Raw genomic sequence first — 57,671 nt, 5'->3', positions numbered from 1 at the left:
CAGTCGCAGGGCAGCTACCCGGCCGACGCGGCGACCCCGCCCGACGAGGTCGGCGCGACCGCACTGGAGGCGCTCGTCGACCAGACCAAGGTATCGGCCGACAAGTTCTCCGTCGTCGAGACGAGGGCCAACTGGTACGCCCCGAAGCTGGCCGCCCTGCACGATGCGGCGAGCGTCGCGGTCCCCGCGTACAAGGTCGATATCAAGGGCGACGGTAAGAAGGGCGAGGAGCCGGGGCGGTGGGTCGTCTTCGTCGACGCCAACGACACCGGCAAGGTGCTCGACAGTTGGAGCAACACAGAGCATCTCAACCGCGTGATCTGCGATGCCGCCGAGGCGCAGGTCGACCTGAACGGTGCGACCGACCCGACCACGTGCGGCACCCCCGACGGGTTCCAGGCCACCAGGACCGAGGGGCAGGACCCGTCCGGCATCGATGATGTCGACGCCGTCTACAACTGGTTCGGCGCGACGGAGAACTTCTACGCGACGTACACGCCGCTGAGCAATTTGACCGACCTCATCGGCAGCGATACCGGTGACGGCAACGGAAAGGCGTTGCGCGGCACCGTTCGCATCTGCTCGCTCGATCAGTGCCCGTACCCGAACGCCTTCTGGAACGAGGGCCACATGGCCTACGGCGAGGGCGTCACCACCGAGGACATCACCGGCCACGAGCTCACCCACGGCGTGACCGAGAAGCTCAACGGCCTGATCTACCGCGACGATTCCGGGGCGATCAACGAGTCGATGTCGGATATCTTCGGCGAGTTCACCTTCCTGACCGATACGACCAACCCGTGCAACACCGATGCCAACCGGTGGCAGCTCGGCGCGTGCAGTTCCCTCGGCGTGATCCGCGATATGCGCGACCCGCACGCACACCAGCAGCCCGACACCTACCAGGGCCAGTACTGGTACACCGACACCAGCAACGAGTCGCGGCTGGTCCACATCAACAGCGGTGTGGGGAACAAGGCGGCCGAGCTGATGGTGGACGGCGGCACGCTCAACGGCACCGCGGTCACCGGTATCGGCATTCCGAAGACGGCCGCGCTGTACTACACGACGCAGACGCTGCTGACCCCGAACGCCACCTACGGAACGCTGGGTAGCACGCTGCGTCAGGCGTGCAGCACCAATGTGCAGAACCACGTCGCCGGGACCACGGCCGACGACTGCGTCCAGGTGGGCAATGCCGTGAAAGCCGTTGGCATGCCGAGCCTTCAGGTCAACACGTGAGCAGTTCGGCGTCGATCACGGATCGGGCGTTTCCCGCCGCCAACCCGGGCACGGAAACGCCCGATCTCGTCGCGTAATCACCCGTAATACCTTGTGAGGTCCCCGATGTCAGCCAAGTCCACCCGATATCTGGTCACCACGATGACGGCCGTCGGCGTCGCCGCGGGCCTCGCCGCCGCGCCGGCCCCCGCACATGCGGAAACCGCCGGCTGCGCAACAACTTTCAACCTGTTCATCCCCGGTACCTGGGAGACCGACGAACACGCCGATCCCGCCCGGCCCACCGGAATGCTCGGGCCGATCGCCGAGGCCGTCCAGCGCGCGCACGGCACCGACTCCGATATCTATTTCACCCCGTACATGGCGCGCGCCTTCGACAACGGCCACACATACGCCGACAGCAAGTCCACCGCGCTGAGCAATGCGCGGACCGCGCTGCGTAACTACGAAACGCGGTGCCCAGCGGCGAGATTCACTATCACGGGATACAGTCAGGGCGCCGACGCGGCGGGTGATCTCGCCGCCGATATCGGCAACGGCCGCGGTCCGGTATCCGCCGATCGGGTGATCGCGGTGGGGCTGCTCGCCGATCCGGGCGCGGGAACCAACGGCGAATCGGAGGTCGGGCCGCGCTCATCCGGCACCGGCATCGCCGATCCGCGGGCCGAGGGTATGGGCAAACTGTCCGGGCGGGTGGTCTCGATCTGCGATCCCGGTGACCTGTACTGCTCGATCGAGAAGGGCGACAACCCATTTCTGGGGTTGCTCGGTTCGGTGCTCAGCAAGACCCGCGCCGACGGCTCTCGTTTGGCGAGCGCGCTGACCTCCGATTTCTCCAAGGCCGATCTACCTGGTCTGGCCGCGGCCCTCAATGATCTGACCGCGGCCCTCGACGCGTCCGACGGTCTCGATCTGACTCGGATCCGAAGCAGCGCAGGAAAATTGGCGGGCACCATCGATCCGCTCGCGGATCTGCTCGGCTCCGGCGCGGCGAATCAGGCCGCCACCGCGCGGCTCGACGCGGCACCGGCCGGGACGCCGGAGAACAGCGCGGGTCAGGTACTCGCGGGCGCCGCGCAGTCCGATCTGGCCGACGCCGCGTCCGCGCTGCGGTCGATCACCGATACCGCCGACCGGCTGCTGAACGGCGGAACCGCAACGCTGTCAACGGATTCGCCCGACGCCACCGCGCTGAGCGGTGCGATCGACGCGCTGAACGGTCAGCTCGCGCCGCTCACCGCGACGCCGCCCGATGTGCTCGGCTCGGCGTCCGGAATCCTCCCGACGCTCAAGACCAGCGCGTTCGTCGATCAGACCCTGGATGCCGCGTCCGCGGTGTCGACGATGGATTTCGCCGGAATCGGGTCCGATATCGCTCTGCTGGTGCAGCAGGTGGCGACGGGAGATGCCCAGAGCGCCAGCCGAACCGCCACCGATCTGAACAATCGGTTCCAGCCCTTGCTGAAGGGATCCGTCGACTTCGACTGGATTTCGAAAATGCTGTCGGCGGCGCCGGATACCCACGGCTACGCGAGCTCGATCGCGCGGCTGACCGCCATTCTGTCCAAGGTCGATTTCACCAAGCTGGCCAAGATCGTGGGCCAGATCCAGGATGTCGCGACCTCGGTGCTCGCGAAGCTGGCCCCGCCGCCGGGACAGCGGCCGGATGCCGACGGCGCGGCCGCGGCACTGGCCGGGTTGAAACCGGTGGGCCGCGATCTGGCCGCGATGTTGCAGCAGGTGGACACCCAGAGTCTGGCCGACGCGCTCGGTGGCCTACTCGCATACGGCGCAGTGGATTTCGGCGCGCTGATCGGTGACGGGTTGAGTGCCGCGACCTTCGTCACCTCGGGAGCCCATATCAACTACAACTCGCTCGTCGTCGACGACACCGGCCGCACCGCCATCCAGTGGCTCGGCGATTGGTTGAACGGGCAGATCGGTTAGACCTGCATCGCGCAGCGAGTCGATGAGGGGTGGTGGTCGGGCGACGGGTGGGCCCGCGGGCTCCGTCGCGGCGGATCAGCCGACGTCGCGGCGGAGCCAGGTCACCTCGGCGCCGGATTCGTAACCGTAGCGGTAGATTTCGAGGTCCTCGTCCCACGGGGTGCCGATGGCGCGGTCGATTTCGGCGGCCAGGTCGTAGCCGGAGTAGCGGCCGAGTTCACGGGCCGCCTGCAGCATGGCGCGCAGCCGCATCTCGCCGAGGATGACATCGCCGTTGGCGCTGGTCGAACCGTGCCACAGGCCGAGTCCGGGTACGAATGTGTAGCGTTCGCCGTCCACGCCGTCGCTCGGTTCCTCGGTGACCTCGAAACGCAGTACGGGCCAGGACCGCAGCGCCTGGGCGATGCGCGATGCGGTGCCGACCGGACCGATCCATTCGCTGGTCGCGCGTAGCTGGCCGTCGGCGGGTTGCGCGGTCCAGCGCAGTTTGGCGGGTGCGCTCAGGGCGGAGGCCAGCGCCCACTCGACGTGCGGGCACAGCGCGGCGGGCGACGAGTGGATGTAGACCACACCCGCCGTCGCGTCCGCGAACTGACTCGATGCGCGCACCACTAACACCTCCAGCTTCGACGAGGACCGTCTTCCCCAACGACCCGTCGTACTGGCTGTGGCCCGAGTGTACTGGAGTGTCCGAAGTTACACGTGTTACTTCGGAACCGTGTTGCCGGTATGTGATGTCTCGGCGATCACGGCATCGCTGAACGGCGGCCAGGCCGCACGCGCCCAGTCGCCGAAATTCTCGTCGGTGAGCGCGAGACACGCCAGCGCCGACTCGGGGTCGACCCACAGAAATGTTCCCGATTGCCCGAAATGCCCATAAGTTCGAGCCGAATTCGTGGCACCCGTCCAATGCGGGGATTTCCCGTCGCGGATTTCGAATCCGAGACCCCAGTCATTGGGGCGCTGCGAACCGAAACCCGGAAGCACGCCGTTGAGTCCGGGGAACTGCACCGAGGTGGCCGCCGCGTGCATTTCCGGCGACACGAGCCGCGGGGTGAGCAATTCTGTCGCAAAAGCAGTCAGATCGCGCACGGTCGAGCGGGCGCCATGTCCTGCCGAGCCGACCAGCTCCGAGGATTTCATGCCGAGTGGTTCGAAGACGGCATCGTGCAGATACGTCTCGAACGCGATACCGGTCTGCTCGGCGACGAATGCGGCCAGCAACTCGAATCCGGTGCTGGAGTAGATCCGCTTGGCGCCGGGCGTGGCCAGCAGGTCGGCGCTGTCGAAGGCGACGCCGGAGGTGTGGGCCAGCAGATGGCGCACGGTCGCGCCGGGCGGGCCCGCCGGTTGGTCGAGTTCGATCGCGCCCTCCTCGACGGCGATCAGCACCGCGTACGCGACCAGCGGCTTGGTGACGGAGGCCAGTGGGAAAACCAGATCGATATCGCCCGCGCTGGTCGCACCGCCGGAGGTGACGACCGCGGCGGCCGCATGCCGGGCCGGCCAATCGCGAATCTGCTCGAGAGAACGCACGCAGCGAGCCTACCGGCCGGATGCCGATACCATCGGTACCACTATGAGCGCAGCACTCACCATCCACGGCGAGGTGGCCACCGGTTACGGTCCCGTCGCCGATGCCTTCCGGCGCAATTTCCAGCGGCACGGCGAGATCGGCGCGGCCGTCGCGGTTTTCGACGGCGACCGGCCCGTCGTCGATCTCTGGGCCGGTCATCGAGACCGGCGGCGCACCGTGCCGTGGGAGCGGGACACCATCGTTCCGGTGTTCTCCTCGACGAAGGGGATGGCGGCGTTCGTGCTCGCGACCCTGGTGTCGCGCGGCCTGCTGGATTACGAGCGGCCGGTGGCCGAATACTGGCCCGAGTTCGCGGCGGAAGGCAAAGCCGCGGTGACGGTTCGGCAGTTGATCGACCACCAGGCCGGACTGTCCGGATTGGACACCGTGGTGAAGCTGCCGCAGATCGCCGACCTGGATGGGCTGGCGAAGATCCTGGCCGCGCAGCGGCCCGCATGGCGGCCCGGCACCCGGCACGGCTATCACGCCATCACCCTCGGCCTGTATCAGGGCGAGTTGGTGCGCCGCGTCGATCCCGAGAAACGAACGCTCGGGCGGTTTTTCGCGGAGGAGATCGCGAAACCCCTAGGCCTGGACTTCTTCATCGGGCTGCCCGCCGACGAGCCGATGGACCGGATCGCGGTGCTCTCGGCCACCAAGGGCGTCGACATCCTCCGTTACGAGCGCGACCTGCCGCTGCGGATCGGTATCGACGTCTACCGTAAGCGCGGGCATTCGTATGCGGCGCTCAGCAATCCGCGCACCGGCGCACCGGCCCGGGCCACCCGTCGTGAATTTCTCGAAGTGGAGTCGCCGGGTACCAACGGCGTCGGCAACGCCAGATCCCTCGCCCGGATCTACGGCGCCGCCGCGGCACGCACCGGCGCGCTGCCGATCGACAGCGCGGTGCTCGACCGGCTCGCCGCCGGCGATACTGCGGACGACGTGCCCGCCGATGATCTGGTGCTGCACCTGAAGAGCCGCTACCACCTCGGTTTCCGCAAGTCCCGCGGCACCTTCCGCTTCGGCTCGGACAAACGCTCCTATGGCACAACGGGACTCGGCGGCTCCTTCGGCTTCGCCGATCCGGCGACGGGCCTCGGCTTCGGCTATTCGATGAATCGCCTCGGCATGGCCGTACTCGACGACGTGCGCAGCAGGAACCTGCGCTCGGCGCTACTGCGCTGCCGGGGCTGATCGCTACTCGGCGAGCGCGTCGCGGATCAGCTCGACCGGATGCCATGCGGTGCGGCCCGCGCCGTGAAAGATCTGCTGGCGGCAGGAAACTCCCGTCGCGGCGACGACGGTGTCCGCGGGCTCGGCGGCCAGCGCCGGGAAGAGCCGGTCGCCGCCGACGGTCATCGACATCCGGTAGTGCTCCGATTCGAAGCCGAACGAGCCGGCCATACCGCAGCAACCGGAGTCGATCTCCTCGACGCGCGCACCCGGAATCCGCCGCAGCAGCGCCATGGTCGCGGCCGTGCCCACCTCCGCCTTCTGATGGCAGTGGCCGTGGAAGACGATCCGCTTGCCCATGAACGGTGAATCCGCGCGCAGGTGTAGCCGCCCGGCGTCGATCGCCTCGATCAGCGGCTCCTCCACCTGCCGGACCCGGCCCGCGACCGCCCGCACCGCCGCCGCGTCGGGCAGCAGCGCCGCGTGCTCGTCGCGCAGCATGAACAGGCATGAGGGTTCGCAGCCGATGATCGGCGCGCCCGGTTCGGTATTGATGAGCGAATCGATAAGTCCCGCAGCCTTTTTCCGCGCGTCATCGAGTAAGCCCTTGGACATGCTCGACCGGCCGCAGCAGCCGCCTATGGCCAGTTCGACCCGCCATCCGGCGCGTTCGAGCAGTTCGATGGCGGCGATGCCGATCCGCGGCTCGGTGTAGGTGGTGAACGAATCGGCGAGCCAGATGACGGTGCCCAATGATGTTGCGGTCGCGGCATTTCGGCGACGGAACCAGCGAATCAGATTGCGCCGCTGATAGACCGGCAACGGGCGGGCGTCGGTGATGCCGAGCGTGCGGTCCATGATGCGGCGTACCGGGCCGATCCGGCCGGGCAGGTTGGACAGCGGCGCGGTCGCCGAGCCGAGCCGGTTGAGCAGCCGGATGGATCCGAAAACCTTTGCGCGCAAGGGTGTTCCGTGGATTTCGTGATGGTGCGCCAGAGCTTCGGCCTTCAACGACGCCATATCGACGCTCATCGGGCATTCGCTCTTGCACGCCTTGCACATCAGGCACAGATCGAGGATCTCGTGCAGCCGCTCGTCGCCGAGCGCGGCATGCGGATCCGGTTCGGACAGCGCTTTCACCAGCGCGTTGGCCCGGCCGCGGGTGGCGTGCTCCTCGTTCTTCGTCGCGATATACGACGGGCACATCACGCCGGGACCGGCCTTGCGGCACAGGCCGATATTCATGCAGCGGTCCGCCGCGCCGCGCATGCCGCCGACCACCTCGAAGGTCAGCTTCGTCGCGATGGGCGGTGCGGGCGGCAACGCGTCGCGGTCGCGCAGATGCTCGGTCATCGGCGGCGCGTCGACGATCTTGCCCGGATTCATGATGTTGCCGGGATCGAAGAGCCGCTTGACCTTTCGCATCGCCTCGTACAGTTCGTCGCCGAAGATCTCGCGGTTGAATTCGCTGCGGGCCAGGCCGTCGCCGTGTTCGCTCGAGTTCACCCCGCCGTATTCGGCGACCAGGTCCTTGATCGCCTCGGCGACGGTGCGCATCTTCACCACCTGATCCGGATCGGTGAGATCGACGAACGGCCGGATGTGCAGGCAGCCCACCGAACAGTGGCCGTAGAATCCGGCCGCCAGCTCGTGCGCGTCCAGAATCCCCTTGAACCGCTTGGTGTATTCGGCCAGCCGCCTCGGATCGACGGCGGTGTCCTCGACGAAGGCGAGCGGGCGGCGGGTGCCCTCGCCCGCGGCCATCAGCAGGCCGAGGCTGGACTTGCGGACCTTCAGCAGGGCGGTCTGATCGGCGGGGGTCACCGCGCGCAGGGTGTGATACCCGTGCCCGTCGCGCCGCCACAGTTCATCGAGCCGGTCCAGTTTCGCGATGAGCTCGGCCTCGTCGTCGCCGGAGAACGAAACGAAAAGCAGCGCACCGGGATCGCCGACGAGAATATCGCCGAGCGAGGCGTATTCGATCTTCTGCCGGGACAGGTCGAGGATCGTTTTATCCATCAGCTCGACCTGATGCGGTTCGCAGCTCAGCGCATCGGTGGTGGCCTCGATGGCGCTGATGGCGTCGGTGAAATGGCCGACCGCGTACACCGTGTGCGCGGGTTTGGGCACCAGATCGACCAGCGCGTGCGTGACGATCAGCAGCGTGCCCTCCGCGCCGACCACGAACTTGGCCAGGTCGAACGGGCGGTCCGCGCCGAAACCCGCCAGCCGGTCGAGCCGGTAGCCGCCCGCCTGCCGCCAGAACGCGGGCATACCGGCATCGATGATCTGTTCGTTCGCGCTGATCAGATCCGGAAGTGCTTGGTAGATACGGCCTTCCAAGGTCGGCCGGTGCGCGCGGCGTTTACACTCGGCCTCGTCGATCGGTGCCAGCCGCACGCGCGAGCCGTCGGCGAGCACCGCGTCCAACGCGCGGACATGATCGATGGTCATGCCGTAGGTGAGCGAGCCGCTGCCCGCGGAGTTGTTGCCGATCATCCCGCCGATGGTGGCCCGATTGCTGGTCGAGGTGTCCGGGCCGAACATCAGCCCGTGCGCGGCGGCGGCCCGGTTCAGCTGATCCTGCACCACTCCGGCCTCGACGAGCGCGGTGCGGGCCACCGGATCGATGTCGATGATGCGGTTCATGTGCCGGGACATATCGAGCACCAGCCCGGGGCCGACGGTCTGGCCCGCCAGGCTGGTGCCCGCGCCGCGCGCGACGATCGGCACGCCCTCGCTGCCCGCGGCCCGCACCGCCGCCGCGACATCGTCGGCATCGCAGGGAAATGCCACGCCCATCGGCATGATCGCGTACATGCTGGCGTCGCGGGAGAACAGGTGTCGGGTGTATTCGTCGAAAGCGACCTCGCCGCTGATGGTTTCGCGGAGCGCCCGCTCCAGGCGCTCGGCGTTCTTACTCGATGTCATCGGATTCCTTGTGCTCCAGTGATTTTCGCGTCAGTGCCGAATGTGGCGGTGCCATCTCGCACGACCCGCCACCGCGGATCAGCCGAGTCGGGCGGCATCTGTTTCCGATTGGTCTTGCGGTAGAACCGATTTGCTTTCGACGGTTGTGCCATCGGAAGAAGCGGATCGTTCGGCCACCTTCGGGTGCGGCTGGGTCGCTGAAGTGCTCGTTGCCGCGCGCAATCGTTTTCGCAACGTCAGCACGAGGAGTGCGGCCACCCCGAATACCGCGCCGAAGAACGCTTGCGTGAGCGCGTAACCACCGCCGCTCAGGTCGCTGAGCCAGCCGCCGACGTAGGGCCCGAAGAAGCTGCCCAGGTTGCCGACCCCGTTGATCAGGCCCATGCCCGCGCCCGCCGCGGCGACCGGGGTGAGCTTGGTGACCGTGGCCCAGAACGGTCCATACCAGGCGATCGAGGCGGCGGTGCCGAAGATCATCGCCGCGAGCACCAGCCACTTCTGCTGTGCCGAAATCGAACTCGCGCCGCCGAGGATTACCGCCGCGGTCCCGAGCACCAGCGACATATGCGCGATATGCCCGCCCCTGCGGTCCGCCGAACGCCCGACGAGGATGATGGCGACGCCCGCCGCCAGCTGCGGCAGTATCGCGACCAGACCCACCTTCATATCGGTGTGGAATGCCTTTTTGAGCACGCTCGGCAGCCACAGCGTCAGGCCGAGCAGACCCATCTGCGTCAGGGTGTAGATCATCGCGAACTGCCAGACGATCGAGCTGGTCAAGGCCGCCTTGAAGGTGCCGCGGTGCTGCAGCGGCTCACCCTCGGCCAGCCGGGACCGCTCGATGTGGTCGCGCTCTGCCTGCGAGAGCCAGCCCGCCTTGGCCGGGGTATCGCGCACCACCGCGAGCCAGGCGATCAGCCCGACCACCAGCGGGGCGCCGCCCTGGATCAGGAACATCCAGCGCCAGTCCAGATAGGTGAGGATGACACCGGAGAACGGTGCGGCCACGATCGCCGCGATCGGCGTGTAGAGCTTGAAAATCGCGTAGGCCCTGCCCCTTTCGGCGAACGGGAACCACGACCGGATGGTCGTCATCAGCGCGGGCTGTACACCGCCCTCGGCGACGCCGAGCAGGAAGCGCGCGATCAGCAGCTGACCGACGGAGTGGGTGAGGCCCGATGCCATGGCGGCGAAACTCCACAGCACCATCAGGATGGCGATCCACTGACGCGCGCTCCAGCGTTCGGCGATGTAACCGCCGGGGATCTGCAGTAATAGGTAGCCCCAGAAGAAGATTCCGCTCGCCAGCCCCTGCTGGGACTTGCTGAGACGCATATCGGTTTCGAGGTGGGGCAGCGCGAAACCGATATTGGTCCGATCGATGTAACAGATGACGTAGATGAATACGACGATCGGCAAAATGTAGGTCCAGCGCTTCATTTCGGACAGGCGCCGGACAGGGGAAGTCCGCTCGATCAACGACCTACCTCCTCGTAGGTGACCGGCGCGATCGGCGCCGGATATCGAATCCAGCTCTGCGAGCATGGGTCGGCCACTCGTTGCGGAGCATTTCTGAGTCGAAGATGGAATGCCGTCATCGGCGGACGTGCCCAGCATGGAGCGAGAGAATTTGCGGACCGAAAAAGCTATCGGCCCAAGGTTATTCGGCGCGCAGCAGGTCGAGCGCGGCTTGCAGGCCCGCCGGGTCGACGGTGACGCCCGCCAGTTGCAGACCCATCTGGACGCCGGCGAGGGTTCCGGCCAGCATCAGGTCGTTGTAGGCACCGAGATGGCCGATGCGGAAGACCCGCCCGGCGAGTTTGCCGAGGCCAGCGCCGAGCGACATATCGAAGCGGTCCAAGATGATTCGGCGCACCTTGTCCGCATCGTATTCGGGGCCGAGCAGTACGGCGGTGAGCGCGCCGGAGTACTCGCGCGGGTCGGCGCAAAGGATTTCGAGTCCCCAGCCCTGTACGGCCGCCCTGGTCGCGGCGGCGTGGCGGCTGTGTCGCGCGAAAACGTTCGGCAGACCCTCTTCTTCGAGGATCAGCAGGGCCTCGCGCAGTCCGTACAGCAGATTGGTGGCCGGGGTATACGGGTAGAAACCGCGTTCGTTGGCGGTGAGGATGGGCGTCCAATCCCAGTAGGACTTCGGCAGCAGCGCGGATTGCCTTGCGGCGAGCGCTTTTTCGCTTATCGCATTGAAGCCCAGGCCCGGCGGCAGCATCAGGCCCTTCTGCGAGCAGCCGACCGTCACGTCGACACCCCACGCATCGTGGCGGTAGTCGATGGACCCGAGCGAGGAGATCGTGTCCACCAGCAGCAGCGCGGGATGGTCCGCGGCGTCGATGGCGGCCCGGATCTCCGGTATCCGGCTGGTCACTCCGGTCGATGTCTCGTTGTGCACCACCATGACCGCCGCGATGGTGTGCGCGGAATCCGCGGCGAGTCGATCGGCGACGGCGGCCGGATCGACGCCGCGCCGCCAGTCGCCGGGCACGAATTCGACTGCGAGACCGAGGCGTTCGGCCATCTCGCGCCAAAGGTTCGCGAAGTGACCGGTTTCGAAGGCCAGCACCCGATCGCCGGGGGAGAGGGTGTTCACCAGCGCCGCCTCCCACGCGCCGGTGCCGGAAGACGGATAGATGACCACCGGGCCGCCGGTGCCGAACACCGGTTTGAGCTTGTCCATCAAATGTATTGCGAGTTCGGCGAATTCGGGTCCGCGGTGGTCGATGGTCGGTCGCGCGATGGCCTGCGGCACGCGATCGGGGAGGTTGGTGGGGCCGGGAATCTGCAGGAAATGCCGTCCACTGTGCGGGGTGATCACTATCGGGTTCCATTCTGTGCCGTGAAATGGCACACTGTTCCGCGAGAAGGTTCAGCAAGGGTAGGGATGCCCGATCGAGGAGTCAAGGCTTTGCGGAATGTGCTGAATACGTTGCGGGTGCTGGAGGAGGTCGCGGCCCGGCAGCCGGTCGGGGTCGGTGAATTGGCGCGTGTCCTGGACATGCCGAAAAGTTCGGTGCAGCGGGCGCTGGTCACCCTCGATACGGCCGGGTGGATTCGTCCCGCATCCGGTGAGGTCACCCGGTGGGTGCTCACCACGAAGGCGCTCGCGGTGGGCGGTCGGGCCGGCGGCGATCTCGGGCTGCGCGGCGCCGCGCTGCCGATCATGGAGGATCTGCGCAGGCGCACCGGGGAGACGATCCATCTCACCGTGCCGGAGGACGGCAAGATGGTGCTCATCGAGCGACTGGAAACCGATAAGCCGGTCCGCACGAATATGGCTCTGGGACACTCACTTCCGTTACACGCCTCCGCCAACGGCAAGGCGGTGCTCGCCTACGGCGACCCGGAGACCGTCCGGCGCCTGCTCGCCGCCGAACTCCCGCGCTACACCGACACCACCGTCACCGACCCGGACCAACTGCGCGCCGAACTAGCCGCCATCCGCACCAGGGGCTTCGCCGTCAACCGCGGCGAATGGCGTTCCGACGTAGGCGCCGTCGCCGCCGCCGTACTCACCCCCGACGCCACCCCCATCGCCAGCCTCAGCGTCAACATCCCCATCGGCCGCCTAACCCCCGACTCCGAACCCACCTTCGGCGCCGCCGTCCACGAAGCCGCCCAAACCCTCAGCGCCCGATTGGGTTAACGCGCTATGTCGTTGTTCGGGTGAGCCAGTGGGCGAGGGTGGTGGGGGTTGGGGCGGGGGTGGAGCCGGGGCCGCGGGTGGCGGCTGTTCCGCATGCTACGGCTGCGGCGAGGCATTCGGCTGGGGGCCAGCCGTGGAGGATGCCGTGGACGTATCCGACGTTGAAGCAGTCGCCTGCGGCGGTGGTGTCGACGGCCTGAACGCGTGGGGCGGCAACGTCATAGCGTTGTTTGTGGTGGGTGGCGGTGGCGCCGGCGCTGCCGCGTTTGATCACGACGTTCGGCACGAGTTCGCTCAGGCGGTTCAGGGCGTCGTCGAGTGTCGCGGTGTTGGTGAGGCGCAGTGCCTCGTCGGCGTTGGGGGCGAAGATGTCGGTGGTCGCGAGTGCGGCTCGCACACCTGGGGTTTCCAGGTCGACCGGGACGTCTTGGCAGTCCATCACCACGATGCTGCCGTGCCTGCGGGCGGCGGCCAAGGCTTCGACGGTGTCGGTGTCGTAGCGCAGTTGGGGCAGCATCACCACGCGCGGGCGGTGTTGTCGCAGCAGCGATGCGATCGGTTGCGGTTCGCTCGGGTCCTGGAAGCTGATCATCGCGCGGTCGCGGGGCGTGGACAGGGCGACGGTGACGCTGCGCAATGGTCCGGGGTGATACCGGAATCCGCTGGTATCCATGCCTTCCGCGCGTGCCGCGGCCAGGACGTAGCCGCTGAAGAGGTCGGTGCCGAAATCGGTCGCCCAGACCACGTCGTGCTCGAGTCGATGCGCGGCCATGGCCAGGGTGTACGCACCGCCGGGCACCATGGTGAAGCCCTCGGCGAAGATCTCGCGGCCGGGTCGCGATGTCTCGGGGAGTCCGTGGAAGACCAAATCCACGAAATACGCGCCTAATACCAGGATTTCCCGCCCGCCGTCAGCGCCCATCCGGAGATTTTACCCTCTCGACTCGAGAAATGCGCTGTGCCAACATATTTCGCTCACCGGATGTTAGCTTTTAACTGGTGACGAGAATCCTGATCACCGATCTGGACGGTACGTTGCTGGGCGGAACGCTTTCCGGCCGGCGTCACCTTAGTGCGGAATTGGCCCGCCGTGACATTACTGTCGTCTTCGCCACCGGCCGCGGCGTGGCGTCGGTCGCGCGGGTGCTGTCCGACCCGCTGGTGCCGAGACCGCGCTGGATCATCGCCGATGTCGGAGCCACCGTCGTCGGCGCGGACCTGCGTCCGGTCGCGGACATCCAGGACCGTCTTCGTGCCGGATGGCCTGGGACGCAACGCGTTCGGCACGCATTGCGCCGGTTCCGGCACCTGACGTACCAGCGGGTGCCGCAAGCCGGACGCTGCTCTTATCTGCTGGCGCCGGAGCAGCTCACCGACGAGCTCACCGCCGCGGTGGCGGCGCTCGGCTGCGGATGGCAGTACAGCGCGGACCGATACTTCGACGTCCTGCCGCGCAACGCGTCGAAAGGCAATGCCGCCGCGGCCCTCGCCACGAAATTCGGCTGGCCGACCGATTCGATTCTGGTGGCGGGTGATTCGCGCAACGACGCATCGCTGTTCGACCTGGGTGCGCATGGCGTGATCGTCGGCGGCGCGGAACCCGCTCTGCACGAGGCGGTTCCGGACGATCCTCGGGTCCTGCGCCCCGACCGTCGCGGCGCGGGCGCGATTCTGGAGGCGCTGCGGGACCTGGGATGGATCGCACCGGACGATCGATACTCACTTGTCGTCGGCTATCACCGGCCGCCGGTGAACCACGACGCTCGACGGGAATTCGCCAGCCCCAACGGAATTCTGCCCACCTTGACCGCGCTGTTCGACCGCGGCCTGCCGGGTGTCTGGGTGGCTGCCGCCGTCGATACCCCCGCACCCGATGCGCCGATATCGCTGCTGCCGGTCACCGGCGACGAATGGTGCGGTTACTTCCATCGCGCATGTAAGGACACGCTGTGGCCGATACTCATGTCCGCGCCGCACCGCATGCGCTTCGATGTCGCGGCCTGGACCAGCTACCGCGAGTTCAACCGGCGGTACGCCGAGCACATCGCGGCCCGAACGACACCCGATGCGATCGTCTGGCTTCATGATTACAATCTGTGGCTCGTACCCGGCCTGCTGCGCCGCATCCGGCCCGACCTGCGCATCGGCCTGTTCCACCACACCCCGTTCCCGCCTCCGGAGGTATTCGCCGCGCTGCCGACCGCCGACGAGATCTGTTGCTCCCTAAGGGATTTGGACTGGGCCGGATTCCACACCGCCGACTTCGCCGACAACTTTCGCCGCACGCTCGGCGACCAGTCGGCACTGCCCGCGTTGGGCGTTCATCCCTTGGGAATCGACCGCCCCGCTATCGAAGCGCTCGCCCGCCGCCACGCACGACACATCCGGCCGGGCCGACACGATCTGGTGCTTTCGGTCGAACGTCTCGACTACGCCAAAGCGCCCGTGCCCAAGGTCGACGCATTCGAGGCGGTCCTCGCGCACCACCCGCGGCTACGGCGCCGGTTGGTATTCCGGCTGATCTGCCCACCGCCCGAACCGGGCATCACCGCACACGACGCCACCCGAATCGAACTCGAACGGCGTATCGTCGAAGTCAACGACACCTGGCGGACCGACGATTGGCTGCCCATCGATTACGTCCCCCGGACGCTGCCGCTCGCGGAGCTCATCGAGCACTATCTCACCGCGGACGTCTTCTGGGTGACCTCCCTGCAAGACGGCATGAACCTCACCGCAAAGGAATTCATCGCCGCCCAATCGGCGGTGACCACCGGCCGTGCACCCGGTGTCCTCGTGCTGTCGCGCCACGCGGGTGCCGCAATCGAACTCGGCGCCGCCGCTCTGCTCACCGATCCCGAATCACCCGCCGACCTCACGACAACCCTCGTACGCGCCCTGTCTCTCACCCCCACCGAACGCCGCACGCGCGCAAAACATCTCGCCGAACTCCTCGGCCACGACCACCCCATCGACTGGGCGACCGGCATCATCGACGCGATCCGGTCCCGTCCACCCGCCGCACCGAAACCGCCCTATCCGTCCTGAATATCGAGTCGGCCCGGACCAGCCGCGGCTGAATTATTCTGACGTTTGGGTGGGGGTGCGGGCTGGGCGCGGTACCAGGAGCGCAGGGAGCGCATGAGGGTGGTTTGTTTGTCGGCGTGCGCGCTCATGCGATGCAGGATGTTGTCGAGGGTGACGACGGCGTCGACTATGCGCGGGCCCTTGTTCAGCATGACGCATTCGGCGCGGACACTCATTGCGGCATCGGTGATTTCGGCCCGGGATGGCCGACCTGAGCGGGCCAGCTGGTCGAGTACCTCGGTGGCCCAGATGACGGGGAGGTGGGCGGCCTCGCAGAGCCAGAGGATTTCCTCCTGCAGTTCGGCCAGCCGTTCGTAACCGCATTCGACGGCGAGGTCGCCGCAGGCGATCATGACACCGGCGCGACGGCGGCGCATGACTTCGAGCAGGATGGCGGGTAGGTTCCGGAAGCCTTGTGCCGTCTCGATTTTGACGATGACGCCGAGTTGGGTGTCACCGAGTTCGTCGAGGGCGGACAGTAGGTCGGCGACGTCCGCGGGCGTTCGCACGAACGACATTTCGACGAGGTCGGCGTGCTCGTGCACGAAAGATAGGTTGGCGCGGTCGGTTTCGGTGAGGGTGGGTATCGGCAGTACCGTTTCGGGGAGGTTGATGCCTTTGCCCGCACGGAGTTTGCTGTTCTCGGCGGTGGCCGCGGTGATGGTGACGGTGATGGTGTCCGCATCGCAGTCCACGATCCGGCCGGTGATCCTGCCGTCGTCGAACAGGATCGGCTGCCCGCGCCGGGCGGTGCCGAACACCTCGGGCAGCGTGCAACCGATGCGCGGCAGCCCCTGCGGCGGCACCGGGGCCGGGGTGCAGTCGCGGGTGAGTATCAGGGTGTCGTCCGGCGACAGGGTGAGGTACTGCTGGACCGCGGGCAGCGGACCCAACTCGGTGACCGCGCCGGTGTCCGCGGTGAGTTCGGTACCGGTCACGAGGTAGGCGGTGCGCCCCGTGCAGGCCAGCGCGCCGTGGCTGTCGGCCTGTACGACGGTGAAGACGCGTTTCGCGTCGCGGGCATCGCACAGCCGGAAGGTGGAGGTCGGCGCCAGGTGCGGCAGCCACGCGGCAGCCACCGGCAGCACCGGAATGTGTTCGCGCGGTGGCGGACTCGGATGTTCCACGGGTGTGAGCCAGCACCACGCGGTCTCGGTGACCCGGCCGAATACATCGCGCTGCGGCCGGAGCCGCACCAGTTGCGGACCCTCGGCGAGCGGCCCGGTACGCAGCTTCGGACCGGCGAGATCCATTGCGATGCGGCAGGATTCACCGTCGGCGCGGCGCAGTTCACCGATCATGTCCGCCCATGCGGCCGGACTGTCGTGCGCGCAGTTGATCCTGGCCACGTTCATGCCCTGCGCCACCAGATCGTTGATGAGCTGTGCATCGGTCGCCGCTTCGCTCGGCAAAGTGACCATGATTCGGGTGGACCGCCGCTTGGGCGCCGGGCCGAGTAACTCCCGGGCGCGCTGCCGCAACACCCGGGATCCGTCTGGATGCCCGAATGTCACGGCCTCCGGTTCACCGCCGTGGTTCGCCAGCGCCGCTGCCGCCGCGCGGATCGCGATGAGCGTCTCGCGCACATGGGCCTGGCTGCGTCCGAGCGAGGACAACCCGAATATCGCCAATCGGCGTTGCAGATCGCGCAGATCGAATTGCCGAATCGCCCAGTAGTGCACGAGATTGACGGCGCTGGCTCGATTATGCGGATCCACCCGCTCGATCTGCGCGGCCCACTGACGTTCCGCATCCGCCAGCGCATCCTGAAGCGCGGCTATTTCCTCGACGATTCGACCGATCTCACTCGTCTGCACGGCCCAAGTTTCACGGCTGCGATCGCCATGCCGTAGGGTCCTTCGGCCTCGGAAACCGGGACCCGCTCGAATGCGGGTGGCCGCGATGCGCGGCTCGACCACCGCCAGCCGGATGCCGATGGCGATCACCCCGCTCGCGTACCCGACCGGGCCCTCGATCGCCCGGCGCGGATCGGCGCGGGCCTGCTCGGTCACCGCTCCGGGGAAGTTCGATGATGGCCGAGGTGAAGCCCAACGCCACGACGCGGCCCGGGCCGCCGGGCGGGAATACACTCCGCCAACGGGTTTTACAGGTGGTGTGTGGCGATTTCCGCGCCGAGCTGGCGCAATAGGGCTTCGCCGTTGGTGAAACAGCGGTGCTGGTTGGGTTCGATGGTGGTCAGCGCGTAGGCGGCGGTGAAACCGGCGGTGTGTAATAGGTTGGGCGACAGTGTGTTTCGTCCGCAGACCGCGATGACGGGGATGCCCGCCGCGCGGGCCGCCGCGGCGACACCCGCGGGGGCTTTACCGTGCAGGGTCTGTTCGTCGAGGGTGCCCTCGCCGGTGACGACCAAATCGGCGCCGGTCAGGTGATTTCCGAAATCGACCAGGTCGAGCAGTAATTCGATACCGGGGGTAAGCGCTGCGCCCAGTAATGCGATGGCGGCGAAGCCGACGCCGCCCGCCGCGCCCGCACCGGCTGCATCGCGATGGTCGGCGCCGGTGGTGGCTGCGACGATATCGGCCCAATGGGTGAGTGCGGCATCGAGTTTCGCGACCTGGTCGGCGTCGGCGCCCTTCTGTGGACCGTAGACGGCCGCCGCGCCGTGTGGGCCGGTGAGTGGGTTGTCGACATCGCAGGCGACGGTGATTTCGACACCGTCGAGCCGGGACGGCATGGTGGCCGGATCGAGCCGGGTCACCGATGCCAAAGCCGCACCGCCATAAGCGATTTCGGTGCCTTCGGCGGTCAACGGTCGGGCCCCGAGCGCCCGGACCAACCCGGCGCCGCCGTCGGTGCTCGCGCTGCCGCCGATGCCGAGCACGATCCGGCGGCAGCCCGCGGCGATCGCGGCGGCGATCACCTCACCGGTTCCCGCCGAGGTGGCCGTCATCGGCGCGAGTTTCGCGCCGGGCAGCCGGACCAGCCCCGAGACGTCGGCGAGTTCGATGACGGCGAGCTCGCCGCGCCGGGCATACCTGGTGCCGATCGGTTCGCCGGTGGGCCCGGTGGCGATCACCGGGACCGCAACGAATCCGGCCGCCAGCGCGGCGGCGACGGTGCCGTCACCGCCGTCGGCCACCGGTATAACCGCCACCGACGCCCTGGGCCGGACCTGCCGGATGCCATCCGCGACGGCGGCGCCGACCTGCGCGGCGGTCAGCGAACCCTTGAACTTGTCGGAGGCGATGAGGACTCGGGCCATTCCTCAGTCCACCAGGGCAATGGCGGTTGGTGCGTCTTCTGGGGTTTCGGCGAGTTCTTCGAATTCGTTGATGTTGTCAATCTCCTGGCCCATGGAGACGTTGGTGATGCGTTCGAGGATGACTTCGACCACCACCGGGACGCGATACTCGGTGAGGAGTTTTTTGGCGTCTTCGAAGGCTTGGGCGAGTTGGTCGGGTTCGAAGACGCGGATTGCTTTGCAGCCCAGCCCTTCGGCGACTTTCAGGTGGTCGACGCCGTAGCCGCCGACTTCGGGGCTGTTGATGTTGTCGAAGTCGAGTTGGACGTAATAGTCCATGTCGAACTGGCGTTGGGCTTGGCGGATCAACCCCAGATACGAGTTGTTCACCACGACATGGATATACGGGATGTGGAACTGGGCGCCCACAGCGAGTTCTTCGATGAGGAACTGGAAGTCGTAGTCACCCGACAAAGCGACCACGGTGGCGTCGGGGTCGGCGGTCGCCACCCCCAACGCGGCAGGCAACGTCCACCCGAGTGGCCCGGCTTGTCCGGCGTTGATCCAATGCCGGGGCCGATACACGTGCAACAGTTGCGCGGCTTGGATTTGGGACAGACCGATGGTGGACACATAACGCACATCGCGGCCGAACGCCCGGTTCATCTCCTCATACACCCGTTGCGGTTTGATCGGCACATTCGCAAAATGGGTTTTGCGCAGGCCCTGCTGCTTGCGCGCGAGCACCTGTTCGGCCCACTCGCGCCGATCGGTCAGCTTGCCTTGGGCCGCTTGCTCTTCGGCGACCTCGATCAACACGCGCAATGCCGCGCCCGCATCGGAGACGATGCTGTAATCCGGGGCCAGGACCCGCCCGATCTGGGTGGGTTCGATATCGATATGCACGAAAGTGCGCCCACGCGTGTAGGTTTCAAGCCCTCCTGTGTGGCGGTTGGCCCACCGATTCCCGATCCCGAGCACGAAATCACTGGCCAACAACGACGCGTTGCCGTAGCGGTGCGAGGTCTGCAACCCCACCATGCCCGCGTGCAACCGGTGGTCATCAGGGATGGCACCCCACCCCATCAGGGTCGGCACCACCGGAATCCCGGTCAACTCAGCGAATTCCACCAACAGCTCCGACGCGTCGGCGTTGATAATCCCACCCCCGGCCACGATCAACGGCCGCTCGGCCGCGTTCAATATCGCCAGCACCTTCTCCGCTTGCGCGCGGGTCGCGGCCGGACGCTGCACCGGCAGCGGCTCGTAGGTGTCGATATCGAACTCGATCTCCGCCAGTTGCACATCGATCGGCAGATCGATCAACACCGGCCCGGGACGACCTTCCCGCATCAACCAGAACGCCTTAGCGAATGCCCCCGGCACCTGCGCGGCCTCCAGCACCGTGACCGCCCACTTGGCCACCGGTCCCGCGATCGCGGCGATATCAACCGCTTGGAAATCTTCCTTGTGCAGTTTGGCGACCGGTGCTTGCCCGGTGATGCACAGGATCGGGATGGAATCCGCACTCGCGGAATACAACCCGGTGACCATATCGGTTCCCGCCGGACCCGACGTCCCGACACAGACACCGATATTGCCCGCGCGAGCCCGGGTGTAGCCCTCGGCCATATGCGAGGCCGCCTCCACATGCCGCGCCAACACATGCCGAACCCCACCATGGGCCTTCATCGCACTGTAGAACGGATTGATCGCCGCCCCCGGCAACCCGAAAGCCTGAGTCGCCCCTTCCTTTTCGAGGATCAACACAGCCGCATCAACCGCACGCATCCGAACCATCGTCAGCTCTCCTTCGCCCGCCCGCTGAGCCGCTCCACCCCACGCAGCAGCGCGCTGTGGTCGAGCTCCCCATCGCCGTTCGCCTTGGCGGCGGCCATCAATTGGGTGACCAACGCGCCCACCGGCAGTACGACCCCGGCCTGCCGCGCGGCGTCGGATACGATGCCTAAATCCTTGTGGTGCAGGTTGATTCGGAATCCGGGCTGGAAGGTACGGGCCAGCATGGCGTCCTGTTTCAGCTCGAGCACCCGCGAACCGGCCAGCCCGCCGCCGAGCACCCGCAGCGCCGCCTCGGCGTCGACGCCGTATGCCTCCAGGAACACGATGGCCTCGGCCAGCGCCTGGATATTGGCGGCCACGATCAGTTGGTTGGCCGCCTTGACGGTCTGACCGGAGCCGCTGGGGCCAACGTGCACAACGGTTTTGCCCACCGCGTCGAAGATCGGCCGCGCCCGCTCGAAGTCGGCATCGGCGCCGCCGACCGCGATGGACAGTGTCGCGCCGACCGCGCCCGCCTCACCGCCGGAGACCGGTGCGTCCAGCATCCGGAGGCCGGATTCGGTTGCCTGACGGGCGAATTCGGCCGCGACGTCGGGACGTATGGTGGAGAAGTCGATGATCAGCGCGCCCGGTTCGGCGCTGTCGAAGACGCCCTTCTCGCCGGTCAGCACCGCGCGCACGTCGGGGGAGTCGGGCACCATCACGCAGATCACCTCAGCGCCGCGAACCGCGTCGGCGATCGAGGTCGCGGCGCGCCCGCCCGCCGCGACCAGCGGCGCGGCCTTCGCCGCCGTGCGGTTGTACCCGGCGACCCGGTGACCGGCATTGGCCAGGTGCACGGCCATCGGGCTGCCCATGATGCCCAATCCGATGAAGGCGATATCGAGCCCGCCCGTCGCCCGGCCACCGCCCCTCATCGAATCGCTTCGCGATGCTGTAGTCATTTTGTATCCCTAGAGTTGTTGCTGGACAATGGTTTTCAGTCGCCGTCGGCGGCGCGTCGGTCGCGCGGCAGCCAGTCGAAGCTGTCGGCGGTGGCACCGGAGGGCCGGTATTCGAGTCCCACCCAGCCGCGGTAGCCGCGAGTCCACAATTCGGTGAGCTGACGCGACAACGGCAGTTCGCCGCTGCCCGGTTCGTTCCGGCCCGGATGGTCGGCGATCTGGACGTGGGCGATCCGGCCGGTGTGTTCGGCGATGACCTTGTCGACATCGTCGCCGTTGACCGCCAGGTGGTAGAGGTCGGCGAGCAGTCCGAGATTCGTTGCGCCCGTGCCGGTCTGCACCCGGTCCAGGACGGCGAGGGCGTGGGCGGCGGTGCGCAGCGGGTAGCGGTCGGCGCCGCTGACCGGCTCGACGAGTACGGTGCCGCCGATGCGGTCGGCGGCCGTGGCCGCGGCGGCGAGGTTTTCCGTCGCCAACTCGTCCTGCTCATCCGCCGATACCCCGACGATCCGATTCCCGTAGAGCGCGTTGAAGTTCCGGCAACCGAGTCGTTCGCCGATCCCGATGGTGACGTCGATATTGTCGCGGAATTCCGCGGATCGGGCCGGCCAGGAGACCAATCCGCGACCGCCGCCCGGCATATCGCCCGCGGCGAAGTTCAGTCCGGCCAGCGCGACCCCCGCATCGGCGACGGCGCCGACGAACGCGTCGATCTCCGCGTCGCCGGGGACCGCGCTGTCGAACGGCCACCAGAACTCGACCGCGTCGAAGCCGGCCTGCCGCGCCGCCGCCGGGCGCGCGAGTACGGGTAGTTCGGTGAACAGGATCGAGCAGTTGACCTCATAGCGAAGCGTAGGCCACACGATAGCTCCTAAATTCCATAATACGGAAGAAATATTCTGATATACGGAATATGCTAGAAGCCTGACTCCGGCCCCGTCAAGGAATGCCGAAGGTGCCAAGCGGTTTCCGGCCGCATCCGGATGGGTCGGTAAACTTCCGCCATCCGGAAATATGGAAGAGGCGAGTTGGTGACCGAAACCAAGGGGCGCGGCGGCGTCCAGTCGATCGAGCGTGCGTTCGGGCTGCTCGAGGCCATGGCCGATGGGGGAGGGATGATGGGCCTTTCCCAGCTCGCCGCGGCGTCCGGCCTGCCGCTGCCGACCATCCACCGGCTGGTACGCACGCTCGTCGACCTCGGCTATCTGCGGCAGGAGCCCTCGCGTCAGTACGTGCTCGGCCCGAAGCTGATCAAACTGGGCGAAAGTTCGGCGCACATGCTCGGTGTGCGAGCCAGGCCGCAGCTGCAGCATCTCGTCGACGAACTGGGCGAATCCGCGAATATGGCCATGCTCGACGGCGACCAAGTGGTCTATGTCGCCCAGGTGCCGTCCCGGCATTCCATGCGCATGTTCACCGAGGTCGGCCGCAGGGTGCTGCCGCACTGCACCGCCGTCGGCAAGGTGCTGTTGGCGGGCATGCCCGCCGAGCAGGCCCGAGATCTGTTGCGGCGCACCGGCATGCCCCGCTACACCGAGCACACCGTCACCGACCCGGCCGAATTCGCCCGCCAGCTGGCGGCCGCCGCCCGCGACGGCTATGCCACCGACGACGGCGAACAGGAACTGGGTGTCCGCTGCGTCGCGGTGGCGATCCCGGACGCGCCCGCCAAACTGGCCGTGTCCATCTCCGGTCCGGTCGGCCGCATGTCCGAGGATCTGGTTCGCCGCGCGGTCCCGCTGCTCACCGAGGTGAGCCGCGCCCTGTCCGCCGACCTGAACTGAAGCGGCCGTCCCCGGTTCCGGACGCTTGCGCATCGGCGGCGCGGCTGCGATCCTCGTGCTCATGATCTTCGATGGAAAGGGCGTTTCGCGCCCGAGCCGGTGAGCCCCGACCAGGCCACGTTCGTGGCCCACGCACTATCGCTCGCCGCTCTGTACGGTCCCGGTCCCTGGCCGGGGGACGGGTATCCGCTTCCGGATGAAAAGCCCCGTGAGCACGGTCGATTCGTGCTGCCGAGCGTCGTGCTCGACGGTATCAGCACCCATCATCGCCGGGCCGCCGCACAGCCGGTGACCGAACTGGCCGACGGTGTGGTCGCCGGAATGGACGATCCGGCTCGGCTGCTGGAGCTCTTCGCGGGACTTTCGCCCGTGCGGATCGCCGACGATCTGGTGCGCGAGTTGCGCTCTCGCGACCTGCCGCGCGAAAAGCTGCGGCGGGCGGCGCGATTCGTCACCGAGAACGCCACCCGCAGGGAGGTGGCCAAGCTCGGTATCGTGCTGCTCGGTATCTGCGGCGATGAACGCGACCGCGAATTGCTGCAATTGCTGGGAACATTGGACGAGTTCGCGCTTTTCGCCGTCGTCGCGCTGCTGCGAACCCAAACCGACGGTCAACGCGCGGTTTTCGAGTTGGCGCGCCAGCTCGTCGGCTGGGGCCGCATCCACGCGGTCGAGCGGTTGGCGGGCTGTAGCGATCCTGATATCCGAGCTTGGTTGCTGCGCAGCGGGTTTCGCAACGATGTGATGGACGAGTATCTCGCCTATATCGCGGCGACGACCGGCGGCCTGTACGAGGCCCTGCTGGACGATACCGTCGACGACGAACTGCTCGACGGGGCCGCGGGCATCCTGCGGGCGCTCGCCTTCGGCGGCCCCGCCGAGGATATGCGCGACTACCCGGACGCCGTCGCGGCCATGCACCGCTTCGCCGAATTGGTCGATCGCGCCGACCCGACCATCGTGCGGCTCGATGCGGCACTCACCATCGAAAGATGGTTGTCCAACGCGGATTTCGACTGGCCGGACGGCGAACCCGGTCGGCTTCGGGTCCGCTACGCAGCGCTGTTGTTCAGCGGCTACCGGATTCCGCGACGACGGTGGCGCGAGTTGGTCACCGGTGTGCTCGCGGGTAATCCTGCCGTCGGGGGCGAGGGGCATATCTTCGAGACCGCGCTGTCCTGCGCGGGCAGGCTCGGCGTCGACGCATTGCCGGACGCCATCGCACGATTGCGCATCGAACCCGACAACGCCTATGTCTGGCAGTGGGCGATGCGGCACGCGGGCGCGGATCGGATCGGCGAGGTCGTCGAACTCGCCGAACAGCTGCTGCCGCTTGCCGAGCTGTCCCACGGCCCGTCCGAATCACTGGGCATCGGCCGGGAATTCGCGGCCGACCGGGTGCTCGAGATCGTCGTCGGACGGCTGCGCGAGCATCCGGGCATCGGCGCGGGCCTGCTGCCCGTGGCGCTCGCGAACCGGGTCATCCGCTGCCGCCGTGCCGCGCTGACCACCCTCGCCGCCTGGCCGCCCACGGCGCGCCCGGCCGCATCGGGCGAATGGGTCGCGGCCGCCGCGGAGTGGGAGATCGACCCCGAGCTGCGTCGGGAGATGCTGGCATTCCTGACCGGATGAGCCGGATCGCCTGTGCGCCAGGCTATTTGGTGATTGCGGCTCACCAGCCGAGTCGTCCGGCGTTGCGCTATATGATATAACGTTTGCCAGCCTGGGTGCGGATCCGCGCGCCGAAGGTTCATGCGCCACCGCCGTGCCGGTGGCGCCGACAACAGGGAAATCATCGATGAGTCACGAGAATTCGCGCACCGCCGGGGTACTGGCGAGCTGTCTCGCCGCCGTACTGCTCGGCGTCGCGCCCGCGCATGCCGACCGGCCGGAGGTCCGGCCGTTCATCCTCGCGAATGGTGGTATGCAGCAGGCATTTTCCACCGAGGGCCTGACGAATCAGACGTGCGTCGCCGATCGAATGCTGCCGCCGACGCACCCTTACCTCGAGAATACGATCGCATCGATGTGGGCCGCGTTCGAAACCGGCGCGGATATCGTCGAATTCGATATCCGGCCGACCGCCGACCGCCGATTCGCGGTCACCCACGAGTGGGATCTGGAATGTCGCACCGACGGAAAGGGAAAGACCAGCGATCATACGCTGGCGCAGCTGCAAACCCTCGACGTCGGCTACCGCTACACCGCCGACGGCGGAAAGACCTATCCGTTCCGCGGCAAGGGAATCGGCCTGATGCCCTCACTCGAGCAGGTGCTCGACACCTTTCCGGACAAGCACCTGCTCATCGATATGAAGAGTAATGAACCGGCCGATGGGCAGCAGTTGGCGACCGCATTGTCCACCTTGTCCGAGGGACGCAGGAAGCTGCTCGGCGTAGAGGGTGGTGACAAGTCGATTGCCGCACTGCGGCAACAACTTCCGGATATGCGGGTCACCTCGCGGGCTATTATCGCGGACTGTGTCGCGACCTTCGCCGCAACCGGTTGGCACGGTGACGTCCCGCAGTCGTGCAAAAATATCGAGCTCCTGCTGCCCGATAAGATCGCTCCCATGCTGTGGGGCTGGCCGAACGATTTCATCGAGCTCATGGCGGACAACGACACCATCGTCGTTATCGAAAAGGGCGACGGCACCGAGGAATTCTCCAGCGGCTTCGACTCACCCGAGGATCTCCAGCGGCTGCCGCCGGGTTATCGGGGTGGGGTGTGGACCAATCACGTCGACCGAATCGCGCCGGTATTCAACCGCAATTGACACCGCCGAGAATGGCACGCGCCTCCGCCGCGTTCTCCATGAGATGGATGCGCACCGCGGTGCGCACCCCGTCGGCATCGCGGTCGCACGCCGCGTCGACGATGGCTTGATGACGGCGCCGGTGCCGGTCGACATCGACCGCGGCGGCGTCGATCGGGTCGAAGGTGAGCCGGGTGAACCGGTCCGCCGCGTCCCAGAGCGCGTGCACCGCGCGCAGATCCCATTCGGTCGCGGCGGGCCGCAGCGCCAGCTCGTGGAATTCCCGATCGTGTGCCCAGCTCCGCTCGGTGATCGGCGTGCGGAAGGTCGCGTCGAGCAGCCGTTGCAGGCGCGCGAGATCGGCGGGGGTGAGCAGCGGCACGGATTCGGCCGCCAACTGCGGCTCGATCGAGATCCTGAGCCGGTAGATCGACTCCAGGTCGTGCGCGTCGAGTGCGGTGAGCACCCTACCATGCGAGCTGAGCAGTCCCTGAGTTCGCAACTGGCGCAATGCTTCTCGAACCGGTAGTTCGCCGACGCCGAGCTGTTCGGTCAGCGTTCGCGCCGCGATGGCCGCACCCGGTGCCAGCTCGCCGCCGATGACGCGGCGGCGGATCTCGTGCAGTACCTGATCGACCGCGGGCACCTGTCCTGCCGTGTCGTCCATTTCGCCTCCAGCACATCGCGATTGCGTCTATACGATATAGCGCAGCCGGGCCTCGATTCGCCGCCCACTAGGCTGGTGGCATCCATATCGCGATACCGGATCGGAGGACCATGGCCACCCGCGGGGAAGGTGCGGCGCTCGTTCGCCCGCTGGCGGATAAATCCCTGGCTCAGCAGGTCGCCACCGAGATCCGGCGCTCGATCGTCTTCGGGGTGCTGCGGCCGGGCCAAGCCTTTTCGGTGCGCGAGATCGCCGCGCAGCTGAACGTCAGCTTTATTCCGGTGCGAGAGGCGTTGCGCGAGTTGGAATCTCAGGGCCTGGTGATCAACCGGCCCGGCCGCAGCCCGCTCGTCGCGCCGCTGTCCGCGGCGGATCTGCGCGGTATCTTCCGGCTGCGCGGGCTGATCGAGCCGGAACTCGGAGCGCGCGCCTGCCCGCTGCTCGACGTGGCGGCCCGGACCCGGCTGCACGAATTGATCGATCGGCTCACCGCACCGGCGGGCGCCGCCGACGAACGCTATGACGCCGAGTTGGAGTTCCACCTCGAACTGATCCGGCCTGCCGCGACGGCATGGGATATCCGGACATTGGACAACCTGTGGCATGCCGCCAGCCGCTATCGCTTCAACGGCGCGCGGGGGCGCGGCGTCGAACCGCGCGCCGATTCCTTTCGCGCGCTGGCCGACGCGGCGGATCCGGAACGCGCGCGAGCGGCCGTGCGGGTGCATCTCGACGCGCTGGAGGCCGACCTGCGGCGCGGATTGGACGCGACCGACGCGTAATTCGGCTATTTTCCGCCGCGGTCCGGTCGCTGCCGGAATTTAATTGCCGCGCAAGGCTATTCGGTATGCATAGTTCAATTATTGATCACCGGGCGGAGTTTGCCCGGCGAAGTGGCCGAATACCGACGGCGATCGAGTGGGCATTCGTCGAGCGATCCCCACTGATCCCCACTGCCGGATGCTATGGACTCGATCGCGGCGGGTGGTCACCCTGTTATTGCTGCGGCATATAACCAGATCGTGTGTCCGGCAGCCTAATCCGATTCCGGCGCGCGTCGTCCGATTGCGCGCGTTCTCGGCTGCTTCAATCAGAGGTGTTGTGTTCCATGAGAATTCAGCGATTTATCGAACTCCATAGTCAGTTCCCCGACCGGCTCCCGCGCGGGTCGGCGCGGTAGCCGGCCCGAGCGCACAGGAGAGACCCCATGCGTACGGCAAGGATTACCGGGCTCGCCGCGGCGGTCGCGAGTCTGGCGCTCGGCGCGGCGATGGCGCTGGCGGCGCCGGGCGCCGCACCGCAACAGGCCGCGGCGGCATCGCCGACATCGGGCGGTATCAAGGTCGCCTACTACGACCAGTGGTCGGTATACGAAAACGCCTTCTATCTCAAGAGTCTCGATACCGAAGGCATCGCGGGCAAACTCGATTATCTGATCTACGATTTCGAGAACATCGACCCGACGAACCTGACCTGTTTCGAGGCGAACAAGGCGGCCAGTCAGGACGAGAACAATCCGAATGCCGGTGACGGCGCGGGCGATTCGTTCGCCGATTACGGAAAGACGTTCGACGGCTCGATCAGCGTCGACGGCACCACGGACGCCTGGAACGATCCGATCGTCGGAAACTTCAAGCAGCTCAAGGAATTGAAGGCGAAGTACCCCAATCTGAAGGTGCTGCTCTCGATCGGCGGTTGGACGTATTCGAAGTACTTCTCCGATGTTTCGGCCAGTGACGGCGCACGCAAGAAGTTCGTCTCCTCGTGTGTCGACATGTTCATGAAGGGAAATCTGCCCTCGCAGAACGGCTATGGCGGGCCGGGCACCGGCAAGGGGATCTTCGACGGCGTCGATCTCGACTGGGAGTACCCGGGCGGCGGCGGCCACCTGGGCAACCACGCGTCGAGCGCCGATAAGGCGAACTTCACCGCGCTGGCCGCCGAATTCCGCACCGAATTGGACGCGCAGGGCACCGCGGACAACAAGCACTACGCGCTGACCGCGGCCGTCTCGGCCGGGCAGGACAAGATCCGCAACTACGAGACCGAAAACCTCGGCAAATACCTGGATTTCGCCGATGTCATGACCTATGACATGCACGGCGGCTGGGAGGCGACCGGGCCCACCAACTTCCAGGATCCGATCTACAGCCGCCCGGACGACCCGATGACACCGGTCCCGCCGGGCACCGCCAAATACAATATCGACGAGGCGATCACCGCGTGGACCAGCGGCGACAGTGCGTATGGGATCGCGGGCGGCTTCCCGGCGAATAAGCTGACGCTCGGCTTCCCTACCTACTACCGCGGCTGGACGGGTGTCGCCGACGCGGGTCAGCACGGGGTGTTCCAGCCCGCGTCCGGTCCGGCGGCGGGCGCACCGCTGTCCGGGAATGTGCCGGGCATACGGATGTACAAGGAGCTGTCGGGTGTGGTCGACAATCCGGCCGACACCTTCTACGACGCCACCGCGCAGGCCGCCTACTTCTACGACGGCACGAACTGGTGGGGTGGTGACTCCATTCAGTCCATTCAGGCCAAGGTGGACTATCTGCACTGCCACGGCCTCGCCGGTGCGATGACGTATTCGCTGGAGGATTTGGACCCGGGCACAACGCTTTTCAATAAGCTCGTCGACGCGGTGAACGGTTCGGCGGGTGGCTGCACGCCGCCGACGAGTACGACGACGCCGCCGACCACCACCACGACAACGACGACGACAACAACGCCGCCGACCTCGACCACCACTACGACGACGACCACCACCACGACAACCCCGCCCGGTGGGACCGGAATCGTCAACGGTGACTTCGAAACCGGCGCGCTGACCCCGTGGACCTGCACGGGCAACCTCGGCTCGGTCGTCGCCACCCCGGTGCACGGTGGTAAACACGCGCTCTCGGGCGCGCCGAGCGCGACCGATACCGCCCAGTGCTCGCAAACCGTAACGGTCGCACCGAAACACACCTACACCCTGTCGGGCTGGGTGAACGGCAACTACGTCTATCTGGGCGTCACCGGTACGGGCGCTACCGACACGTCCACCTGGACTCCAGGCACCGGCGGTGCGTACCAACAGCTTTCGACCCAGTTCAGCACCGGCGCAAGCACCACGAGCGTCACGGTCTGGGTGCACGGCTGGTACGCACAGGGCCAGTACTACGTGGATGACGTCACGCTGAGTTAGCGTCTCCGAATGCGGATGTGGGCCCTACCCTGCGGGGGCCCACATTCGCGCGCCCGGATGCGTTGGGGCGCTTCAGGATTCGTGACCATCGACGGGAATGCCGAGATCGGTCAGGAAGGCCGTCGCCGCCGGCGTGCGGCCGGATTTGTTCCAGACGGCGTATTCGACGCGCGCCAATTCGTCGTTCACCTCGATGGCGACGACACCGGTCAGCTGCGGCACGTACGCGGCGGGCAGCATGGCGACGCCGAGGTTCTGCCGGACTAGCCGGACGATATAGTCCCCGGTGCTCACCTCGAAGGCGACGTCGCGATCCAGACCCGCGGCCGCGAACATCTGGTCGGATTCGGCGCGCCCGGCGGTCCCGGCAGGCAGGTCGACGAAGGGTTCGGCGGCGAGCGTGCGCAGATCCACCGCCGGTTCGGCGGCGAGCGGATGGTCCGGCGCGACCACCGCGACGAGCCGGTCGCTGGCCAGTTCGTGCGCCGCGACGCCCTCGGGCCGCGCCGTGATCGGCAGCCCGACGAAGGCCACGTCGATCGTGCCCTGCCTGACCTGTTCGAGCAGGTCCTCGCTCGGGCGCACCCGCAGGCCGATGCGCACCCGCGGATACCGCTGACGGAACTGACGCAGCGCATTCGGTATATCGACGGCCGCGGCGGTGGAGATGACGCCGACCGCGAGCCGACCGCGCACCTCGCCGACGGCCGCGGCCACCTCGGCGCTCGCCCGCTCGGCGGCGTCGAGGCATTGCCGGGCGGCGGGTAGGAAGGCCGCACCGGCCGGTGTCAGGCGCACCCGGCGGCTGGTGCGCTCGAACAGTTTCGCGCCGAGTTCCCTTTCCAGCCGTGCGATTTGGTGACTGAGCGCGGACTGCACGACCAGGCACCGCTCGGCCGCCCTGGTGAAGCTGTTCGTCTCGGCGACGGCCAGGACATAGCGCAACTGCTGAAGCTCCATCGGCCAATCTTGTATGGAGATCGATGAGCTGGCAAACATGTGCCGAGCTCATCAATCTCGACCGGTCTGTCAGCTATCGAGTCAGCTCGGCGCATCCGTTGTCGAACGGGAGACCGTCGAAGCGCGCCTGCAGGAAGGCCGTCGCGGCGGGGACGAACAGGACACCTGCCGCCAAATGATTCGCGCCGGGATATTCCGTGTAGCGAACCGCGACACCTCGGCGGCAGTAATCGGCGGCCAGTGCGCGCTCGTCACCCGCGACCATGACGCCATCGCCGATGCCGTCGACATTGCCGCCACCGAGGTACAGCGGCACTTTCGGCGTGCCGGTCCGGCCCATCCTGGTCTGTTCGATCATCGGCGCGAGTGCCGGAATGGTGCGGTAGTCCGGATATTCCGGCCGCAGCAGCTGCTGCATCCGGAGGCCGGGGAATGCGGGACCGGTGGGTGGTACGCACTCGTCGGCGACCTGTGCGAACAGCTGCTTACCGTAATCCGACAGATACGGCGTCACGTCGATGCCGAATCCACGCGCCGCACCCTGAAATACGTAGGGCAGCAGCGACGCCCACTCCTGGGTGCCGTCCACGTAGTTGACGACGTTGGTGAGATCGACCGGATAGCCGCCGAGCGCGGCGCCGACGAGATTCAATTCGGGCGAATATGTCGGCGCCAGCTCTGCGGCGAATTCGGTGGGGATCGAACCGCCGGAGAAGCCGGACATGCCGACCGGAGTCGAGGATGGCGCACCGAGAGTGGTCAGCGCCGCGCGGATACCGTCCAGCGCGGCGTAACCCGACTTGTGTCCGGCCCCGTACGCGAGCTCGACACCCTCGTAATCGGTTGAGACAACGGTGAATCCGGCCGCCAGATACGCGGCGTAGATCGGCGCGTCCATCAGCGCGCTCGTGCCGCGACCGCCGCGCAGCGTGTAGGACGGATCACACTTGGCGCCGAGCGCGTCATATGCGGCCTGGTACGACATGATCCGCAGCGGTCCCGAATTCGACGGTGGCCGAATGATTGTCGTCACGGTCGCGGCGGGCTCACCGCGCTCGCCGGTGGTTCGGTAGAGCACCTGCGTCGCTTCCATCGGCAGTTGCGCGCCGCCCATCCCGATCGCGACGGTTCGGGTGCGCAGCACAGCGCCCGGGGTGGCGTCGGCCAGTCGGTCGGGGGCGCGGTAGAACGGGTCGTCCGTCGGCAGGATCAACCCGGTCTCGGCGCGCGCCGTCGGTCCGTCTACTGTCGAAAGCATCGGTAGCACAAGGAATGCCGCCAACATCGCCGCGGCCCGCAACCACGGCGAGCGCCGTGCGGTACTGCGTTCTGCATCGCTCACTGCTGAGTATCCTCGTTCTGTTGTCCGGCAGGAGGTCCAGTCGATTGTCAGGCTAACGAATATTTGAAAATTTGCATGACCATATTTTCGCGGGCCTGTCCAAGTTGAACAGCCTTCCCTGATCCGTTGTGCGCGTGGAGCATTGGCGACATCGCGCAGGAATCCCCGGCCCGGTTTCGATCGGTTGCACACACCGTGGCCGGTATCAATCGACAGGGGTAAGAGCTATGCGTCGTGTCACCGCAGTGGCATTCATCATGGGTTGCGCACTCGCCTCGGCGGGCGTCGCCTCGGCGAATCCGCCCGGAACCGGTTCCGCCGGCTCGGCGGGTGGGCCGCCCGCGTCGTATTCGTTGCGGGACTACGCATTACCCGCCGGCAATCAGGGTACGGTCGGTTGCGTCAGCGGTTGGGCCACCGGCTACACCGGTTACGGGGTGCTGATGAACGAGCAGAATATTTCCGGCGGGCCGATGGCGCCGATGTATGTCTGCTCCCAACTCCCGGACAGTCCCTGGCTGAACGACGTGCTGACCCTCGAACAGCAGCAGGGTATCGATACCGCGGACGACTACGGGGATAGCGGCGGCAAGCCCACCGACGAGCAGCGGGCGAATGCCGCGCACTACAAGCTTTCGGGCTTCCGGGATTTGTCCAACGGTGACCGGGCGGCCCAGGTGAAGGACGCGATCGCGGGCGGTCTGCCGGTCGTCATCGGATTCGAGGTGCGGGAAAGCTTCGAGAACTTGACCAAGGACAACTTCCGCTACGATCCGAAGCCCAGCGAGCGGATCCTCGGCGGCCACGCCGTGACGATCGTCGCATATGACGAAAACTCCGTCACCATCGAGAACACCTGGGGGACCGGTTGGGGTGACAGTGGATTCTTCACCGCGCCTTGGTCTTTCATCACCGGCAACGATGTCGACGAGCTCTACTCGATGGGCCCGATAGCCACCGCGTGAGCCGGGCGTTCAACCGGAGATCCGCCCAGTCGAACATCGGCACCACAGCTTTTGGGGCGTTTGCCCGGTTCGCCGACCTTGTAGCGTCGCTACGGGTTGGGTCGGACAAGAGAGTGCGTGATGGTGCTGGTGAGCGGTCGGCTGCGGCTGACAGTGGGTGTATTGCTGGCCGCCGTGGCCGCGCTGCTGGTGATGTCGGCGTGTTCGTCGAAGGAATCCAATTCGGGTGCGTCGGCGACGAGTTCGGCCAGCAATACCTCGGTGACGCCGAGTCAGACAGCGCCGCAAGGGAATCCGAACGGATCGCCGGACCGCGGTAAACCGCGGGCCGACAGCGGTTCCGGAACCGATGGCTGCGGCAACAGTTGCGGTACGGACAGCGACCAAACCGTCGCGCCGGCGACCACCGCGTTGGACCACTGTGGCATCGAATACTGCGGCGCGCCCGCCGGAGACCAGAACCAAACGGCCGCGCCGACCACGACGGCGTTGGATCACTGCGGCATCGAGTACTGCGGCGCGCCGGGTGGCGACAACTACGTGAAGTGCACGGACAAGATCAACTACGCGGGTGACCCGCGGTCGAATGCCGAGATCAACATTATCGGCGAGCGAGATGGCAAGTGCCCGGAGCCGATTCGGATCACGACGGCCCCGGCGCGGCCGTCCGCGACCACATCCGCCGCGCCCAAACCGACGCCCGCGGTCACGACGACGACGAAGTAGCTCGGGCCAGGAGCGGTCCTACTTGCGCCAGAAAAAGTGGTGCACCACCCCGCTCGGGCTCGGGATCTGTTCCAGGTGAAAGCGGTCGGTGAGCTCATCGGGGCTCGTCCACAGCCTTTCGCCGCGGCCGAGCTCGATCTTCGATACCGCGACGTGCATGGTGTCGATCAGATCGGCGGCGAGGAATTCCCGGACCGTCGCGACCCCGCCGCCGATGCGCACATCCTTGCCGTCGGCGGCCTCGAAGGCCCGCGCCAGCGCGTCCTTCGCGGACATATCGATGAAGTGGAATGTGGTCTGGCCCAGCGTGAACGAGGGCCGCACATGGTGGGTCAGGACGAAAACCGGTGTACGGAACGGCGGTTCGTCGCCCCACCAGCCCTGCCAGTCGTAGTTCTCCCACGGTCCGCGCTGCGGGCCGAACTTGTTGCGGCCCATGATCTCCGCGCCGATGTTGTTGGTGAAGTCGCGGGTGCAGTAGTCGTCGAGGCCGTAGCTGCCGCCCGGATCGGTCCGGTTGGGCCAATGCGCGGTGGCGCCCGCCCATGAGCCGATGAGTGCGGCCGGATCGGCATGGCCGAACGGGCGTTCCAGGCTTTGGCCCTCGCCGGAGCCGTATCCATCGCTGGACACCGTGAAGTTCTGTACGCGGACCAACTGTTTCATGGGAGTCCCTTCTGATTGCAACTTGCAACTGGTTTTGAATATACCTAGACTGATCTCATGGCGCAACCAGTTGTTTACGACAAGTTGCCGGTGCCGCGTGGCAAGTCGGGCTGTCCGATCAATATGACGGTCGAACTGCTCGGGGACCGGTGGAGCCTGATCGTCTTGCGCGACATCATGTTCAGCGGCAACACCCATTTCCGGGAGCTGCTGGCCGGATCCATGGAGGGCATCGCGTCGAATATCCTGGCGGCCCGCCTCGCCAAGCTCGTCGCCGCGGGCCTGCTCACCCGCCGTGACGATCCGAGCCATCGGCAGAAGGTCGAATACCGCCTCACCGAGGCGGCGATCCAGCTCGTCCCGGTGCTGGCCCAGCTGGGCGCGTGGGGCGCGCGCTGGTTGGATACGACGCCGGAGCTGACGGTGCGAGCCGAACTGCTCGCGGCGGGCGGGCCGCCGCTGTGGGACCGATTCATGGACGAGCTGCGCGCCACCCACCTCGCGGGCGCGCCGTCACCCACCGATGGTGTGCTCGCCGAATTGACCGCCGCCTATCTCGCGGCCGTCGGCGGCGAAAACTAGGCGCTCGCACCATATTTCGGTGCCACGCTGACTCCGGATGTCGGCTCCCCACTACTCCAACTGGGGTTTCATCGCGGCGACGGCTCGGTTTACCTTCCGATTAGCGGGATTTTTCCGTCCCTTTGGAGGAGCCGATATGCCCCGTATTCTCAGCCGTGCCAGGGTGTTACCCGCCGTAGCCGCGGCAGTCGTTGCGCCCGTTGTCATTTCACTCGCATGTACGGGTTCGGTATACGCCGACCCGGCCATGGCGCCCGAGCGGCAGCTGGCCGACTCGATCCACGCGCCGAATATCAAGCGGCACTTGGAACAATTGCAGACCATCGCCGACGCCAACGGCGGCATCCGCGCCGCGGGCACCCCCGGCCAGAACGCCTCGCGCGACTATGTGGCCGAAAAGCTGCGCGGTGCGGGCTATCTGGTGACCGTGCAGGAGTTCGACTTCCCGTTCTTCCAAGAGCGGTCGACCGCGGCCATGGAACAGATCGCACCCGACCCCAAGACCTATCGGCCGACCCCGCCGAACAGCAGTGAACCCGGAGATTTTGCCACGCTCACCTATTCGGGCTCCGGTGAGACGAAGGCGACCGTGCAGGCCGTCAACCTCACCCTGCCGCCCGGCTCGCAGCCGAACAGCTCGGCCTCCGGCTGCACGGCCGCGGATTTCGCCGGATTCGGCAAGGGCAATATCGCCCTGGTTCAGCGCGGCACCTGTTCCTTCGGCGACAAGGCGCGAAATGCTCAGGCGGCGGGCGCATCCGGCGTGATCGTCTTCAACGAAGGCCAGCCGGGCCGCACCGACGCGTTCACCGGAACCCTCGGCGGTCCCGGCATCACCATCCCGGTGGTCGGCGCGAGCTTCGCCGTCGGTCAGGAACTTGCCGCCGCGAAGGCGGTCATCCGGCTGAAGACCGATACCGAGAGCACTACCCGCAAGACGTCCAATGTGGTGGCCGAGACCGGACAGGGCGATGCCGACAAGGTCGTAATGGCCGGGGCCCACCTGGATTCCGTGCTCGCAGGTCCGGGCATCGACGACAACGGTTCGGGCAGTGCGGGTCTGCTCGAGGTCGCGCTGCGACTGGCCGGGGTGCCGACGCGGAACAAGGTCCGGTTCGCTTGGTGGAGCGCCGAGGAGCTGGGACTGCTCGGCTCCGATCACTACGTGAAGAGCCTGTCCGACGCCGATCGTAAGAAGATCGGGCTCTACCTCAATTTCGACATGATCGCGTCACCGAACTTCGCGTACAAGATCCACGATGGCGCTGCGGGACCCGCCGGGTCCGCCGAGATCGAGAAGACCTTCGCCGACTACTTCGACTTCCTCGGTCTGCCGCACGTCCCGGCGGCGCTCGACGGCCGCTCGGATTACGGGCCGTTCATGACGGCGGGAATTCCGGTCGGCGGGCTGTTCACCGGTGCCGAGGGCATCAAGACGCCCGAGGAGCAGGAGATGTTCGGCGGCGAGGCGGGCAAACCGTACGACCCCTGCTACCACAGCGCTTGCGATACGGTCGCCAATATCGACGACACGGCGTTGACCGTGAATACCGCCGCCATCGCCTACTCGATCGCGACCTTCGCGTTCAGTGAGAACCTGCCCGGCGCCGGGGCCGCGCCGGAGGCGGCGTCACAGCGGCAGGAGACGGCCGTCGTCGAATCCGCCAACTGACGCGACACATCGCCCCTCGTAACTCGCTGCCGCACAGTGAGTTACGAGGGGCATTGGCGTTGTCCGATTCGCCCGGTCTCGGGCTCTTGATCGTTGGCGGTGGCGAAAGTGGTTGGGCCGTAGCTCGTTTGGCTGCGGATGGCCGATCCGGCAATGCTTGCCATCCGTGGGGATGGCGGTGATCACATTTTCGCCAAATGCAAGAAGTTAGCCGGGCTACTTACGTATGTCATGGCTGGCAACCTCCGATTGTGAACATCGCATCAAGGTGTAGGCGTTGTCCTTGCGATCCTCGGCGAAATGTGTGCGTCTGCCTCGAGGTTGAATAAATACCGACAAGTTGGTTTTTGAAAAATTGCATATAGCTCGTGAATTCGGCATGAACTGCGGATTCTCGGCGGGATGGCCGTGCTCACGGAGATCGTTGACGTATCAGTAATTAGGAGATGATTATCGCGTATTGACGGCAACTACGTGTTACGTTGTGTAACAAGGTGTTTCGTGGGCGGCGCAGACTTGGAATAGCCATCGGTTCGCCCTGGAACCGACCGATCCGGCCCGGCGGGGCGGCGGATTGCGTTGCCTCCGAAGCAGGAGTACTGATGGCGTGGAGCCAAGCGGATCCGGTCAACGCTTGTGCGGCTGCACAAATCGAGAGACGCGACGGTCTCGATAGCTAGATTCTGGAGGACATGTGACCGCAGCTTTTGTCGTGGGGGAACGAGTAAGCGAAATGTTCCGGCGCGGGCTGCACGTCACCGAGATAGACGTCGATATCCCGTTGCTGGACTATGGACTGGACTCGGTGCGTTCGGCCGAACTGGTGATCGAGTTGGAGCGTACGTTCGGCGTCGAGATCACCGATGTGGAGGCGGCGGAACTGCACACCGCGCGTGACGTAATCGACTGTGTGACAACGAAAATGGGGCACACAGGGGTCGGTGCCTGAGCCGTGTTGCCACTGAATCCCGACTCGGGCGAGCCATCGCCCGAGTCGATGGAACGCGAGCTGTTCGACGATTTCGCCCGGCACAACCGGCCGGGGCTGGCCCGGCTGCTGCGGGCCTGCCGCCTCGACGTGGTGTACACCGGCGCGGCCGGCGACCATCTGATCCGCGCCGACGGTACCCAGGTGCTCGACCTGGTCGGCGGATTCGGCGCCGCACTGTTCGGGCACAACCATCCAGCGCTGGTGCGTACCGCGACCGCTCAGCTGAATCGCTTGGCCCCCTTCGTATCCCAGGGCAGCGTGCGCCCCGGCGCGGCCCGGTTGGCGCGCCGGTTGTCGGAGCTGGTCGGGGCGAGCACCGGGCGCGAATACACGGTGACCTTCGGTTGCACCGGCGCGGATGCGGTGGAGGCCGCCATTCGGCACGCGGCGGTCGCGCACGCTCGCGCGCTGACCGAACTGGAGAACGAGCTGCGCCGTACCCTGCGGCGGGCCCGCCGCGACGAGTCACACGACATCCGGCCGACGGGCGATTCGCGCACGGTGGCGGGCATACTCGCCGAATCACTGCGGACGATCGATGAAATACGCGGCCGCGGTCCGGTTTTCGTTTCGCTGTCCGGTGCGTTCCATGGGAAGACCACGGGCGCTTTCGCGCTCACCGAACAGGCCGACACACCGGACGATCTGGTGGTCCCCGGACCCGAGCGGCGACGGCTCGAGACCTGGGATCCGGACCGGGTCGTCGCCGCGTTCGACGCCGAAACGGCTGTGGTGGAACGCATTCTGTTCGACGGTGCGGGCAGGCCGACCTGTGCGCGGATCCAGATCTCGCCGATCGCGGCGATATTCGCCGAACCGATCCAGGGCGAGGGCGGCGTACACGAGGTACCCGCCGAAACCCTGATGGCCCTGCGCGAATTGGCCGATCGGCACGGCGCGGCGCTGGTGTTCGACGAGATCCAGTCCGGAATGGGCCGCACCGGAACATTTCTGGCGTCCACGCCGTCGGGGGTGCGCGCCGATTACTATCTGCTGTCGAAATCGCTCGGCGGCGGGCTGGTGAAGATCTCGGCGCTGCTGGTCGAGTCCGGGCGCTCGGTGGCCGATTTCGGGCGCTATCACACCTCGACCTTCGCCGACGACGAACTGTCCAGTACGGTGGCCGAGGCCGCCCTGGACCTGTTGCAGGCCAACAGCATTCGAGTAACAGATGCGGGCGCGCGGTTGCGCGGCCGACTCGACGCGGTGGCGCGGCGGTGGCCGCGCGCCATCGCCGCCGTGCGCGGACGGGGGTTGCTGCAAGGCATCGAACTGCGGGCGGTGCGACCGGATTCGGCGCTGCTGCGCGAAATCCTCGACCCGGAGATGCTCGGCTATGTGGTGGCCGGATACCTCTTGCACACCCATCGGATCCGGATGCTGCCGACCTTGTCGGCGCCGACCACCCTGCGGCTGCAACCATCGGCCTTCATCGCCGACGCCGAACTGGACCGGGTCGAAGCCGCCCTCGACGACCTCGGGGCATTGCTCGACCGCGGCGACTACGCGCGGCTGCTGGCCCACCTCGCCGGCCATCCGTCGACGAATCCCACAGCACCGCAATGGAAACCGAAGTTCCGGCAGCTGCGTGAACCCGCGCGGGACCCGAATGCGCCCACCCGCGTCGCATTCCTGGCCAATTTGCCGGAGGCGGCGGATCTGCGCCGCCTCGCCCCGGAACTGGCCGCCTGGTCCGACGGCGAGTTCGCGGCGCTGCTCGAGCGCCTCCGCGGTGTCGCCGAACCGTTCGAATTATCAAGGCGGACAGTGACATCCCCGACCGGGACCGAGGTCGAGGTCTGCTTGATCGCCGTGCCGGTCACCGCCGAGCAGATCATCGAAATCCAGCGCGGCGGGCACGGCGCCTGGCTGCGCGAGCTGGTGCTCGACGCGGTGGATCAGGCGATCGCGACGGGCGCGACGGTGATCGGGCTCGGCGGTTACACCTCGATCGTCACCAACGCCGCCCGCGACGTTGTCGCCGACACCGTCAAGGTGACCTCCGGTAATTCGCTCACGGCCGCCTGCGCATACGACGTGGTGCGCGACGAACTCGCCCGGCTGGCCCCGGGCCAGCGCCGCGTCGGCATACTCGGCGCGATCGGGAATATCGGCGCGGCGATGGCCGAACTCGTTGCCCCGCTTGCCGATTCGGTGACGCTGATCGGTCGTCCCGGCTCGGCGTCGCGGTTGCGGCGGATCGCGGCGGCACTGCCGGGCGTCGTCGAGATCAGCGAGGATATCGCCGCGCTGCGTGACTGCCGCGTCGTGGTGACCGCGACCAATTCCCCGACGCCGCTGATCACCGCCGATCGGCTCGCCGCCGACCATTCGGTGCTGATCTGCGATCTCGCCGTCCCAGGCGATGTGGACCCGGCGGTGGCCGAGCGCGACAACATCACCCTGGTTTCCGGCGGCCGGATGACGCTGCCTATGGGCCAGACACCCTCGTTCCCCGAGACCGGGCTGCCCGCCGGGGTGGTCTACGCGTGTATGGCCGAGACCATTCTGCTCGGCTTCGAACCGCAGACGGCCAGCCCCTCCTACGGCGGTCTTTCGGTGTCCGGCGTGCTCGCCGCGCGCGAGCTGGCAGACCGGCACGAGCTGCGCCCGGTCCGTCTCCCGAAAGGAGAACCCACCATGTCTTCCGTCCCGATGTTCTTGGGAGCGGCCGATTTCGACGACAATCGCGCCGGCGGCAAAGCGGCCGCCCTGCATGCGCTGTGCGCCGCCGGTTTCGACGTGCCGCCCGGCTTCGTGCTCACCGCCGAGGTCGATCCGGCGGATATCACCGACGAGCAACTCGAACGCTGGGTGCGCGATATCGGCGGCTTCCCCGTCGCGGCCAGGTCCAGCGGTGTGCTGGAGGATCTCGACGACGCCAGCTTCGCGGGCCAGTACGAGTCATATCTGAACATCACCGATATCGCCACCCTGCGAACCCGTATCGAGCAGTGCAGGGGGTCTGCGCGGAACGATCGGGTACGCGCCTACCTCTCCCGTGGCGGCTTTGCTGAGGCGAAAGCCGTTGTGGCGGTGTTGATCCAGCGCATGGTCGCGGCCAGGTACGCCGGTGTCGGATTCAGTATCGATCCGCTGACCGGTATCGAGGAGCACACGGTGGTCGAATGTTGCCGCGGGCTCGGCGAACGACTCGTCTCCGGTCATGTCGCGCCGACCCGTTACACGCTGCGGCTGCGCGACGGCGGCGTGGTGGAGCGCGAATCCGGCGGCGAGGACGTCGAACTCGACGCCTCGGCACGCGCCGGGCTGGCCGCGCTCATGCTGGCGGTGCAGGCGCACCGGCACCGGCCCCAGGACATCGAATGGGCCGTCGACGACACCGGCAAACTGTGGCTGCTGCAAGCCCGCGCGATCACCGCCATCGGCTGGCGCACCGATATCGACCAATTCTCCGACGCCGACCTGCGCGACGGCGGAATCTCCGCGCGTGTGTGCACGCCGATGATGTTCTCGTTGTACGACAACGCTTTCCAGCACTCGATGCAGCGATTCTTCGAACGACTGCAGCTGATCGACGCCGGGGACGAACCGGATTGGCTCGCCATGTATTACGGGCGCGCCTACTGGAATGTGAGCGCGGTGAAGAGCTGCTTTCGCCGCATTCCCGGATACGACGAACGACATTTCGACGACGACCTCGGCGTGCTCAACGAGTACGGCCCCGCCGGGCCCGAACGCACACCGAATTCGCCGAAGACGATCGCCCGCGCGCTGCCGGTGGCGCTCGCGGTGCAGCGCAGCTACCGGGACCAGCTCACCGAGGTGGACGCCTTCGCCGCGGCGTGGCCCGCGAAACACCTGGCCTGGCGCGAGCGGGTGCGCGAGCTGCCCCGCACCGACGAGGCGAATTTCGTCGCCGATCTGGCCGATTGCCTGCTGACCTTTCACGCGGGCACCGAACGCGCCTACTTCACCACGATCTACCACAACTCCAGCGTGCAAAGCGATTTCAAGCAGCTGCTCGACAAGATCGACGCCGCCACCGGCGGGGAAACCTCGGCCGTCACGCTGATGGGAGGTCTGGCCGAGATCAGCCATATGAATCTGCAGCGCGGAATCGTCGAGCTCTACCGGGTGGCCGGGGAATTCGGTTTCGACGGTCGCGAATGGGATCGGGCGCTGGCGGATTTCCTTGCCGTACAGGGCTTTCACGCCGACGCCGAACTCGACCTCACCTGCCCGCGCTGGTCCGAGGCGCCCGAGCGGGTGCGCTCGATGATCGCGGCGATGCTCGAACACGGTGCGGGCCCGACCGATCCCGATGCGACGCTGATCGATCAGCGCAAGCGTTACGAGGACGAGCTGGCGGCGGTGCGCGCCAGGGTACGGGCCAAACCGATGACGCGGCTGAAATTCGCGAACGCGCTCGATCGGCAGGTGGACCGGATGCGCCGCTATCTCATTGCGCGCGAACGGATGCGGGAGTTCTCGCAGCAGTGTTACGCCATCGTGCGCGCGTATGTCGTCGAGGCCGGCATCCGGCTGGCCGCCGCGAACGCGATCGCCTCCGCCGATGACGTATTCATGCTGTCGATACACGAACTGACCGATTTGGCGGCCGGACGGGTCGACGCCGCCGCGCTGACACCCGAAATCAATTATCGCCGTGCGCTTTACGCCGGATACCGGGATCTCACGCCGCCACATGAGCTCGGCCGCGGCGTCACCGTCGACGGGCCGCGCGCCGCCGGAGCGGGTGAGCTCACCGGGCTCGGCTGCAGTCCCGGCATCGCCGAGGGCACCGCCAGGGTGATCACCGCACTCGCCGATATCGACCAGCTGCGCACCGGCGATATCCTCGTCACCCGGTTCACCGATCCGGGCTGGACGCCCGCGCTCGGGCTGGTCGATGCCGTGGTCACCGAGGTCGGCGGCATGCTCTCGCACGCGGCGGTCATCGGGCGGGAGTACGGAATTCCGGCCGTACTCAATGTCGCGGGAGCCACGGCCGCGGTGCGCTCCGGGCAGCGGATCCGGGTGGACGGCGGTACGGGGGTGGTGACCATCCTCGATACGGTCGAGGCGACGGCCGACGGGAGCGGGTTGTTCCGGCCGGTGCCGGATCGTAAGGCCGCCGAAAGCGTCACTGCCACAGCGGATTCGCCGAAAACCATCGTATCCCCGTCGCGGCGGCGCTCGACGGAATCGACGCGCAAGCGCCTGATCTGCATCGCGGGCGGTGACGGCTCGGGTAAGACGACCCAGGTGGCCCGGATCGCCGCCGAATTCGAATCTCAGGGTAAAACCGTTGCGGCGGTGACTATTTGGGATGCCTTCCTGGATCCGGCGATCTCCGCCGGCTTGCCGTGGCGGAATCCGGACGAGGTATACGACTATCTGAAACTGCTCACCCCGCTGAGCCGCGCGCACTTCTTGTTCCATGCCATGCAGTTGTCGTTCGATCTGGCGGCGGCCCGCGACGCGGACATCCTGTTGGCGAATGCCTACTGGTACAAGTACTTCGCGACCGAGGTCGCGCACGGCGGCGACCCGGCCGTGCTGCGCAGGCTCGCGGCGGGCTTCCCGGAGCCCGACCGCACCTTCTATCTCACGGTGAGTCCGCAGGATGCGTTGGGTCGCAAGAAGTTACGCAGCGACTACGAGAGCGGATACGGCGACGAGGCCGCCTTCCTGGAATTCCAGCAGCGCAGCCATGATGCGCTGGAGGAACTGGCCGACGAACTGGGCTGGGTGCGGCTGGACGGCACATCGACCCCGGCCGAACTCACCGAATCCATTGTGGGACAACTGGAGGCGGACCGGTGACCCGGCGCATCGCCATCGTCGGCATCGACGGCTCGGGTAAATCCTCGGTGCTGGCCCGGCTGCGTGCGCTCGCGCCGGGCGCCGCGGCGCCGACCGTCTTCGCGTCGATGACGTGTCCGGACTTCCACAACACCCGCGATGTCCCGCTCGCGGAGCTGTCCCGCCAGCTGAAGGCGTTCAGCGTCGGCTGCGACGAGGTCGGCAGCGTCGAACTGAAGGCCATCGCGATGTATCTGCAGATGACGCTGTTCGGCCCGGTGGAACGTCACTTCGTCACCACCTTCGAGCCGGATGTGCTTGTGTTCGAACGTCATCCGTTGATCGAGCTGCTGGTGTACGGCCCGCTCTACACCGCGCTCGCCCGGCCCGGCTGGCAGGAGCGGACCCGGCTCGACGAGATCGCCACAGTGTTGGAGCGATACGCCCCGGGCACCTTCGACGACATTCTCGCCTGGCATCGGGCCGAGGCCGTCCGCCTCGGCGCGGCCCCGGATATCCGGTCGGTGCTCGGGGAGATCGCCGATCTGGTCGACCGCCCCGTGCCCGACAGCATCGCGGGTTTCGCCGAACGGTTCCGCACCACGCTGCCGGATGCGGTGTTGTGGCTGGACACCCCGCCGGAGCAGGCGGCGGCGCGCTGTGCCGCACGGTCGGCCGACGGGCCGATGGAGGCGCACGAGACGGCGGAACGGCTCGCCGCGCTGCGCGAAGGCTATGTGCGCGTGCGGGATACGCTCGCCCGCGCCTTTCCCGAGGTGGGTTTCCACCGCATCGACACCGGCGACGGCGTCGAGCTGGCGGAATCGGTGCTCGCCTGTGTGACGGAAGGAAAGTTGTTGTGACGGAAATCGAGCGCCGGGTGCGCTCCGTCGTCGCCGACGTGTTGTGGGTGGCGGCAGGGGATTTCGATCCGGACGGAGCGCTCACCGATTACGGCCTTGATTCGCCCACCTCGATCGAGCTGACGATTCAGCTGGAACGGACCTTCGGCATCAGCATCCCCGAGGATGTCGCGGCCCGGCTGACCACCGTCGGCGCGATCGTGCGGTACGTGGAGGCGGCGGCATGACCCTGCTCCCGCGCCATCCGAGTATCGTGCACGCGCTGCTGGCGAACGCCACGCGCGGTGCGGACGCGCCGCGAACCGTCTTCGTTCCGGAACGATCCGAGGCCGCGCTCGGCGAGGCGACCGAACTGCGGCACGACACGGTAGCCGTCGCCGCGTGCCGCGCCGCCTACGCCCTGTCCGAGGCCGGCGTCGCGGCGGGGGACCGGGTGCTGCTATGTCTGCCCACCGCACCGGAATTCGTGACGGCCTTTTTCGGTTCGCTGCTGCTCGGCGCGATTCCGACCGCCGTGGCCACCCCCGGTGGCTTCGGCTCGATGGATCTGTTCCGTGACAAATTCGACCGTATCACAAGGTATTTGGAGCCCACGGCGATCGTGGCGAGCTCACTGGTATCGGCGGCGGTGCGACCCCGAACGACGATGATCGACGGCGCACACCTGCACGACCTCGCCACCACCCCGACGGGACCGATGCTCGAGCCGCGCCTGCCCGCGGACGACGACGTGGCGTTCATCCAGGCGACCTCCGGATCGACCGGAACGCCGAAGGGCGTGCGGATCACCCATTCGGCATTGGCCGCCAACTGCGAGCAGATAAGCCGCGCCGCCGCACTGGAACTCGACGACACCTGGGTCGGCTGGCTGCCCCTGCACCACGATATGGGTCTGATCGGCGGATTCCTCACCCCGCTGTTCCGCGGCGGCGACGCGGTGGTCATGCCGCCGAGCCGGTTCCTGCGCAACCCGGCCGAGTGGCTGCGGGCGGTCACCCGCTACCGCGGATCCGTCACCGCCGCACCGAATTTCGCGTACGGATATGCGGCGGCACGTATTTCGGACGCGGAGCTGGGCGGCGTCGATCTGTCGAGTTGGCGGTTCCTGTTCTGCGGCGCCGAGCCGATACATCCGCCCACCGTCCAGGCCTTCGTCGACCGATTCGCGGCGTGGGGGTTGCCGCGCGACGCGGTCGTGCCCTGCTACGGCATGGCCGAGGCGGCCCTGGCCGTGACGGTGTCGTGGCCGCGCTCACCGATCGACTTCGATACGGTCTCGCGCCGCACGCTCGCCGAAAGCGGTGTGGCCGTGGACGTTCCGGCCGATGATCCGGATGCCACGCAGATCGTCGACTGCGGTGCGCCGGTGGAGGGCACCGAGGTGCGCATCGTCGACGAGACCGGCGCCGTGCGGGAGGAGGGCATGGTGGGCCGGGTGCAATTCCGCGGACCGTCCACCACCATCGGCTATTTCGGCATGCCCGAGGCCACCGCGGCGGCGCGGCACGAGGGCTGGTGGGATACCGGGGATCTCGGCTACCTGCGTGACGGATGTCTGCGCGTCACCGGGCGGCACAAGGATCTGATCATCATCCGCGGCGCGAATTATGCCCCGACCGATTTCGAGGTCGCGGCGCAGAGCGTCGATGGTGTGCGTCCGGGCGGTGTCGCGGCGGTGGGCCGGATCGGTGCCGACGGGTTGTCCGAGGAACTGCATCTGATTGTCGAATCAGCGCTTCCCGCAACGGAACACGATGCCCTGCGGCGCGCCGTGCGGGTCGCGGTGAGTAAACGCACCGGTATTCTGCCCGCGGGTGTTCACCTCGTCGCGCCGCGCGCTATCCCGAAGACCACCAGCGGCAAGATCCAGCGTTCGGAGGCGGGCAGGCTCCTGCTGCCCGAGGGCTCCGACGCGGACCGTAATCCGGGACAGGGCAATCTGGTCGGCACCGGGGGCGCCACGTTATGAGCGTATCCGCGCGCCCGCTGGCCGGTCCGGTGAGCCGGAATCCGCTCGGCGCGTACCGCGATTACCGTGCCGACCCGCTCACCCTGTTCTACGAGCAGGCGGTGGCGCACGGCGGCAGCGTGCGGCTGCGGCTGGCACATCAGCGGGTGCACCTGCTCGTCGAGCCCGACCACATCAACCAGGTGCTGGTCACCAACGCGCACAAGTACGAAAAGGGCGTCAGCTACCGCAGTCTCAACCATCTGCTCGGCCCCGGTCTGCTCACCAGCGGCGGCGAACTCTGGAAACGCCAGCGCGCCTTGATCAAACCGGTGTTCGCGCGCCGCGTCGTCGACGACGAGGTACCGCTGATGGTGCGGTGCGCGCGGCGCATGCTCGACCGGCTCGACGCGCGCGCCGACCGCGCCGAATCCTTCGACCTGGTGCCGGAACTGATGGGTTTCGCCGCCGACGTCGTATGCCGCGCGGTGCTCGGCACGGATATCGACGGTGTGCTGCCGCAGATCGAGGACGATGTGCGGCAGGGCACGTCATGGGTGATGCGGCATATGGCGGCGCCGCTCTCGCCGTGCATCCCGACACCGGCGAATCTGCGTTTCCGGCAGGTGGTTTCGCGGCTGCACCGGGTGGTGGACGAGATCATCGCGGGGCGGCGCGATGACGCGGGCGCACCGGCCCGTTCACTGCTCGACCGGTTGTCCGCCGCGCGCGACGACGCCGGGCACGCGATGGACGACGCGCAGCTGCGCCACGAGGTGCTGACCTTCCTGTTGGCGGGGCACGAAACAACCGGCGGCGCACTGGCCTGGACCATCTACGAGCTGGGCCGCAATCCGGCGATTCTGGAACGGGTACGGGACGAAATCGACGCCATACCGGGTTCTTCCACCGATATCGAACCGGCGCTGCCCGCGCTGGAGCGGACCGGCCGCGCCATCGACGAGGCCATGCGTCTGCATCCGCCCGCCTGGGCGTTCAGCCGCACCGCGCTCGAGTCCGACCGCTTCGACCGCTTCGATCTCGAACCCGGCGCCATCGTGGTGATCAGCCCGTTCGTGAACCATCGCTGGCCCGAATTCTGGGATTCGCCACTGACATTCGATCCGGAGCGGTTCACCAAGGACCGGGTGAAGGCCCGTCCGCCGTTCCGTTATTTCCCGTTCGGCTGGGGCGCGCATCTGTGCGTCGGTCAGCACATGGCGCTGACCGAGATACGCATCGGCATCGCAATGCTGTTGGCGCGCTACGACATCGAACTCGTCAACGGGCTGCGGGTGCGTGAGAACCCGCAGATCTCCAACTTCCCCGATCCCGTGCTGGTCCGGCTGACCCGGCGTGATCGGCCCGATTCGAGCCCGAGGTGAATGTGTCGTGACCGATATCAGGACGACTCAGGTCGTTTCGGCGCAAGCCGTTGCGGGGCTGGAGATCGCCGAGGTGGGCGCGAAGGCTGCCGCGCTCGGCAGGCTGGTGGCCGCAGGCTACCGGGTACCGCCGTTCGCGGTGCTCACCACGAGTGCGTGTGCCCGCATCCTGGCGCCTGCGGCGGATGCCATCGCGCGGGCGATAGCCGACCTGGACCACACCGACCCGCTGTCGCTGCGATCGGTGGCGAACAGCATCCGCGAATTGATCGCCGGACTCGACCTGCCCGATGACATTACCGACGAAATGCATACCGCTGTAGGAGCATTCGGTGCAGAGACGCGTTTGGCGGTGCGATCATCGGTCAGCGGCGAGGATTCGGCCGCCGACTCCTTCGCGGGCCAACTCGACACCATCCTGAACGTCGCCGCCGACTCGGTGGCGCCCGCGGTGCTGGCGGTGCTCGCCTCCGCCTATTCGGAACGTTCCCTCTTCTATCGAGCCCACCGCGGGCTGGACAACGCGCGCGTCGACTGCGCCGTCATCCTCCAGGCGCTGATCGAATCCAGCGTCTCCGGCGTGGTTTTCAGCTGTAACCCGCAGACCGGCGATCCGGCCGAGGCGGTGGTTTCGGCCGGTCTCGGGCTGGGCGAGGGGATCGTGTCGGGCACCGTCGAGTGCGATACCTACTTCGTCGACATGCGTTCCCGGACCGTCGTTTCCCGCGTGATCGCCGAGAAGCGGAGCCGGATCGTCGCATCGGCCGCGGGCACCGCGCTCGAGCGGATCGACCCGGTCACCGCAGCGGCGTTGACCGACGCGCAGGTCGCCGAATTGGCCGGCACCGCCGCCACGCTCGCCGAATCCGCGGGCGCACCACAGGATGTCGAGTGGGCCTACGACGGCGCGGGCACGCCGTATCTGCTGCAGGCCCGTCCGGTGACCGCGACCGGCCAGCGCGAAACGATCTTCGACAACGTCAATGTCGCGGAGTCCTATCCCGGCCTGTCCAGCCCGCTCACCTTCTCCGTCCTGCGGCGGGCGTATGAACAGGTATTCCGGGTCTCGCACCGGGATTTCGGCGCGACCGGCTCGATCGTCGACCGCAATGCCGCGGCGCTGTATCCGTACCTCGTCGGCACCGCGCACGGGCGCATCTACTACAACATCAGCAACTGGTATCGGCTGTTCCTGCAAATCCCGGGAATGGAATTCGCCATCGAGGGCTGGGAGGCCGCGCTCAATATCGAGAACCGATACCGGCGTCCGGCCGCCCCGGCACGCGGCATCGCGCGCATCCGCACGTATCTGCTGCGCGCGCGGGTGATCGCGATCGTCGGGGCCGGGTGGCTGCGCCTGCCGCGCAGATTGCGTTTCTTCGCCGCCGAGCTCGCGCGGTTCACCGCCGACCTCGAGCGCCGCCTCGCGCCGGAAACCCCGGAGCGCGAACGGGATCCGCACGCCCTGCTGGATTGGCTGGAGCGCTGCTTCGCCGAACTGGTGCCCGCGTACTCGGTGCAGATCTTCAACGACTTCCTCGCACAGCAGCTCTTCCACCTCGTCGGCATCCTGCTGGAACGTGCGGGCATCCCGGGAGCCGACACCCTGCGCAACGAATTGTTCTGTGGGGAGGAGGGTGTCGAGAGCGTCGACCCGGTCCGCTCGGCGCTCGCGCTGTCCGCGACCATCCGAGCCGACGGCGCGCTGCGCGAACTGTTCGAGAGCCCGGCCGACGCCGATCAGGTGTGGAAGACGCTGGCGCAGCCGGAATTCGGCGGCTTCCGCCTGGCCTGCCTGCGGCATATCGCGCTGTTCGGCGATCGCACGGTCGACGAGCTGAAACTCGAGACCGATCCGCTCGGCGAACATCCCGAGCGACTGGTTCCGATGCTGCGCAACTACCTTCGCGGCGGGCAGAACATCGAGGAAATGCAGGCGCGCGAGCGGCGGATCCGACGCAGTGCGGAAAAGACCGTGGCCCAAGCCTTCCGCGGCAAGCGGATGGAACGGCTCGTGTTCCGCTTCGTGTTGGGCCGCGCACGAGAACACGTCAAACAGCGCGAGAACATGCGGTTGGGCCGCAGCCGCTCCTTCGGTCTGATGAAACGGGTGTTCCGGGAATACGGTCGGCAGTTGCACCGGGCCGGTGTCCTCGACGATCCGCGTGACATCTTCTGGCTCACCTATGAGGAGATCGCCGGGCTCACCCGCGGCGCCGCCGTCGACACCGACGCCGCGCGCACTGCCGCCACCCGTAAGCGCGACCACGATCGCTGGCGCGCGGTGGCCCCGCCTTCGCGCATCGTCACCTCCGGCATCGCCGCCGCCACCCTGGCCGATCCCGTACCGCAATTTTCCGAGGCCGAGGCGTCCGGCACGGTGCTCGTCGGCGTCGGCTGCGCGCCCGGCCGGGTGGAAGCGCCCGCCCTGTCCATTGCGACGCCGGATCCGGATATCGAGATAGCGGGCCAGATCCTGGTCGCCGCGACAACGGATCCGGGCTGGGTGTTCCTGATGGTGGCCGCGGGCGGTCTGGTCAGCGAGAAGGGCAGCATTCTCTCGCACACCGCGATCATCGGCCGGGAGCTCGGCATTCCCACCGTGGTCGGCGTCAAGGACGCCACCCGTCTGATATCCACCGGCGACGTGCTGGCCCTGGACGGCAAGGCCGGGACGGTCACCCGCATAGCCCGGGAGGGCGAATGAGTGAAAACTTCAGCCTGGAGCACTATCTGGACGCCGCCGCGCCCACCTTCGAGCGGCGTTTCGACGAGTTCCGTCCCTACGTGACCAACGCCCGGGAAACCGGTTTCGTACTGCGCGAGATCGCCGGACCCGCCGGACCCGTTGTGCGGGTGCGTGATCCGAACGGCGGCGGGGTCCGCGACCTGATCATGCTCGGCTCCAACAACTATCTGGGGCTCGCCGACGAACCCGAGATCGTCGCGGCCGCCATCGAGGCCACCCGCGAATACGGAATCGGTTGCGGCGGACCGCCGCTGCTGAACGGCACCACCTCACTGCACCGCCGGCTGGAGGAGCGGCTGGCCGAGACGAAGGGCTGCGAAAGCGCGCTCGTCTTCTCCTCGGGCTACGCAGCGAATATCGGTTGGGTGACCGGTCTGCTCCGGAAAGGCGATGTGCTGATCTACGACGAGCAGAGCCACGCCAGCCTCTACGACGGCATCCAACTGGGCCGGGTGCGCTCGATGGCGTTCGATCACAGCGATATCGACCAATTGCGGCACCGGCTCCGGCAGGTGCGCTGGCGCAACCCGGGTGCGAATATCGTCGTCGCGGTCGAGGGCGTGTATTCGATGGACGGCGATATCGCGCCGCTGCCGGAGATCCGGGCGCTGTGCGATTCGTTCGGGGCCTGGCTGGCCATCGACGACGCGCACGGCACCGGCGTGCTCGGTGCGAAAGGCCATGGCACCGCCGAACATTTCGGCATGGACCCGGGCGCGGTGGACCTGTCCATGGGCACCTTCTCGAAGGTGTTCGCCAGCACCGGCGGATTCGTCGCAGGGTCCCGGGATCTCATCGACACCCTGCGATTCTTCGCACGCTCCTATATGTTCTCGGCCGCGCTGTCGCCCGCGGTGGTGGCATCGGTGCTCGCGTCGATCGATTTCATCGATGCCCACCCGGAACGCATCGCCCAATTGCACGACAATTGCGCCTATTTCGTTCGGGGACTGCGCGATATGGGATTCAGCGTGGATCCGCAGACCGCGATCATCCCGCTGCTGGTGCCCCAGCGGCTGGCGGTGGCCGAGGTGGTTTCGGCCATGCACGAGGCGGGTGTATTCGTCAACGGCGTCGAATTCCCGGCCGTCCCACGCGAACTCCAGCGGTTGCGGATCTCGATGATGGCCACGCTCACCCGCGCCCAGCTGGACTTCGCGCTGGAACAGATCTCGATCGTGGCCCGCCGCTTCGGATTTCACCCAGAACAGGAAGGCGCCGCCTGATATGACCGATACGAATATCGCGGTAGGCGGCACCCCCGAGGAACGCGCGCTGGTGCATGCCGCCCTGGCCCGGCCCAGCGAGCGGGAACGAATGCGGTTGCGCGAGTTGGTCGACGACATCGCGGACTGGCCGGAATTCCTCGCCCTGGCGAAGGTGAACGCCACGGTGCCGCTGGTGCGGCGGCGGCTGGAGCGCGAGAATCGCCTCGCACTCCTACCGCCACCGGTCGCGGCCGAATTCGCGGCGATCACCGACCACATCGCCGAGGTGAACGACCGGCGGCTGCACGCGGCCATCGAACTGTTGGCGCGCTGCCACGACCGCGGCATCCGCTGCGTGGTGCTCAAGGGCATGCTGTTCGCCACGGAGATCTATCGCGATCCGCGCTACAAGCGGATGAACGATCTGGACATCCTCGTCGAACTGGATCAGGTCGACGACCTCATCGGCGTCTACCGGGAGCTCGGCCTGTTCGCCACCACCGAACTGCTCGGCAAGGCGCCGAAGGTCCGCGCCGAGCGCTCACATCACCTCCCTTCGTTCGTTTCCCGGGACGGCGCGCTCGTCGTCGGCACGCACTGGGGTCTGATCACTCCGCTCGCGCCGTACACGGTGGACTACCGCGCGATCTGGAATCGGGTGCGCCGCATCGACTTCCACGGTGTCCCCGCGTGGGCGATGGCGCACGAGGACAACCTGCACCACCTCGGCATCCACCTGCCCTACTACAAGACCGGTGTTCGCGAACTCGGCGATATCTGGAATCTGGCCCGCGGCAGCGAACTCGACTATGGCCTGTTGCGGTCCGAGATCGCCGCGGCGGGCACCGAACGGCTGATGTATCACGCGCTGTCGCTGGCGCACCGGCTCGTCCCCATACCCGAATTCGGCGAACTGATCACCTGGCTCGAACCGGATGTCGACCGGTTCACCCGCTACGACACCGCCCGCAAGACGGCCGATATCCATACCCTGCTGCGCAGCCGGTCTACCCACACCTCGCGAATCGAGAAGGCGTACACCGAGTTCAATATGACCGCGGTGGCGAGCGAGAAGCTCGCGTGCTTCGGCAGGCTGTGGTCGAATCTGCTGCTGGTACCCGGCGACGAGGCCGCGAAGATGAGCTCGCTGCGCGCACCGACCGGGCTGCCCGCGCTGGGCGCGCGAATCGCCGCACCCTACCGGCTGACTCGCGTTTTCCAGCGTGATCTCGGCCGATGGCTGTTCCCGGCGGCCCTGGCCAAAACCGTCTTCGACCTCGCGGCCAGCTACGGCGGCGAGCTGCGCGGCCGTGCCGAGAAGGCAAAGGGCATAGCCGAATTCGCCGCGGAACTCGGTCTCGACCGCGCCGAGCTGCAAGCGGTGTTGGACAGCCAGGAATGAACGGCCCGAATTACCGGACGGTGCTGTGGGATCTGGACGGCACGCTGATCGGATTGCGGCGGCGCACCTTCCGGATGCTGATGCCCGCGGTGGCCGCGTGGTGGTTCCGTGATCTCGTCGCGCCACATCGATTCCTGCTGGCCTTCGGCGGTGTCCTGAAACCGGTGCGCGCCAACGACTCCACCGAGTCGAACACCGATCTGATGGTGCGGTTGCTCGCCGAACGTCTGCGGATCGACCGCGCCGCCGCCGGTATGCGTTTCCACGACTTGGCGGTGCACGGATTCTCGCTGCTGCGGTGGTGTTTTCCACCGGTACCCGCGGCGGTGCACACCGTCGGGCTGCTGCGCGCGGCGCGTATCGGGCAGGTGATCGCCACCAATCCGCTGTGGCCCCGAGAAACCGTCGAAACCCGATTGCGCTGGGGCGGTTACGATCCGGCTGCTTTCGAGCTCATCACCAGCGGGGACACCATGCGCCGGTCCAAGCCCAGCATCGAGTTCTATCGCGAACTGCTCGACCGGCTCGGCGCGCGGCCGCGGGACTGCGTGATGATCGGCAACGACGCCGCCAACGATGCGCCCGCGGCCGAGCTCGGCATTCCGGTCTTTTTGGTCAATGTGCCGGAAAGCGATGTGCCACAACAATATTCATCGACAGGATTGGTCACCACGGGGGATTGGTCCCGGCTGCACGGGTGGCTGGGTATCGAGGAGAAGTCATGCTCGTCGTCCTGAATCCGCGGTCCAACGCGGGTACGGCACTGGCCAAATGGCAACCGGTGGAGCGGGAGCTGCGCCTGCGTCACCCCGGCCTCGTCGTCGAAACGCCAACGGACCCACCGGCCGCCGCCGAACTGGTGCGCGGCGGGCTCGCCGCCGGAACGATCGTGGCCGCGGGCGGCGACGGGATGGTGAATCTGGTGCTGAACGCGATCATGGATCCCGAAACCGATCGGCCGCGTTCGGACCGCGTTGTGCTGGGCGGTATCGGATTGGGCAGTTCCAACGACTTTCACAAACCGATGAGCGCAAGCATCGGCGGCGTGCCCGTACGCATCGATGCCGAACGCGCCGCACCCATCGATATCGGCAAGGCCACCATGCTGCTGCCGGACGGCACCCGCACGGTGCGCTATTTCCTGCTCAACGCCAGCATGGGACTCGTTGCGGCGGGCAACCATTCGTTCAATCAGGCCAGGGGTGCGATCGGCTGGCTCAAATCGCGCAACGTCTCGGCGGCGATCGCCGCCACCGCGCTGTGGAATATCGCCACGCACAGCCCGCTGACGCTGCGGCTGCACGGCACCGACTGGACGCATACCGCGCCCGTCACAAATGTGGGTGTGCTCAAGAGCGTGCACTTCGCCGGTGGCATGCGCTACGACACCCCCGTGACCAACGCCGACGGCATGTTCGACGTGAATATCTGGGCGGCCGCCCCTCGGCTGCGGATTCTCGGCCTCATCGCGGGCCTGTACCGGGGTAGGTTCACCGGATCTCCGCTCGCCACCTGTCTTCGGGACACCGCCGTCGAACTGCGTCCGGCCAATCCGGCGCCGCTGGAACTCGATGGGGAGATCACCATCGTGGAATCGGCTCGCCTGCAAGTACTTCCGCGTGCGCTGCGGGTGTGCGCGGCATGACGGTCGTGCTGATCACCGGCGCCGCCAACGGTATGGGAGCCGCTACCGCACGGCATCTTTCGGGGCTCGGGTACACCGTCGTCGGCAGCGATATCGTCGAGCGACCTGGCCTGGACCGGGTCGATGTCAGGGACGACGCGGCCGTGCGTGCCTGGGTGCGATCGGCGCACGACACTTTCGGCCGTATCGACGCGGTGGTCACCTTCGCCGTCTCCGCCATCGTCGGTGCGGTCGAGGAGACCGAACCGGACGAGGCCGCAACGATTTTCGACATCAACGTGCTCGGCGCGCACCGGGTGCTGCGCGCGGCACTTCCGATCATGCGCGCACAGGGCAGCGGCCGGATCGTCCTCGTCAGCTCCGGCGCGGGCGCGATCGCCGAACCCTTCGGCGGGTGGTACTCGGCCACCAAGGCCGCGATCGAACGCCTCGGCGAGGCGGTGCGCATGGAGACGGCGCCCTTCGGCATCCATACCTCGGTACTCGCCCCGGGCTGGACCGTCACCCCGATCATCGATTCGGCCGTGCGGGTTTCCGAACCGATCGACGCGTACACTCCGGCCCGCACGGCCGTAGTCGAACGCGTCACCGGATATCTGGAGGCGGGCCAAACCGCCGAAGCGGTGGCCCGCACCGTCCAGCGCATCTTGGCGGCCGCCACCCCGGAACAGCTCTACCTGTGCGGATCCGATGTGCGCTCCTCGTTCTGGAGCCGCAGGCTGCTGCCCGCCCGCCTGTACCACCGCCTCGTCCGCCGCTACTACGGAGTCTGAATCGGTTACCGCCGCAGTCCATGGGCACGGGCGATGACGCGCTCCAGCACCGTGCGCGGCAGCAGCCTGCGCACGGCGAACATCACCGGTGCGTTGCTGCCTACCGCGTAGAGCGGCCGCGGACGGGGAGCCTCGATCGCGGTGACGATGGTCGCCGCGACCCGCTCCGGTGCGATGCCGTTCGCCTGATTCTTGTCGAGGCGATCCATGAAACGGGTGAAATCGGCACGGTGCGGGGAGTTTTCGTGCACATACTTGGTACGGTGCTCGCGGATGTTCGTCGCGATCTGGCCGGGTTCCACGGTGGTGAGCCACACCCCGAACGGTGATTCCTCGAAGCGGGCGGCGGTGGCGAACCCGCGCAGCGCCGCCTTGGTCGCGACATAGGACGAGCGGTAGGGCATCGGAAAACTGGCGAGCATGGAACCGACCATGACGATGCGCCCGAACCCGCGCTCCCGCATGCCGGGCAGCACCGCCTGGCTGAGCGTGATCGCGCCGAGCACGTTCAGCCGGAACAGCCGCTCGATCGCCTCGGTCGGCAACTCGGCCAGCGGCCCGGCCTGACTCTCGCCCGCATTGTTGACCAGCACATCGACGACGCCGAGCCCGGCCGTGAACTCCTCGATCGATGCGGCGTCGGTGAGATCGAGCGCGCGATAGTCGACACCGGGAATGCGGGCGTCGTCGGCGATCGTCCCCGGATCGCGGCTGGTGCCGATCACCTGGTAGCCGCGCGCCACCAGCGCGGCGGCGGTCGCCTTCCCGATACCGGACGATGCGCCGGTGACGACTGCGATACGGGCCATGGTGACTCCTGAGCTGTGGTCGACGGATCCCTGTGACGGTATCCCAGGCCCAGTTCAATGCGGGAGCGGTGAGGTCTCCGGTTCGCCGCCGCCGCGCCGGGCTCAGCCGCCCGCGGACCCGGTGTTCGGTTTCGGGTCGGTCAGCTGGTAGGTCGCCAGTACGGCTTTGTGGTCGGTGACCCACCGCTGCGGGCTGGCGATGAAATTGTCCTGGGTGTTCTCGTCGGTCCGCGTGCTGCGGACGATCGAGCCGCGCGGGCCGACCAATCCGGCCGAGGTCAAGGTCAGCGCCGCACCGGGACCGGTGAAGATGTAGTCGATGCGGTCCCGCTCGTCGGCCTCGGGGGCCCAGGTGAGTTTATTCACCGGTGCCTCGGGATTGCTTGCGGGCCAAGTGAATCCGGGATGGGTTACCGGATCGGGGTAGCGGGAGCGGTAGGCATCGACGAAACCCGCCTGCTGTAGTCGGCGGGTGCTGCCCCACGGCAGTACGACGCCGTTGTGGTCGAACAACTGGGCCGTGGCCGGGGTCCAGTCCAGGGCGGAGGGCTCGTTGAAGTCGCCGCCGAGGATGACCGTGCGCCCGGCTGCCATCTCGGCCCGCGCGTCGTCGAGGAATTTCCCGATGGTGTCGGGACGGCCCGAGGCGTCGTTGACCCGCTGGACCACCGCCGGATCGGTGACCGGGCCGCCGGGCAACTTGTTCCAGCCGTACCGCGCGAATTCGTCACCGGAACTGCCGGGGGCATATCCGCGCGGCAAATAGGTTGCGTACCAGCGGTATTCGAGGTGGGCGGCGTAGACGGAGAACGGTTTCCCATCGATGGTCAGCCGCGCCCGCGTCATCCAACCGAGCGGCGTCGCGGATTCGATCGGAAAGATGGACAGCACCCCGGTGTCGTCGGAGGGGGCGCTCGCATAGGTCCGGCCCCTGCGTTGCAGCGCGTCGGCGATGCGCCCGGTGGCGCCGCGGAACGCCTCGGTCAGCGTGACGATCGAGGCATCGAGCGAAACGATCAGATCGGCGACGAGATCGATACCGCCGGAGATCTTGTCACCGGCCTGCCAGATGTTGATGGCCAACACCCGGATCTCGCGGCCGGGCACGGCCCTGGCTATCGGCGGCACGAATTGCGCGGCGGCGGCAGCGCCTGCCAATGCGCCCATGCCGAGGATGACATCGCGCCGTTTGATGGCGTCGGACATACGGAGACTCCTAACGACTGGCGAAACCGGGAACAGGGTGATCGTCGAGCACCG

At 67.1% G+C, this 57,671-nt stretch carries 43 protein-coding genes (1 of these 43 only partly in view); 26 read left to right on the top strand and 17 right to left on the bottom strand.

Annotated elements, in window-relative coordinates:
• Together LGY53_RS23455 and LGY53_RS23450 are read left to right on the top strand one after the other, a co-directional pair.
• Positions 1-1,242 carry the 3' portion of a M4 family metallopeptidase gene (locus tag LGY53_RS23455; protein WP_225728839.1) on the top strand. Its footprint begins 372 nt before the window's first position, so the window shows 1,242 of its 1,614 coding nt (coding positions 373-1,614); its start codon lies off the left edge, out of view; its stop codon occupies positions 1,240-1,242.
• 105 nt (positions 1,243-1,347) lie between these two features.
• Positions 1,348-3,189 (top strand): cutinase family protein, encoded by a 1,842-nt coding sequence (locus LGY53_RS23450; protein ID WP_225728838.1) that lies wholly within the window; start codon positions 1,348-1,350, stop codon positions 3,187-3,189.
• A gap of 75 nt (positions 3,190-3,264) precedes the next feature.
• Here the strand turns inward: LGY53_RS23450 and LGY53_RS23445 are convergent, their stop codons facing one another.
• Both LGY53_RS23445 and LGY53_RS23440 read right to left on the bottom strand, forming a co-directional pair.
• A complete protein-coding gene (locus LGY53_RS23445; RefSeq protein ID WP_167473620.1) occupies positions 3,265-3,798 on the bottom strand; it encodes a DUF3145 domain-containing protein in 534 nt (177 codons plus the stop codon).
• Between the two features lie 96 nt (positions 3,799-3,894).
• Positions 3,895-4,725, bottom strand: a complete 831-nt coding sequence (locus LGY53_RS23440; protein ID WP_225728837.1) for a serine hydrolase — start codon at positions 4,723-4,725, stop codon at positions 3,895-3,897.
• A 43-nt stretch (positions 4,726-4,768) separates the two neighbouring features.
• Here LGY53_RS23440 and LGY53_RS23435 point away from each other — a divergent pair, with 43 nt between their 5' ends.
• Complete coding sequence (locus tag LGY53_RS23435; protein WP_225728836.1) at positions 4,769-5,962, top strand: serine hydrolase domain-containing protein; 1,194 nt, start codon at positions 4,769-4,771, stop codon at positions 5,960-5,962.
• A 3-nt stretch (positions 5,963-5,965) separates the two neighbouring features.
• Here the strand turns inward: LGY53_RS23435 and LGY53_RS23430 are convergent, their stop codons facing one another.
• From LGY53_RS23430 to LGY53_RS23420, 3 genes are all read right to left on the bottom strand, one after another.
• The gene (locus LGY53_RS23430; protein WP_225728835.1) at positions 5,966-8,872 is read right to left on the bottom strand and encodes an FAD-binding and (Fe-S)-binding domain-containing protein; all 2,907 of its coding nucleotides are present in this window, start codon (positions 8,870-8,872) and stop codon (positions 5,966-5,968) included.
• Between the two features lie 78 nt (positions 8,873-8,950).
• Positions 8,951-10,312, bottom strand: a complete 1,362-nt coding sequence (locus LGY53_RS23425; RefSeq protein ID WP_225728834.1) for an MFS transporter — start codon at positions 10,310-10,312, stop codon at positions 8,951-8,953.
• Between the two features lie 220 nt (positions 10,313-10,532).
• On the bottom strand, positions 10,533-11,702 hold the full coding sequence (locus LGY53_RS23420; RefSeq protein WP_225728833.1) for an aminotransferase class V-fold PLP-dependent enzyme: 1,170 nt from the start codon (positions 11,700-11,702) through the stop codon (positions 10,533-10,535).
• Between the two features lie 66 nt (positions 11,703-11,768).
• Between LGY53_RS23420 and LGY53_RS23415 the strand changes: the two genes are divergently transcribed.
• Positions 11,769-12,530, top strand: coding sequence for an IclR family transcriptional regulator (locus tag LGY53_RS23415; protein WP_225728832.1), 762 nt, complete (start codon positions 11,769-11,771; stop codon positions 12,528-12,530).
• 4 nt (positions 12,531-12,534) lie between these two features.
• Here LGY53_RS23415 and LGY53_RS23410 read toward each other — a convergent pair whose 3' ends face one another.
• Entirely contained in the window at positions 12,535-13,452 is a 918-nt protein-coding gene (locus LGY53_RS23410) for a carbohydrate kinase family protein (protein WP_225728831.1), read from the bottom strand.
• A gap of 77 nt (positions 13,453-13,529) precedes the next feature.
• Between LGY53_RS23410 and LGY53_RS23405 the strand changes: the two genes are divergently transcribed.
• The gene (locus LGY53_RS23405) at positions 13,530-15,578 is read left to right on the top strand and encodes a trehalose-6-phosphate synthase (RefSeq protein WP_225728830.1); all 2,049 of its coding nucleotides are present in this window, start codon (positions 13,530-13,532) and stop codon (positions 15,576-15,578) included.
• On the opposite strand, the gene LGY53_RS23400 is transcribed toward LGY53_RS23405, so the two are convergent.
• From LGY53_RS23400 to LGY53_RS23380, 5 genes are all read right to left on the bottom strand, one after another.
• Positions 15,566-17,629 (bottom strand): pyruvate kinase, encoded by a 2,064-nt coding sequence (locus tag LGY53_RS23400; protein ID WP_225728829.1) that lies wholly within the window; start codon positions 17,627-17,629, stop codon positions 15,566-15,568. The two genes, LGY53_RS23405 and LGY53_RS23400, sit on opposite strands and share 13 nt — an antisense overlap.
• A gap of 92 nt (positions 17,630-17,721) precedes the next feature.
• Positions 17,722-18,840 carry a glycerate kinase gene (locus LGY53_RS23395; RefSeq protein ID WP_225728828.1) on the bottom strand — a complete coding sequence of 373 codons (1,119 nt, stop codon included), beginning with the start codon at positions 18,838-18,840 and terminating at the stop codon, positions 17,722-17,724.
• Positions 18,841-18,843: 3 nt separating this feature from the next.
• Entirely contained in the window at positions 18,844-20,619 is a 1,776-nt protein-coding gene (gene gcl, locus LGY53_RS23390; protein ID WP_225728827.1) for a glyoxylate carboligase, read from the bottom strand.
• A 2-nt stretch (positions 20,620-20,621) separates the two neighbouring features.
• Positions 20,622-21,536 (bottom strand): 2-hydroxy-3-oxopropionate reductase, encoded by a 915-nt coding sequence (locus tag LGY53_RS23385; protein ID WP_225728898.1) that lies wholly within the window; start codon positions 21,534-21,536, stop codon positions 20,622-20,624.
• A gap of 62 nt (positions 21,537-21,598) precedes the next feature.
• Positions 21,599-22,426 carry a hydroxypyruvate isomerase family protein gene (locus LGY53_RS23380; protein WP_225728826.1) on the bottom strand — a complete coding sequence of 276 codons (828 nt, stop codon included), beginning with the start codon at positions 22,424-22,426 and terminating at the stop codon, positions 21,599-21,601.
• A gap of 168 nt (positions 22,427-22,594) precedes the next feature.
• Between LGY53_RS23380 and LGY53_RS23375 the strand changes: the two genes are divergently transcribed.
• The 3 genes from LGY53_RS23375 to LGY53_RS23365 all read left to right on the top strand — a co-directional run bounded on the left by LGY53_RS23375 (position 22,595) and on the right by LGY53_RS23365 (position 26,123).
• Complete coding sequence (locus LGY53_RS23375) at positions 22,595-23,347, top strand: IclR family transcriptional regulator (RefSeq protein WP_374111220.1); 753 nt, start codon at positions 22,595-22,597, stop codon at positions 23,345-23,347.
• A gap of 225 nt (positions 23,348-23,572) precedes the next feature.
• Positions 23,573-24,979 carry a hypothetical protein gene (locus tag LGY53_RS23370; protein WP_225728824.1) on the top strand — a complete coding sequence of 469 codons (1,407 nt, stop codon included), beginning with the start codon at positions 23,573-23,575 and terminating at the stop codon, positions 24,977-24,979.
• A gap of 166 nt (positions 24,980-25,145) precedes the next feature.
• Positions 25,146-26,123, top strand: coding sequence for a glycerophosphodiester phosphodiesterase family protein (locus LGY53_RS23365; RefSeq protein ID WP_225728823.1), 978 nt, complete (start codon positions 25,146-25,148; stop codon positions 26,121-26,123).
• On the opposite strand, the gene LGY53_RS23360 is transcribed toward LGY53_RS23365, so the two are convergent.
• Positions 26,110-26,769: a GntR family transcriptional regulator gene (locus LGY53_RS23360; protein WP_225728822.1), complete on the bottom strand. Its 660-nt coding sequence runs from the start codon at positions 26,767-26,769 to the stop codon at positions 26,110-26,112. The genes LGY53_RS23365 and LGY53_RS23360 overlap by 14 nt on opposite strands.
• A gap of 110 nt (positions 26,770-26,879) precedes the next feature.
• Here LGY53_RS23360 and LGY53_RS23355 point away from each other — a divergent pair, with 110 nt between their 5' ends.
• Together LGY53_RS23355 and LGY53_RS23350 are read left to right on the top strand one after the other, a co-directional pair.
• Positions 26,880-27,551 carry a GntR family transcriptional regulator gene (locus LGY53_RS23355; protein ID WP_225728821.1) on the top strand — a complete coding sequence of 224 codons (672 nt, stop codon included), beginning with the start codon at positions 26,880-26,882 and terminating at the stop codon, positions 27,549-27,551.
• Between the two features lie 425 nt (positions 27,552-27,976).
• On the top strand, positions 27,977-29,956 hold the full coding sequence (locus tag LGY53_RS23350) for a glycosyl hydrolase family 18 protein (protein ID WP_225728820.1): 1,980 nt from the start codon (positions 27,977-27,979) through the stop codon (positions 29,954-29,956).
• Between the two features lie 72 nt (positions 29,957-30,028).
• Here LGY53_RS23350 and LGY53_RS23345 read toward each other — a convergent pair whose 3' ends face one another.
• The gene (locus LGY53_RS23345) at positions 30,029-30,916 is read right to left on the bottom strand and encodes a LysR family transcriptional regulator (RefSeq protein WP_225728819.1); all 888 of its coding nucleotides are present in this window, start codon (positions 30,914-30,916) and stop codon (positions 30,029-30,031) included.
• A gap of 73 nt (positions 30,917-30,989) precedes the next feature.
• Positions 30,990-32,258: a lipase family protein gene (locus tag LGY53_RS23340; RefSeq protein WP_225728818.1), complete on the bottom strand. Its 1,269-nt coding sequence runs from the start codon at positions 32,256-32,258 to the stop codon at positions 30,990-30,992.
• Between the two features lie 227 nt (positions 32,259-32,485).
• On the opposite strand from LGY53_RS23340, the gene LGY53_RS23335 reads away from it, so the two are divergent.
• Positions 32,486-33,223, top strand: a complete 738-nt coding sequence (locus LGY53_RS23335; protein WP_225728817.1) for a C1 family peptidase — start codon at positions 32,486-32,488, stop codon at positions 33,221-33,223.
• A gap of 120 nt (positions 33,224-33,343) precedes the next feature.
• Positions 33,344-33,949 (top strand): hypothetical protein, encoded by a 606-nt coding sequence (locus tag LGY53_RS23330; RefSeq protein WP_374111224.1) that lies wholly within the window; start codon positions 33,344-33,346, stop codon positions 33,947-33,949.
• 18 nt (positions 33,950-33,967) lie between these two features.
• On the opposite strand, the gene LGY53_RS23325 is transcribed toward LGY53_RS23330, so the two are convergent.
• Positions 33,968-34,615, bottom strand: a complete 648-nt coding sequence (locus tag LGY53_RS23325; protein ID WP_225728815.1) for a dihydrofolate reductase family protein — start codon at positions 34,613-34,615, stop codon at positions 33,968-33,970.
• A gap of 57 nt (positions 34,616-34,672) precedes the next feature.
• Between LGY53_RS23325 and LGY53_RS23320 the strand changes: the two genes are divergently transcribed.
• The 14 genes from LGY53_RS23320 to LGY53_RS23255 all read left to right on the top strand — a co-directional run bounded on the left by LGY53_RS23320 (position 34,673) and on the right by LGY53_RS23255 (position 55,602).
• Positions 34,673-35,197, top strand: coding sequence for a helix-turn-helix domain-containing protein (locus tag LGY53_RS23320; protein ID WP_225728814.1), 525 nt, complete (start codon positions 34,673-34,675; stop codon positions 35,195-35,197).
• Positions 35,198-35,333: 136 nt separating this feature from the next.
• Positions 35,334-36,869, top strand: coding sequence for a M28 family metallopeptidase (locus LGY53_RS23315; protein ID WP_225728813.1), 1,536 nt, complete (start codon positions 35,334-35,336; stop codon positions 36,867-36,869).
• A gap of 694 nt (positions 36,870-37,563) precedes the next feature.
• Positions 37,564-37,818: an acyl carrier protein gene (locus LGY53_RS23310; protein ID WP_225728812.1), complete on the top strand. Its 255-nt coding sequence runs from the start codon at positions 37,564-37,566 to the stop codon at positions 37,816-37,818.
• 48 nt (positions 37,819-37,866) lie between these two features.
• The gene (locus LGY53_RS23305) at positions 37,867-43,650 is read left to right on the top strand and encodes an aminotransferase class III-fold pyridoxal phosphate-dependent enzyme (protein ID WP_225728811.1); all 5,784 of its coding nucleotides are present in this window, start codon (positions 37,867-37,869) and stop codon (positions 43,648-43,650) included.
• Positions 43,647-44,492 carry a hypothetical protein gene (locus LGY53_RS23300; protein WP_225728810.1) on the top strand — a complete coding sequence of 282 codons (846 nt, stop codon included), beginning with the start codon at positions 43,647-43,649 and terminating at the stop codon, positions 44,490-44,492. The genes LGY53_RS23305 and LGY53_RS23300 overlap by 4 nt, the downstream gene beginning before the upstream one ends.
• The gene (locus LGY53_RS23295; protein ID WP_225728809.1) at positions 44,489-44,719 is read left to right on the top strand and encodes an acyl carrier protein; all 231 of its coding nucleotides are present in this window, start codon (positions 44,489-44,491) and stop codon (positions 44,717-44,719) included. The genes LGY53_RS23300 and LGY53_RS23295 overlap by 4 nt, the downstream gene beginning before the upstream one ends.
• Positions 44,716-46,461, top strand: a complete 1,746-nt coding sequence (locus LGY53_RS23290; protein ID WP_225728808.1) for a fatty acyl-AMP ligase — start codon at positions 44,716-44,718, stop codon at positions 46,459-46,461. Before LGY53_RS23295 ends, LGY53_RS23290 begins: the two co-directional genes overlap by 4 nt.
• On the top strand, positions 46,458-47,825 hold the full coding sequence (locus LGY53_RS23285; RefSeq protein ID WP_225728807.1) for a cytochrome P450: 1,368 nt from the start codon (positions 46,458-46,460) through the stop codon (positions 47,823-47,825). The genes LGY53_RS23290 and LGY53_RS23285 overlap by 4 nt, the downstream gene beginning before the upstream one ends.
• Positions 47,826-47,832: 7 nt before the next feature.
• On the top strand, positions 47,833-50,532 hold the full coding sequence (locus LGY53_RS23280; protein ID WP_225728806.1) for a PEP/pyruvate-binding domain-containing protein: 2,700 nt from the start codon (positions 47,833-47,835) through the stop codon (positions 50,530-50,532).
• Positions 50,529-51,800, top strand: a complete 1,272-nt coding sequence (locus LGY53_RS23275; protein ID WP_225728805.1) for a pyridoxal phosphate-dependent aminotransferase family protein — start codon at positions 50,529-50,531, stop codon at positions 51,798-51,800. Before LGY53_RS23280 ends, LGY53_RS23275 begins: the two co-directional genes overlap by 4 nt.
• Position 51,801: 1 nt before the next feature.
• Positions 51,802-53,184: a nucleotidyltransferase family protein gene (locus LGY53_RS23270; protein WP_225728804.1), complete on the top strand. Its 1,383-nt coding sequence runs from the start codon at positions 51,802-51,804 to the stop codon at positions 53,182-53,184.
• Positions 53,181-53,921 (top strand): HAD family hydrolase, encoded by a 741-nt coding sequence (locus LGY53_RS23265; protein ID WP_225728803.1) that lies wholly within the window; start codon positions 53,181-53,183, stop codon positions 53,919-53,921. Before LGY53_RS23270 ends, LGY53_RS23265 begins: the two co-directional genes overlap by 4 nt.
• Positions 53,906-54,829, top strand: a complete 924-nt coding sequence (locus LGY53_RS23260; RefSeq protein WP_225728802.1) for a diacylglycerol kinase family protein — start codon at positions 53,906-53,908, stop codon at positions 54,827-54,829. The genes LGY53_RS23265 and LGY53_RS23260 overlap by 16 nt, the downstream gene beginning before the upstream one ends.
• A complete protein-coding gene (locus LGY53_RS23255; protein WP_225728801.1) occupies positions 54,826-55,602 on the top strand; it encodes an SDR family NAD(P)-dependent oxidoreductase in 777 nt (258 codons plus the stop codon). Before LGY53_RS23260 ends, LGY53_RS23255 begins: the two co-directional genes overlap by 4 nt.
• Before the next feature lie 5 nt (positions 55,603-55,607).
• On the opposite strand, the gene LGY53_RS23250 is transcribed toward LGY53_RS23255, so the two are convergent.
• Entirely contained in the window at positions 55,608-56,411 is an 804-nt protein-coding gene (locus tag LGY53_RS23250; protein WP_225728800.1) for an SDR family oxidoreductase, read from the bottom strand.
• A gap of 102 nt (positions 56,412-56,513) precedes the next feature.
• Positions 56,514-57,617 carry an endonuclease/exonuclease/phosphatase family protein gene (locus LGY53_RS23245; RefSeq protein ID WP_225728799.1) on the bottom strand — a complete coding sequence of 368 codons (1,104 nt, stop codon included), beginning with the start codon at positions 57,615-57,617 and terminating at the stop codon, positions 56,514-56,516.
• Positions 57,618-57,671 lie beyond the last annotated feature (54 nt).

Source organism: Nocardia sp. JCM 34519.1 (genome assembly GCF_020361265.1).
Taxonomy (GTDB): domain Bacteria; phylum Actinomycetota; class Actinomycetes; order Mycobacteriales; family Mycobacteriaceae; genus Nocardia; species Nocardia arthritidis_A.
This window is presented reverse-complemented; position numbering and strand designations above follow the sequence as displayed.

Coding starts and splice junctions, on each gene's coding strand:
- LGY53_RS23450 (WP_225728838.1), top strand. CDS start 1,348: ATGTCAGCCAAGTCCACCCGATATCTGGTCACCACGATGACGGCCGTC.
- LGY53_RS23435 (WP_225728836.1), top strand. CDS start 4,769: ATGAGCGCAGCACTCACCATCCACGGCGAGGTGGCCACCGGTTACGGT.
- LGY53_RS23430 (WP_225728835.1), bottom strand. CDS start 8,872: ATGACATCGAGTAAGAACGCCGAGCGCCTGGAGCGGGCGCTCCGCGAA.
- LGY53_RS23425 (WP_225728834.1), bottom strand. CDS start 10,312: ATGAAGCGCTGGACCTACATTTTGCCGATCGTCGTATTCATCTACGTC.
- LGY53_RS23415 (WP_225728832.1), top strand. CDS start 11,769: ATGCCCGATCGAGGAGTCAAGGCTTTGCGGAATGTGCTGAATACGTTG.
- LGY53_RS23410 (WP_225728831.1), bottom strand. CDS start 13,452: ATGGGCGCTGACGGCGGGCGGGAAATCCTGGTATTAGGCGCGTATTTC.
- LGY53_RS23395 (WP_225728828.1), bottom strand. CDS start 18,840: ATGGCCCGAGTCCTCATCGCCTCCGACAAGTTCAAGGGTTCGCTGACC.
- gcl (WP_225728827.1), bottom strand. CDS start 20,619: ATGGTTCGGATGCGTGCGGTTGATGCGGCTGTGTTGATCCTCGAAAAG.
- LGY53_RS23385 (WP_225728898.1), bottom strand. CDS start 21,536: ATGAGGGGCGGTGGCCGGGCGACGGGCGGGCTCGATATCGCCTTCATC.
- LGY53_RS23365 (WP_225728823.1), top strand. CDS start 25,146: ATGAGTCACGAGAATTCGCGCACCGCCGGGGTACTGGCGAGCTGTCTC.
- LGY53_RS23360 (WP_225728822.1), bottom strand. CDS start 26,769: ATGGACGACACGGCAGGACAGGTGCCCGCGGTCGATCAGGTACTGCAC.
- LGY53_RS23355 (WP_225728821.1), top strand. CDS start 26,880: ATGGCCACCCGCGGGGAAGGTGCGGCGCTCGTTCGCCCGCTGGCGGAT.
- LGY53_RS23350 (WP_225728820.1), top strand. CDS start 27,977: ATGCGTACGGCAAGGATTACCGGGCTCGCCGCGGCGGTCGCGAGTCTG.
- LGY53_RS23345 (WP_225728819.1), bottom strand. CDS start 30,916: ATGGAGCTTCAGCAGTTGCGCTATGTCCTGGCCGTCGCCGAGACGAAC.
- LGY53_RS23335 (WP_225728817.1), top strand. CDS start 32,486: ATGCGTCGTGTCACCGCAGTGGCATTCATCATGGGTTGCGCACTCGCC.
- LGY53_RS23330 (WP_374111224.1), top strand. CDS start 33,344: ATGGTGCTGGTGAGCGGTCGGCTGCGGCTGACAGTGGGTGTATTGCTG.
- LGY53_RS23325 (WP_225728815.1), bottom strand. CDS start 34,615: ATGAAACAGTTGGTCCGCGTACAGAACTTCACGGTGTCCAGCGATGGA.
- LGY53_RS23320 (WP_225728814.1), top strand. CDS start 34,673: ATGGCGCAACCAGTTGTTTACGACAAGTTGCCGGTGCCGCGTGGCAAG.
- LGY53_RS23315 (WP_225728813.1), top strand. CDS start 35,334: ATGCCCCGTATTCTCAGCCGTGCCAGGGTGTTACCCGCCGTAGCCGCG.
- LGY53_RS23305 (WP_225728811.1), top strand. CDS start 37,867: ATGGAACGCGAGCTGTTCGACGATTTCGCCCGGCACAACCGGCCGGGG.
- LGY53_RS23290 (WP_225728808.1), top strand. CDS start 44,716: ATGACCCTGCTCCCGCGCCATCCGAGTATCGTGCACGCGCTGCTGGCG.
- LGY53_RS23285 (WP_225728807.1), top strand. CDS start 46,458: ATGAGCGTATCCGCGCGCCCGCTGGCCGGTCCGGTGAGCCGGAATCCG.
- LGY53_RS23275 (WP_225728805.1), top strand. CDS start 50,529: ATGAGTGAAAACTTCAGCCTGGAGCACTATCTGGACGCCGCCGCGCCC.
- LGY53_RS23270 (WP_225728804.1), top strand. CDS start 51,802: ATGACCGATACGAATATCGCGGTAGGCGGCACCCCCGAGGAACGCGCG.
- LGY53_RS23265 (WP_225728803.1), top strand. CDS start 53,181: ATGAACGGCCCGAATTACCGGACGGTGCTGTGGGATCTGGACGGCACG.
- LGY53_RS23260 (WP_225728802.1), top strand. CDS start 53,906: ATGCTCGTCGTCCTGAATCCGCGGTCCAACGCGGGTACGGCACTGGCC.
- LGY53_RS23255 (WP_225728801.1), top strand. CDS start 54,826: ATGACGGTCGTGCTGATCACCGGCGCCGCCAACGGTATGGGAGCCGCT.
- LGY53_RS23250 (WP_225728800.1), bottom strand. CDS start 56,411: ATGGCCCGTATCGCAGTCGTCACCGGCGCATCGTCCGGTATCGGGAAG.
- LGY53_RS23245 (WP_225728799.1), bottom strand. CDS start 57,617: ATGTCCGACGCCATCAAACGGCGCGATGTCATCCTCGGCATGGGCGCA.